Annotated in this window: 63 protein-coding genes (1 of these 63 cut by a window edge); 38 read left to right on the plus strand and 25 right to left on the minus strand. The window is 31.8% G+C overall.

What is annotated here, in order from left to right:
* A partial coding sequence (locus QZ357_RS05815) for a response regulator transcription factor (protein ID WP_290773052.1) occupies window positions 1-694 on the minus strand: 694 nt, incomplete at its 3' end.
* Between the two features lie 382 nt (window positions 695-1,076).
* Between QZ357_RS05815 and ftsE the strand changes: the two genes are divergently transcribed.
* The 4 genes from ftsE to QZ357_RS05835 all read left to right on the plus strand — a co-directional run bounded on the left by ftsE (window position 1,077) and on the right by QZ357_RS05835 (window position 5,146).
* Window positions 1,077-1,757 carry a cell division ATP-binding protein FtsE gene (gene ftsE, locus QZ357_RS05820; RefSeq protein WP_290773054.1) on the plus strand — a complete coding sequence of 227 codons (681 nt, stop codon included), beginning with the start codon at window positions 1,077-1,079 and terminating at the stop codon, window positions 1,755-1,757.
* 10 nt (window positions 1,758-1,767) lie between these two features.
* Window positions 1,768-2,655: a permease-like cell division protein FtsX gene (ftsX, locus tag QZ357_RS05825; protein ID WP_290773231.1), complete on the plus strand. Its 888-nt coding sequence runs from the start codon at window positions 1,768-1,770 to the stop codon at window positions 2,653-2,655.
* 10 nt (window positions 2,656-2,665) lie between these two features.
* On the plus strand, window positions 2,666-3,922 hold the full coding sequence (locus QZ357_RS05830) for a peptidoglycan DD-metalloendopeptidase family protein (protein ID WP_290773057.1): 1,257 nt from the start codon (window positions 2,666-2,668) through the stop codon (window positions 3,920-3,922).
* Window positions 3,923-3,997: 75 nt separating this feature from the next.
* Window positions 3,998-5,146 carry a peptidoglycan DD-metalloendopeptidase family protein gene (locus QZ357_RS05835; RefSeq protein WP_290773059.1) on the plus strand — a complete coding sequence of 383 codons (1,149 nt, stop codon included), beginning with the start codon at window positions 3,998-4,000 and terminating at the stop codon, window positions 5,144-5,146.
* A gap of 72 nt (window positions 5,147-5,218) precedes the next feature.
* Here the strand turns inward: QZ357_RS05835 and QZ357_RS05840 are convergent, their stop codons facing one another.
* From QZ357_RS05840 to QZ357_RS05850, 3 genes are all read right to left on the minus strand, one after another.
* Window positions 5,219-6,217 carry a membrane dipeptidase gene (locus QZ357_RS05840; protein ID WP_290773062.1) on the minus strand — a complete coding sequence of 333 codons (999 nt, stop codon included), beginning with the start codon at window positions 6,215-6,217 and terminating at the stop codon, window positions 5,219-5,221.
* 131 nt (window positions 6,218-6,348) lie between these two features.
* A complete protein-coding gene (gene argF / locus QZ357_RS05845; RefSeq protein WP_290773065.1) occupies window positions 6,349-7,356 on the minus strand; it encodes an ornithine carbamoyltransferase in 1,008 nt (335 codons plus the stop codon).
* Window positions 7,357-7,365: 9 nt separating this feature from the next.
* Window positions 7,366-8,583, minus strand: coding sequence for an arginine deiminase (locus QZ357_RS05850; protein ID WP_290773068.1), 1,218 nt, complete (start codon window positions 8,581-8,583; stop codon window positions 7,366-7,368).
* 129 nt (window positions 8,584-8,712) lie between these two features.
* On the opposite strand from QZ357_RS05850, the gene orr reads away from it, so the two are divergent.
* The 9 genes from orr to jag all read left to right on the plus strand — a co-directional run bounded on the left by orr (window position 8,713) and on the right by jag (window position 15,367).
* Window positions 8,713-9,774 (plus strand): ornithine racemase Orr, encoded by a 1,062-nt coding sequence (gene orr, locus QZ357_RS05855; protein WP_290773071.1) that lies wholly within the window; start codon window positions 8,713-8,715, stop codon window positions 9,772-9,774.
* A 103-nt stretch (window positions 9,775-9,877) separates the two neighbouring features.
* Window positions 9,878-11,683, plus strand: a complete 1,806-nt coding sequence (gene lepA, locus QZ357_RS05860) for a translation elongation factor 4 (RefSeq protein ID WP_290773074.1) — start codon at window positions 9,878-9,880, stop codon at window positions 11,681-11,683.
* Window positions 11,676-12,806 carry a radical SAM family heme chaperone HemW gene (gene hemW, locus QZ357_RS05865; protein ID WP_290773076.1) on the plus strand — a complete coding sequence of 377 codons (1,131 nt, stop codon included), beginning with the start codon at window positions 11,676-11,678 and terminating at the stop codon, window positions 12,804-12,806. The genes lepA and hemW overlap by 8 nt, the downstream gene beginning before the upstream one ends.
* Window positions 12,807-12,995: 189 nt before the next feature.
* Complete coding sequence (gene rpmE, locus QZ357_RS05870) at window positions 12,996-13,196, plus strand: 50S ribosomal protein L31 (protein ID WP_039945265.1); 201 nt, start codon at window positions 12,996-12,998, stop codon at window positions 13,194-13,196.
* Window positions 13,197-13,225: 29 nt separating this feature from the next.
* Window positions 13,226-13,360 (plus strand): 50S ribosomal protein L34, encoded by a 135-nt coding sequence (gene rpmH / locus QZ357_RS05875; RefSeq protein WP_138268555.1) that lies wholly within the window; start codon window positions 13,226-13,228, stop codon window positions 13,358-13,360.
* A gap of 58 nt (window positions 13,361-13,418) precedes the next feature.
* Entirely contained in the window at window positions 13,419-13,772 is a 354-nt protein-coding gene (rnpA, locus tag QZ357_RS05880) for a ribonuclease P protein component (RefSeq protein ID WP_290773083.1), read from the plus strand.
* Entirely contained in the window at window positions 13,750-13,974 is a 225-nt protein-coding gene (yidD, locus tag QZ357_RS05885; protein ID WP_366934126.1) for a membrane protein insertion efficiency factor YidD, read from the plus strand. Before rnpA ends, yidD begins: the two co-directional genes overlap by 23 nt.
* A gap of 15 nt (window positions 13,975-13,989) precedes the next feature.
* On the plus strand, window positions 13,990-14,769 hold the full coding sequence (locus QZ357_RS05890) for a YidC/Oxa1 family membrane protein insertase (RefSeq protein WP_290773089.1): 780 nt from the start codon (window positions 13,990-13,992) through the stop codon (window positions 14,767-14,769).
* Window positions 14,732-15,367 (plus strand): RNA-binding cell elongation regulator Jag/EloR, encoded by a 636-nt coding sequence (gene jag / locus QZ357_RS05895; RefSeq protein ID WP_290773092.1) that lies wholly within the window; start codon window positions 14,732-14,734, stop codon window positions 15,365-15,367. The genes QZ357_RS05890 and jag overlap by 38 nt, the downstream gene beginning before the upstream one ends.
* Before the next feature lie 107 nt (window positions 15,368-15,474).
* Here jag and rho read toward each other — a convergent pair whose 3' ends face one another.
* From rho to hslO, 7 genes are all read right to left on the minus strand, one after another.
* On the minus strand, window positions 15,475-17,046 hold the full coding sequence (gene rho, locus QZ357_RS05900; protein WP_290773095.1) for a transcription termination factor Rho: 1,572 nt from the start codon (window positions 17,044-17,046) through the stop codon (window positions 15,475-15,477).
* Window positions 17,047-17,905: 859 nt separating this feature from the next.
* Window positions 17,906-18,670: a hypothetical protein gene (locus tag QZ357_RS05905; protein WP_290773098.1), complete on the minus strand. Its 765-nt coding sequence runs from the start codon at window positions 18,668-18,670 to the stop codon at window positions 17,906-17,908.
* 37 nt (window positions 18,671-18,707) lie between these two features.
* On the minus strand, window positions 18,708-19,277 hold the full coding sequence (locus tag QZ357_RS05910) for a thymidine kinase (RefSeq protein ID WP_290773101.1): 570 nt from the start codon (window positions 19,275-19,277) through the stop codon (window positions 18,708-18,710).
* Window positions 19,278-19,281: 4 nt separating this feature from the next.
* Complete coding sequence (locus QZ357_RS05915) at window positions 19,282-20,106, minus strand: hypothetical protein (RefSeq protein ID WP_290773104.1); 825 nt, start codon at window positions 20,104-20,106, stop codon at window positions 19,282-19,284.
* Window positions 20,107-20,114: 8 nt separating this feature from the next.
* On the minus strand, window positions 20,115-20,705 hold the full coding sequence (locus QZ357_RS05920) for a hypothetical protein (protein ID WP_290773107.1): 591 nt from the start codon (window positions 20,703-20,705) through the stop codon (window positions 20,115-20,117).
* A gap of 42 nt (window positions 20,706-20,747) precedes the next feature.
* A complete protein-coding gene (locus QZ357_RS05925; protein WP_290773110.1) occupies window positions 20,748-21,575 on the minus strand; it encodes a PHP domain-containing protein in 828 nt (275 codons plus the stop codon).
* Window positions 21,568-22,452, minus strand: a complete 885-nt coding sequence (hslO, locus tag QZ357_RS05930; RefSeq protein WP_290773113.1) for an Hsp33 family molecular chaperone HslO — start codon at window positions 22,450-22,452, stop codon at window positions 21,568-21,570. The genes QZ357_RS05925 and hslO overlap by 8 nt, the downstream gene beginning before the upstream one ends.
* A 227-nt stretch (window positions 22,453-22,679) precedes the next feature.
* Here hslO and QZ357_RS05935 point away from each other — a divergent pair, with 227 nt between their 5' ends.
* Entirely contained in the window at window positions 22,680-24,011 is a 1,332-nt protein-coding gene (locus QZ357_RS05935) for a CCA tRNA nucleotidyltransferase (protein WP_290773116.1), read from the plus strand.
* A gap of 7 nt (window positions 24,012-24,018) precedes the next feature.
* On the opposite strand, the gene QZ357_RS05940 is transcribed toward QZ357_RS05935, so the two are convergent.
* On the minus strand, window positions 24,019-25,215 hold the full coding sequence (locus tag QZ357_RS05940) for an AI-2E family transporter (RefSeq protein ID WP_290773118.1): 1,197 nt from the start codon (window positions 25,213-25,215) through the stop codon (window positions 24,019-24,021).
* Between the two features lie 117 nt (window positions 25,216-25,332).
* Between QZ357_RS05940 and lspA the strand changes: the two genes are divergently transcribed.
* From lspA to QZ357_RS05965, 6 genes are all read left to right on the plus strand, one after another.
* Entirely contained in the window at window positions 25,333-25,791 is a 459-nt protein-coding gene (lspA, locus tag QZ357_RS05945) for a signal peptidase II (RefSeq protein ID WP_290773120.1), read from the plus strand.
* A gap of 158 nt (window positions 25,792-25,949) precedes the next feature.
* Window positions 25,950-27,941, plus strand: coding sequence for an excinuclease ABC subunit UvrB (uvrB, locus tag QZ357_RS05950; RefSeq protein WP_290773121.1), 1,992 nt, complete (start codon window positions 25,950-25,952; stop codon window positions 27,939-27,941).
* Window positions 27,942-28,033: 92 nt separating this feature from the next.
* Window positions 28,034-28,315 carry a sporulation protein YabP gene (gene yabP / locus QZ357_RS05955; RefSeq protein WP_290773124.1) on the plus strand — a complete coding sequence of 94 codons (282 nt, stop codon included), beginning with the start codon at window positions 28,034-28,036 and terminating at the stop codon, window positions 28,313-28,315.
* The gene (yabQ, locus tag QZ357_RS09820) at window positions 28,315-28,890 is read left to right on the plus strand and encodes a spore cortex biosynthesis protein YabQ (RefSeq protein ID WP_366934123.1); all 576 of its coding nucleotides are present in this window, start codon (window positions 28,315-28,317) and stop codon (window positions 28,888-28,890) included. Before yabP ends, yabQ begins: the two co-directional genes overlap by 1 nt.
* Window positions 28,799-29,164 carry a septum formation initiator family protein gene (locus tag QZ357_RS05960; RefSeq protein ID WP_290773126.1) on the plus strand — a complete coding sequence of 122 codons (366 nt, stop codon included), beginning with the start codon at window positions 28,799-28,801 and terminating at the stop codon, window positions 29,162-29,164. The genes yabQ and QZ357_RS05960 overlap by 92 nt, the downstream gene beginning before the upstream one ends.
* A gap of 2 nt (window positions 29,165-29,166) precedes the next feature.
* The gene (locus QZ357_RS05965; protein ID WP_290773128.1) at window positions 29,167-29,937 is read left to right on the plus strand and encodes a TatD family hydrolase; all 771 of its coding nucleotides are present in this window, start codon (window positions 29,167-29,169) and stop codon (window positions 29,935-29,937) included.
* A 23-nt stretch (window positions 29,938-29,960) separates the two neighbouring features.
* On the opposite strand, the gene QZ357_RS05970 is transcribed toward QZ357_RS05965, so the two are convergent.
* From QZ357_RS05970 to QZ357_RS05980, 3 genes are read right to left on the minus strand one after another with little or no spacing between them, the layout of a single operon-like run.
* Window positions 29,961-30,608, minus strand: coding sequence for an HAD hydrolase-like protein (locus tag QZ357_RS05970; RefSeq protein ID WP_290773130.1), 648 nt, complete (start codon window positions 30,606-30,608; stop codon window positions 29,961-29,963).
* 11 nt (window positions 30,609-30,619) lie between these two features.
* Window positions 30,620-31,267, minus strand: coding sequence for an HAD-IA family hydrolase (locus QZ357_RS05975; protein ID WP_290773132.1), 648 nt, complete (start codon window positions 31,265-31,267; stop codon window positions 30,620-30,622).
* An 11-nt stretch (window positions 31,268-31,278) separates the two neighbouring features.
* Window positions 31,279-32,496: a S41 family peptidase gene (locus QZ357_RS05980; protein WP_290773135.1), complete on the minus strand. Its 1,218-nt coding sequence runs from the start codon at window positions 32,494-32,496 to the stop codon at window positions 31,279-31,281.
* 216 nt (window positions 32,497-32,712) lie between these two features.
* Between QZ357_RS05980 and QZ357_RS05985 the strand changes: the two genes are divergently transcribed.
* Complete coding sequence (locus tag QZ357_RS05985) at window positions 32,713-33,843, plus strand: class I SAM-dependent RNA methyltransferase (RefSeq protein WP_290773138.1); 1,131 nt, start codon at window positions 32,713-32,715, stop codon at window positions 33,841-33,843.
* 12 nt (window positions 33,844-33,855) lie between these two features.
* Window positions 33,856-34,692, plus strand: a complete 837-nt coding sequence (gene prmC / locus QZ357_RS05990) for a peptide chain release factor N(5)-glutamine methyltransferase (RefSeq protein WP_290773141.1) — start codon at window positions 33,856-33,858, stop codon at window positions 34,690-34,692.
* A 163-nt stretch (window positions 34,693-34,855) separates the two neighbouring features.
* On the opposite strand, the gene QZ357_RS05995 is transcribed toward prmC, so the two are convergent.
* From QZ357_RS05995 to QZ357_RS06005, 3 genes are all read right to left on the minus strand, one after another.
* The gene (locus QZ357_RS05995; RefSeq protein WP_290773144.1) at window positions 34,856-35,023 is read right to left on the minus strand and encodes a YjzC family protein; all 168 of its coding nucleotides are present in this window, start codon (window positions 35,021-35,023) and stop codon (window positions 34,856-34,858) included.
* A 136-nt stretch (window positions 35,024-35,159) separates the two neighbouring features.
* Window positions 35,160-35,804, minus strand: a complete 645-nt coding sequence (locus QZ357_RS06000) for a formate/nitrite transporter family protein (RefSeq protein WP_290773146.1) — start codon at window positions 35,802-35,804, stop codon at window positions 35,160-35,162.
* A gap of 95 nt (window positions 35,805-35,899) precedes the next feature.
* The gene (locus QZ357_RS06005) at window positions 35,900-36,382 is read right to left on the minus strand and encodes a peptidylprolyl isomerase (RefSeq protein WP_290773149.1); all 483 of its coding nucleotides are present in this window, start codon (window positions 36,380-36,382) and stop codon (window positions 35,900-35,902) included.
* A gap of 126 nt (window positions 36,383-36,508) precedes the next feature.
* On the opposite strand from QZ357_RS06005, the gene glmU reads away from it, so the two are divergent.
* The 6 genes from glmU (at window position 36,509) to QZ357_RS06035 (ending at window position 42,995) form a co-directional block, all read left to right on the plus strand.
* Complete coding sequence (glmU, locus tag QZ357_RS06010) at window positions 36,509-37,870, plus strand: bifunctional UDP-N-acetylglucosamine diphosphorylase/glucosamine-1-phosphate N-acetyltransferase GlmU (RefSeq protein ID WP_290773152.1); 1,362 nt, start codon at window positions 36,509-36,511, stop codon at window positions 37,868-37,870.
* Between the two features lie 106 nt (window positions 37,871-37,976).
* Window positions 37,977-38,930 (plus strand): ribose-phosphate pyrophosphokinase, encoded by a 954-nt coding sequence (locus tag QZ357_RS06015; RefSeq protein ID WP_290773155.1) that lies wholly within the window; start codon window positions 37,977-37,979, stop codon window positions 38,928-38,930.
* A gap of 21 nt (window positions 38,931-38,951) precedes the next feature.
* On the plus strand, window positions 38,952-39,773 hold the full coding sequence (locus tag QZ357_RS06020; RefSeq protein ID WP_290773234.1) for a transketolase: 822 nt from the start codon (window positions 38,952-38,954) through the stop codon (window positions 39,771-39,773).
* Window positions 39,773-40,708, plus strand: coding sequence for a transketolase family protein (locus QZ357_RS06025; RefSeq protein WP_290773159.1), 936 nt, complete (start codon window positions 39,773-39,775; stop codon window positions 40,706-40,708). The genes QZ357_RS06020 and QZ357_RS06025 overlap by 1 nt, the downstream gene beginning before the upstream one ends.
* Entirely contained in the window at window positions 40,709-41,380 is a 672-nt protein-coding gene (locus tag QZ357_RS06030; protein ID WP_290773162.1) for a VTT domain-containing protein, read from the plus strand.
* Window positions 41,381-41,390: 10 nt separating this feature from the next.
* Entirely contained in the window at window positions 41,391-42,995 is a 1,605-nt protein-coding gene (locus tag QZ357_RS06035; RefSeq protein ID WP_290773165.1) for a CTP synthase, read from the plus strand.
* 63 nt (window positions 42,996-43,058) lie between these two features.
* Here the strand turns inward: QZ357_RS06035 and QZ357_RS06040 are convergent, their stop codons facing one another.
* Window positions 43,059-44,060, minus strand: coding sequence for an isocitrate/isopropylmalate family dehydrogenase (locus QZ357_RS06040; RefSeq protein ID WP_290773168.1), 1,002 nt, complete (start codon window positions 44,058-44,060; stop codon window positions 43,059-43,061).
* 249 nt (window positions 44,061-44,309) lie between these two features.
* Between QZ357_RS06040 and QZ357_RS06045 the strand changes: the two genes are divergently transcribed.
* The 5 genes from QZ357_RS06045 (at window position 44,310) to QZ357_RS06065 (ending at window position 48,441) form a co-directional block, all read left to right on the plus strand.
* Entirely contained in the window at window positions 44,310-45,110 is an 801-nt protein-coding gene (locus QZ357_RS06045; protein ID WP_290773171.1) for a Cof-type HAD-IIB family hydrolase, read from the plus strand.
* Window positions 45,111-45,157: 47 nt separating this feature from the next.
* A complete protein-coding gene (locus tag QZ357_RS06050; protein WP_290773174.1) occupies window positions 45,158-45,955 on the plus strand; it encodes a Cof-type HAD-IIB family hydrolase in 798 nt (265 codons plus the stop codon).
* Window position 45,956: 1 nt separating this feature from the next.
* Window positions 45,957-46,757, plus strand: a complete 801-nt coding sequence (locus tag QZ357_RS06055; RefSeq protein WP_290773176.1) for an HAD-IIB family hydrolase — start codon at window positions 45,957-45,959, stop codon at window positions 46,755-46,757.
* Window positions 46,754-47,557: an HAD family hydrolase gene (locus tag QZ357_RS06060; protein WP_290773179.1), complete on the plus strand. Its 804-nt coding sequence runs from the start codon at window positions 46,754-46,756 to the stop codon at window positions 47,555-47,557. Before QZ357_RS06055 ends, QZ357_RS06060 begins: the two co-directional genes overlap by 4 nt.
* A gap of 71 nt (window positions 47,558-47,628) precedes the next feature.
* Complete coding sequence (locus QZ357_RS06065; protein WP_290773182.1) at window positions 47,629-48,441, plus strand: HAD-IIB family hydrolase; 813 nt, start codon at window positions 47,629-47,631, stop codon at window positions 48,439-48,441.
* Window positions 48,442-48,572: 131 nt separating this feature from the next.
* On the opposite strand, the gene QZ357_RS06070 is transcribed toward QZ357_RS06065, so the two are convergent.
* The 3 genes from QZ357_RS06070 to QZ357_RS06080 form a co-directional block, all read right to left on the minus strand.
* Complete coding sequence (locus tag QZ357_RS06070) at window positions 48,573-49,208, minus strand: SdpI family protein (RefSeq protein ID WP_290773185.1); 636 nt, start codon at window positions 49,206-49,208, stop codon at window positions 48,573-48,575.
* Window positions 49,198-49,473, minus strand: a complete 276-nt coding sequence (locus QZ357_RS06075; RefSeq protein ID WP_290773188.1) for an autorepressor SdpR family transcription factor — start codon at window positions 49,471-49,473, stop codon at window positions 49,198-49,200. Before QZ357_RS06075 ends, QZ357_RS06070 begins: the two co-directional genes overlap by 11 nt.
* A 115-nt stretch (window positions 49,474-49,588) precedes the next feature.
* Window positions 49,589-50,209 carry a GNAT family N-acetyltransferase gene (locus QZ357_RS06080; RefSeq protein WP_290773191.1) on the minus strand — a complete coding sequence of 207 codons (621 nt, stop codon included), beginning with the start codon at window positions 50,207-50,209 and terminating at the stop codon, window positions 49,589-49,591.
* Between the two features lie 137 nt (window positions 50,210-50,346).
* Between QZ357_RS06080 and QZ357_RS06085 the strand changes: the two genes are divergently transcribed.
* Window positions 50,347-50,700 carry an Hpt domain-containing protein gene (locus tag QZ357_RS06085; RefSeq protein ID WP_290773194.1) on the plus strand — a complete coding sequence of 118 codons (354 nt, stop codon included), beginning with the start codon at window positions 50,347-50,349 and terminating at the stop codon, window positions 50,698-50,700.
* A 29-nt stretch (window positions 50,701-50,729) separates the two neighbouring features.
* Window positions 50,730-51,425, plus strand: a complete 696-nt coding sequence (locus QZ357_RS06090) for a LytTR family DNA-binding domain-containing protein (RefSeq protein WP_290773197.1) — start codon at window positions 50,730-50,732, stop codon at window positions 51,423-51,425.
* 11 nt (window positions 51,426-51,436) lie between these two features.
* On the opposite strand, the gene QZ357_RS09825 is transcribed toward QZ357_RS06090, so the two are convergent.
* On the minus strand, window positions 51,437-51,970 hold the full coding sequence (locus QZ357_RS09825; RefSeq protein ID WP_366934125.1) for a putative ABC transporter permease: 534 nt from the start codon (window positions 51,968-51,970) through the stop codon (window positions 51,437-51,439).
* Window positions 51,971-52,094: 124 nt separating this feature from the next.
* Between QZ357_RS09825 and QZ357_RS06095 the strand changes: the two genes are divergently transcribed.
* The 3 genes from QZ357_RS06095 to QZ357_RS06105 all read left to right on the plus strand — a co-directional run bounded on the left by QZ357_RS06095 (window position 52,095) and on the right by QZ357_RS06105 (window position 53,855).
* A complete protein-coding gene (locus QZ357_RS06095) occupies window positions 52,095-52,697 on the plus strand; it encodes an N-acetylmuramoyl-L-alanine amidase (protein ID WP_290773200.1) in 603 nt (200 codons plus the stop codon).
* Window positions 52,698-52,743: 46 nt separating this feature from the next.
* Window positions 52,744-53,172, plus strand: coding sequence for a hypothetical protein (locus tag QZ357_RS06100; protein WP_290773203.1), 429 nt, complete (start codon window positions 52,744-52,746; stop codon window positions 53,170-53,172).
* Window positions 53,173-53,234: 62 nt separating this feature from the next.
* Window positions 53,235-53,855 (plus strand): M23 family metallopeptidase, encoded by a 621-nt coding sequence (locus QZ357_RS06105; RefSeq protein ID WP_290773207.1) that lies wholly within the window; start codon window positions 53,235-53,237, stop codon window positions 53,853-53,855.
* 69 nt (window positions 53,856-53,924) lie between these two features.
* Here the strand turns inward: QZ357_RS06105 and QZ357_RS06110 are convergent, their stop codons facing one another.
* Complete coding sequence (locus tag QZ357_RS06110; RefSeq protein ID WP_290773210.1) at window positions 53,925-57,035, minus strand: FtsX-like permease family protein; 3,111 nt, start codon at window positions 57,033-57,035, stop codon at window positions 53,925-53,927.
* A 45-nt stretch (window positions 57,036-57,080) separates the two neighbouring features.
* Window positions 57,081-57,418: the end of an ABC transporter ATP-binding protein gene (locus QZ357_RS06115; protein ID WP_290773217.1), read on the minus strand. Its footprint extends 367 nt past the window's final position; 338 of the gene's 705 nt are visible here — the last part of the coding sequence; the start codon falls outside the window, past its right edge — the gene reads right to left on this strand; the stop codon is at window positions 57,081-57,083.

Consider the following 57,418-nt stretch of genomic DNA (forward strand, 5'->3'; position numbering starts at 1 on the left):
TTTCAATTTTGTATCCAATTCCCCACACCACCTTTAAATATTTTGGATTTTTAGGGTCGATTTCTATTTTTTCTCTTATATGTCTTACATGGACGGCTACAGTATTATCTGTCATATAAGAAAGTTCACCCCAAACCCTTTCATAAATTTCTTCCATAGAAAACACTTTATTGGGACGCCCCATTAACAGTTTAAGAATTTTAAATTCTGTTCCGGTCAGCTTTACTTCTTCTCCGTCTATAGTAACTTCGGTTGTTTCTGTATTTAAAGTCAGTCCTCCCGTCGAAAGAATATTTTCATTTTCATCTTCTTTTATATTTCCCAGTACAGTATATCTTCTTATTAAAGATTTTACTCTTGCAATCAATTCAAGAGGATTAAACGGTTTTGTTACATAGTCATCCGCACCTAAATTCAGCCCCAGTATTTTATCGGTATCTTCTGATTTTGCAGAAAGAAAAATTACCGGCACATTTTTCTCTTTTCTGATTTTTGTAATAGTAGATATACCATCAAGTTTAGGCATCATAATATCAAGAATGATTAAATGTATTTCATTTTTTTCCAAAATCTTTAATGCACTGTATCCATCATATGCTTCAAAAATGTTATAACCTTCGTTTGAAAGGTATATACCGATAGCTTTTACTATCTCTTTGTCATCATCAACAACCAATATATTATATTTGTCCATGTCTTTCTCCCTCTTTTAAGTGTTTAGAACATTATAAACCTAAGTTTTTAATAATTTTTTTGAAATTTATTAATATTTTATTAATATTAAAAATTATATCATAACGTAAGTACACGTTTATATTTTAAGTAAAAAAATGGTATGATTTTATAATCTAAAATAATTAAATTCACAGATATTTCACTTATGATTTTATTTAAGTTCATTTCGAATAAATATGTGGTAAATATTACCAGACAAAAAAACTTAAAAACCTACAAAATAATTGATAATCATACAAAGTATGCTATAATATTTTTAATAAACATCTGATGATTTATAATGATAGGAATTTTAGATGTGTATTTTTTGTATTTATCTAAATTAGAGAATAGGAGTATATATGATTACTTTAAATGATGTATCGTTAATATATGAAGGCGGAGAGAATCCTGCACTCAAAAATATAAATTTGAATATAGACAAAGGTGAGTTTATATTCGTAATCGGTAAAAGTGGTGCGGGTAAATCATCACTGATAAAATTAATTCTTAAGGAAATTGAGCCTACAGAGGGTGATATTTCCGTAGCAGGATATGATTTAAACAAATTAAAGAGTAAACAAGTACCGTTTTTAAGACGTCATGTAGGAGTTGTTTTTCAAGATTACAGACTTCTTGAAAACAGAACCGTTTATGAAAATGTTGCTTTTGCAATGGAAGTTATGCAGTATAAACAAAGCAAAATTCAAAACAGAGTTCCGAATGTGCTAAAAATGGTTGGTCTTAAAGATAAAGCCAGGAAATATCCAAATCAGCTTTCGGGTGGAGAGCAACAAAGAGTTGCCATCGCCAGAAGCATTATAAATAATCCTAAAATATTAATATGTGATGAGCCTACAGGTAACCTTGATCCTCATACGTCTGTTGGCATAATGAAACTTCTTCACGATATTAATAAAAGCGGAACGACTCTTTTAGTTGCAACTCATGACAAAACGATTGTGGATGCAATGCAAAGAAGAGTTATTGCTTTAAAAGACGGAGAAATAATCGGAGACAGAAAAGGAGGGTACAACCATTAAACCATCAACAATAAAAGTTTTTATCAGAGATTCATTTCAAAATATCAAAAGAAATTCTCTTATGAGTGTAGCATCGATTTTATCTGTTGTGGCAGCACTTATAATAATAGGGGTATTTTTGGTATTTGCGTTAAACTTAAATTTCATGACAAATGAAATAGAAAACAATCTGGAGCTTAAAGTTTATTTGAATGATGATGTTACGGACAAGCAGCGTTCTGACATAAAGTCTGCAATTCAAAGTAACAGTCTTTGTAAAAGTATTACATTTGAATCAAAAGATGATGCTCTTACAAACTTCAAACAGGATTTTGGTGAAAAATCTTATCTTTTGAATGGTTATGAAGGGAAAAATAATCCTTTGCCGGCATCTTTTATAGTAAAAGTTACGGATTCAACGAAATTGAAAAACATGTATGATTTTTCTAAAAATATTGAAGGGGTAAAAGATGTAGTTTACGGTGAGGAGGTTGTTGATAATCTCCTTAAATTTAACGATATGGCGAGTGTTGCATGTATTGTAATATTTATAGTTTTAAGTATTGTAAGTATTTTTATAATATACAATACAATAAAGCTTACCGTTTATGCCAGAAGAAACGATATTACGGTAATGAAGTATGTCGGTGCAACCGACTGGTATATTCGTTTTCCATTTTTGATAGAGGGAAGTATTTTAGGTCTTTTGGGTTCCAGTGTAGCAATACTTATAATAAGAAATATTTATTATTATGTTGTAGGCTTTATACAAGGCGGTGGAACCGGATTATCTGTGGGAAGCAGTATTGCACCTCCGGGATTTATTATGGGTGAAGTAACTTTATTGTTTATAATATACGGAATAATCATAGGTGCTGCCGGAAGTGCCTTTTCTATAAGAAAATTTTTAGATGTATAGGATAATTAGTATGAAAAAGAAATTATTATCACTGTTTTTGGTAGTGTCATTCTTGTTTTCAATAAGTATTTTTCCTTCAGGCGTGAGTGCAAAGACAACGAAACAAGAGTTAAAAGATGTAAAAAATAAAATTAATACAAAAAAAGATAATTTAAATGGGAAACAGAATACTGCTGATAATATCTCAAATGAAATAAAAAGTGTTGACGGAAAGATAGAAGAGCTTACGAATACAATAAGTTCACAGGAAAAAAAGCAAACTAAACTAACCAATGATTTGTCAAAAACAAAAAAAGAATTGAAAAAGTCAAAAGAAGATAAAATAAAGTATCAAAATTCTTTAAAGAGCCGAATGGAGACCATGTATATGTACGGTGATACAGGATATTTGGATTTGATTTTTTCATCTGAAGACTTTTCTGATTTGATTAGTAAAATTATAACAGTTCAATCTCTTGTAAGTTATGACAGAGGTATTATAGCAAACCTTCAAAAAGCGGAAAATGATATAAAAGTAAAAACGAATAAAATAGAGAGTGACAAAAAAGAGTTAGACTCTACAATTGCGTCTCTTAAAAAGAACAAAGAAGATTTAGATATTTTAAAAATAGCTAAAAATTCTCAGCTTGAAAATGTTACGGGAGATATTGATGATTTGAAAAATCAGATTGCTTCTCTTGAAGCTGAAAAAGCTGCCCTTGACAGTAAAATTGCTGCCGAGAGTGCATCTAAAGGAGAAGATTACAATAATTCCACTTCAAGTGGTTCTTCATCCGGTTCTAATGGAAGTTCCGGAGGTGGTAGTTCGTCAGGAGGTGGCGGTTCTTCCTCAGGCGGAAGTTCAAGTAGTAATACTGGAAAAGGTGTTCTCGGATGGCCTGTCCCTGGTCACTATAATATAACCAGTTACTTTGGACCAAGAGATCAACCTACAGCCGGAGCAAGTACAAATCATGGTGCAGTTGATATAGGCGTAAGTACGGGTACTGCTGTTAAAGCTCCCGCAAACGGTAAGGTTACTACTGCAGGTTGGTACGGTGGATACGGTTATGCGGTTGGAATAGACTGTGGAAATATAAACGGAGATCATATTACTGTTTTACTTGCCCATAACAGCAGAGTTACCGTGTCTGTAGGACAGAGAGTAAAAAGAGGGCAGCTTGTTGCTTATAGCGGAAGTACCGGAATTTCGACAGGTCCTCATTTACATTTTGCAGTATATAAAAACGGTCGTGCTGTTGATCCCCTTGATTACGTTAAGATATAGAATGTATAAGTAGTTTGTTCTTTAAATAAGACATAATTTTAAAATTTTAGTTAGGTATAGGAGAATAAAGAATTTATGAGAAAAAAAATTATCCCCCTGATGCTGGTTATTGCATTTTCATTTACGATATGTTTTTCTTCAAATGTTGTAAATGCCAAGTCGACAAGAGAGAAGTTGAATGATGTAGAAGATAAGCTGGACAGTAAGAGAGATAGTTTAGATTCTAAAGAAAGTACTGCTGAAGATTTATCGAATCAAATAGAAAGCTATGATACCAGAATTGAAAAGTTAGAAACCAAAATAGCTGAACAGGAAGCAAAGAAGGAAAAGGTTCAATCGTCTTTGGAAAAATCAAAAAAAGAACTCAGAAAGGCGAAAGAAAAGAGAAAAGAATATCAAGACTTATTGAAGGAAAGAATGGAAACCATGTATATGTATGGTGATACGGGTTATCTTGATCTGATTTTTTCTTCTGAAGACTTTTCTGATTTGATAAGCAAGATTTCTACCGTTAAGGAGTTGGTAAATTATGATCAAGAAATAGTATCAAAGCTTCAAAAAGTTGAAAAAGACATCCAAGTAAAAACCGATAAAATAGAAGCTGAAAAGAAAGAGCTGGAAGATATTATTTCAAAACTTAATTCAAATAAAGAAGATCTTGATACATTAAAAGTTGCAAAGAATGCACAGCTTTCGGATGTAAAAGGTGATATAAAAGATTTAAAAAGTGAAGTAAGTAAGCTTGAAGAAGAACAGGCTGAATTAAGTAATAAGCTTGCAGCACAAAGTGGTTCTTCGACTGATAAAATTTATAATACGGGAAGCGGAGCCCTTGCTTGGCCTACACCCGGTAATTATTATGTAACGAGCGAGCAAGGATACAGATACCATCCTATTTCCGGTGTTTATAAATATCATGCGGGAATGGATATTGGCTTGAGTTATGGTGATAATGTTATTGCACCGGCAAGCGGAAAGGTTACGATAGCCGGATGGTATGGCGGATACGGATACGCTGTAGGTATAGATGCCGGTCTTATAAAAGGAAAACATGTTACGATTTTACTTGGACATAATTCAAGAGTAGCGGTTTCTGTAGGACAAAGAGTAAGAAGAGGGCAGGTTGTTGCATATGGAGGAAGTACCGGATATTCAACGGGACCTCATTGTCATTTTGAAGTTCATGCCGATGGTGTAACTCAAAATCCAAGAAACTGGATGTAATAAATATAATTTTAAATAAAAAAGAGGTATATACCTCTTTTTATTTTTTATAAATGTACATATATTGATCTTTCAAAGTATATCTTTGAATAATCTTAAAGCGTTTTTATAATAAAGTTTTTCTATTTCATTTTCGCTGAATCCACTTTTTTTAAGTAAAGGTATTAAAGTTTGTATACCGGAAATATCTTTCATTTCAAGATTGCAACTTATTCCGTCAAAATCACTGCCAAAGGCTATAGCTTCACTTCCGCCTATATTCCTAATGTGAGAAATATGTTTTATTATATCATCATTTTTACTTGTGAAGTTATATATTAGGCTGTCAGCTTTTGTATAGTTTTTTTCTTTTATCAGTTGATGTATCATTTCTTCTGTTTTTTTATCCAACTTAGATAAAAATAAACTGTAAAAATTTATACCTATAATTCCACCTTTGCCGGCTATTATTTTAATCATATCATCTTTTAGGTTTCTTGAATTGGAGCATAGAGTTCTTGAGCAGGAATGTGAAGCAATGAAAGGTTCTTTTGTTATATCCGCAACATCATAAAAACCTCCGTCGTTAAGATGTGATACGTCGATTATCATTCCTATACTTTCCATATATTCAACAGCTTCTTTTCCGAATTTCTTTAGACCCAGTTTAGGATTCATAGTGTTTGGATATGCGAGTGAGTTCTCGTGATTCCATGTGATTGATCCCATTCTTATTCCACGGTTATAGTAGTATTTTATATTTTCTAAATTTTCCCTTATACTTCCCATATCTTCTGTGGAAACAAGGATATTTTGTTTGTTGTTATCTTTGATGTCTTCGTAATTTTTTATAAGGTTAAATTTGTTTTGATTATTTTCTATAATATTAAATGCAAAATCTAAAAGCTTATTGTATTCTTCCAAGTTATATCCGGTAATTTCTTTATTATCAAATAATGCAAAAACTTGTATAAAAGAATCGGCTTTTTTTAGTTTTTTTAAATCTATATGCAAATTATTTTCATCTATATCATATATTTTTTCTTCGTGCATTCTGGAAAAAGTATCGCAGTGCAAATCTATTAGTTTCATGTTTCTCTCCTTTATTATTGTATACTGTTTAATTATGATCTGTAATGCTGATAAAGTATACTAAGTAAAATATAGTAAATTAAAAGCAGTTAAAATCAAGTTTTAACTGCTTTTATATTTTACGTTTATTATTATTTATATAGCTTGTCTGAAAGTGTTGCACACATTACGGCTTTAATTGTGTGAACTCTGTTTTCCGCTTCATCAAATACTTTTGAGTATTTGCTTCTGAATACTTCGTCTGTTACTTCCATTTCTTTAAGTCCGTATTTTTCATAAACGTCTTTTCCTATTTCTGTGTTTAAATCATGGAATGATGGCAGGCAATGTAAGAATATAACATTTTCATTGTTTGTCTTTTTGATCATATCCATATTTACTTGATAATTTTTAAGAATATTTATTCTTTCTTCAAATTTATCTTCTTCTCCCATCGATACCCAAATATCCGTATATAATGCATCGCTGTCTTTTACTGCTTTATCGATATCTTCTGTTATAAGTACGGTGCTGCCGTTCGCTTTTGCAATTATTTCCATTTCTTTTACTAAGTTTTCATCCGGCCAAAGGGATTTCGGTGCCGCAGCCGCAAAGTTAATTCCAAGCTTTGCGCATCCTATAAGCAACGAATTTGATACATTGTTTCTTGCATCTCCGACATATGTTAATTTTATATCATTGTTATTTTTTTTATCTATATTTTCGTATAAAGTAAGAATATCTGCAAGTAACTGTGTTGGATGGTATAAGTCTGTAAGTCCATTCCATACCGGTACACCAGAATATTTTGCCAAGTCTTCAACGGTTTCTTGTTTGAATCCCCTGAATTCTATACCGTCAAACATTCTACCAAGAACTTTTGCTGTGTCCTCCAATGATTCTTTTTTACCCATTTGTGAATTAGTTAAAAAGGTAACATGGGCACCTTCGTCGTATGCAGCTGTTTCAAAAGCACATCTTGTTCTTGTAGATGTTTTTTCGAAAAGAAGGACTATGTTTTTACCTTTCAGTAAATTCCCTTCTTCTCCACTCTTCTTTTTTTCTTTTAATTGTTTTGCTAAGTCGAGAAGAAATTCTATTTCTTCTGTTGTATAATCTTTTAATGTTAAAAAGCTTCTTCCTTTTAGATTTATGCTCATTTGTTCCTCCTAAAAATCAATATCTTCTCTTACAAGGGGCATACTCATACATCGTGGGCCACCTCTTCCTCTTACAAGCTCGCTTCCTTCTATTGACAATACCTTTATACCGTTTCTGTCTAAAATTTCGTTTGAAATTTCATTTCTGTTATATGTTATAACAATTCCCGGAGATATTGCAAATGTATTCGTGCTGTCGTTCCATTGTTCTCTTGCCGATATTACACTGCTGCTTCCTCCGCTTTTGATTAATTTTACACTTGGAAGATTTAACGCTTTTGCAAGCGCCGTTTTTAAGTTTTCTTCTTTTTGATATTTAAGTGTTCCCTTTTCATTACTTGTTATAGTTATAACTTCAATAGAATTAAGGATATTAGGGAAAATAATAAATTTATCGTAATCAACCATTGTAAATACTGTGTCAAGATGCATAAAAGCTCTTTCATGTGGTATTTTTACCGCCAAAACTTTTTTTATTCCGCTGTTGGAATTAAGGAGGTTTTCGCTGAGTTTGTCTATTCCTTCAAGAGAAGTCCTTTCCGAAAATCCTATAAGTACGCATTCTTTGCTTAATACCAATACATCTCCGCCTTCAAGGCTCATTTTTTCTTTCTGGTTATCGAAGTATACGGGTGTTTGAGAGAATTCTGGATGATATTTATATATAAGTCTTACTATTAGGCTTTCTCTTCTTCTTATATGTGTTTTCATTCTGCTGAAAGCCACACCGTTTTTAATAACCACTCCGACGTCTCTCATGAAATATAGGTTGGGAATGGGTTTAAAATAATAAGGATATCTGTCTTGCATAAAGTCAGACAGGGTTACTCTGTTTGATTTTATTTCGCTTTCACTTAATCCTGCTATTATACATCTTATGAGTTCTTTATTGTTTAGGCTCATTAGAAACTCTCTGAGTCCGTTTATTGTTATGTTGTCATATTGTACTTCGCTTAATGCTATTTCAATAAGTTCTTTTTTGGCTTCTTCGTTATTATTGATTACTTGAAGAAGACAATCGGTAACATACAATACTTCGGTACCTGTTTCCCTCAATATATGTGCAAATCCGTCGTGTTCCTTTCTCATTCTGCTCATCCATGGGATATCATCGAACAGTACTTCCTTTAAATCATCAGGAGTTATTCTGTCAAGTTCAAAGCCCGGTCTATGAAGCAAAATCTTTTTTAGTTTTCCTATTTCACTATTAATTGATAATTTATCCATAATAACCTACTTTTTTAATTTTTTTTTGATATAATGTTAACTATATAATATATTATCATATAATAACACAGTATTAAAATAATATAAAGGAATTTAAATAAAAGTTTTTAATATATAAGGAGAGTGATTATGTATCCTAAAGTTAAAATAAACTTAATAGGCATAAGAGAAAATATGTCGAGAATTTGTGATAAGTGCAGAGGATTCGGTATAAATATAACAGCGGTAACTAAGATGTTCTTGGCAGATGAAAATATTGCGGAAGAGCTTGTAAAAGGTGGCGTTTCTGCTTTTGGAGATTCAAGAGTAGATAATCTTAAAACTTTATCTTGTTTCAATATGGAAAAATGGCTTTTAAGATTGCCTATGGAAAGTGAGATAGAAGATGTTGTAAGATACAGCGATGTATCTTTAAACAGTGAACTGAAAACCATACGACTTCTTAATAAAGAAGCTTATAAACAAAATACTGTTCATAAAATAATTATTATGATCGATCTAGGGGATTTAAGAGAAGGTTACTTCAGTACTGATGATTTGTTAAGTGATGTAGATAAAATACTTCAACTTAAAAATATAGAATTATACGGTATAGGTACTAATCTTACATGTTTCGGAGGCGTAATACCAAGACCCGAAAATCTTCAAAAACTGGTAAAAATCAAAGAGAGAATAGAAGATGATTTTGATTTGGAACTTAAAGTTATATCCGGAGGGAATTCAAGCTCCTATACTTTGATTGACAGTGGTGAGATGATAAGCGGTATTAACAATTTGAGGCTTGGAGAAGTTATTCTTTTGGGAAAAGAAACCAGCTACGGAAATCCCGTTGAAGGCCTTAATCACGATAATTTTATTCTTGAGGCACAGATTGTGGAGCTTAAGGAAAAACCTTCGGTTCCGATAGGTGAAATAGGAATGGATGCTTTCGGAAACAAACCGGAGTTTGTCAATAAAGGGACGATGAAAAGAGCCATAATTGCTGTAGGAAGGCAGGATGTTAAAACGGAAGGTATGATTCCTTTGGATGAGGATATTGATATACTGGGTGCAAGCAGTGACCATACCATATTGGATATGACAAATGCCAGTAAAAACTACAAAGTCGGAGATGTTGTAGCTTTTAAATTGGATTATGGTGCCGCATTATCGGCTATGACGAGTAAATATGTAGAAAAAGAATATATATAGATTTAAATTGTACTTTTGCATATGTATTTATAGGATTTAATACTTTTTATTATTGGAGTTTTATGATAAAATTTATTGACATTATTACATTAAAAGGTGAAAGATGAAAAGTAAACAAGAAAGAACAAGAAACTTTTGTATTATAGCACATATAGATCACGGCAAATCTACTCTTGCAGACAGATTGATCGAAAAGACCGGGTTGATATCTCAAAGAGAAATGACAAGTCAGGTACTTGATAAAATGGATTTGGAGCAGGAGAGAGGAATAACCATAAAGCTTCAGGCTGTAAGGCTTGTATATAAAGCAAAAGACGGAGAAGAATATTATTTAAACTTAATAGATACTCCGGGACATGTGGACTTTACTTATGAAGTATCCCGTTCTCTTGCGGCTTGTGAGGGGGCAATTCTTATAGTAGACGCAACTCAGGGAATACAGGCTCAAACAATGGCAAATGTTTATTTGGCGCTTGAAAATGATCTTGAAATAATTCCTGTGATAAATAAAATTGATCTTCCAAGTGCAGATGCTGAAATGGCAAAAAGAGAAATTGAAGATTATATAGGACTTCCTGCCGATGATGCTCCTTTGATTTCGGCAAAGGAAGGGCTTAATATTGATGATGTATTGGAAGCTATTGTCAATAATATTCCTGCTCCAAAGGAGCAGAACAAACGACCTTTCAGAGGGCTTATTTTTGATTCTTATTATGATCAATATAAAGGTGTTGTAATAAGCACGAGGATAGTTGACGGAGAAGTTAAAAAAGGAACAAATATTAGGTTTTATGCCACAAATAAAGTATTTGAGGTTGAAGAAGTTGGAATATTTACCAATACTCTTACTTCGACATCAAAGCTTGAAAGCGGGGATGTAGGATATATATGCGCAAGTATAAAGAACGTTGCTGATACGAGAGTCGGAGATACAGTAATGGATAATGATAATCTTGCCGATGAACCTCTTCCAGGTTATAAGAGCATTACACCGATGGTGTACTGTGGAATATATCCTGCTGACGGAAGTAAGTATGAGGATTTAAAAGAAGCTTTAGGCAAATTAAAATTAAACGATGCATCTTTGTTATATGAGCCGGAAACATCGGTGGCATTAGGCTTTGGCTTTAGATGCGGATTTTTGGGGCTTCTTCATCTCGAAGTTACTCAGCAGAGAATAGACAGAGAATACAATTTGGATATAGTAACAACAACTCCGAGTGTAATATATCATGTAACCAAGACTGACGGAACAATGTTGAAAGTTGATAACCCAACGAATCTCCCGCCTATTCCGGAGATAAATTATATGGAAGAGCCTTTTGTGGATGCAAATATAATGCTTCCGAGTGAATATGTCGGTCAGGTAATGGAAATATGTCAAAATAAAAGAGGCATATATAAAACCATGGATTATATAGAGGAAAACCGTGTAAACCTAAAATATGAAATGCCTTTAAACGAAATTATCTATGATTTTTTTGATACATTAAAATCGAGAACCAAAGGATATGCTTCTCTTGATTATGAACTTATTGATTACAGAAAGGCGGATCTTGTGAAGCTTGACATACTTTTGAACGGAGAGATCGTTGACGCGCTGTCTTTTATTGTTCATAGGGATAAGGCTCAGGCGAGAGGAAGGCAAATAGTAAAAAAATTAAAAGAAGAAATTCCAAGACAGATGTTTGAAATTCCTATACAGGCAGCCATAGGCGGAAAGATAATTGCCAGAGAAACAGTAAGAGCACTTAGAAAAGATGTTCTTGCCAAGTGTTATGGCGGAGATATTTCACGAAAGAGAAAATTGCTTGAAAAGCAGAAGGAAGGGAAAAAGAAGATGCGTCAAGTCGGAAAAGTGGAGGTTCCGCAAGATGCATTTACTGCAGTACTTAAGTTAGATGAATAACAGTTCAATATATGTACACGTACCTTTTTGTAAGCACAAATGTTACTACTGTGATTTTGCATCTTTTGCAGGAAGAGAGACTTTCATTACAGAATATTTTGATGCGCTAAAAAAAGAAATATCAATGAAAAAAGAAGAGGCTTTGGGTAGAATTATTTCTACCCTTTATTTTGGCGGAGGAACTCCCAGTTACGTAGACAGTCATTATATAGTCGAGATTTTAAAATTATTAAGGGAACATTTCGTTTTTGCAGATAATGCTGAAATAACCATAGAAGCAAATCCGGAGAGTATAACAGAAAAAAAACTTGAGGACTATAAGAATGCCGGTTTTAACAGAATAAGTTTGGGACTGCAGTCTGCCGATAATGATACATTAAAAAGAATCGGAAGAATTCATACTTACGAAAAATTTCTTTCTTCCTATAATCTATGTAAAAAGACCGGATTTGAGAATATAAACGTTGATTTGATGTTTTCGCTGCCAGATGAAACTTTAAGTGATTTTATGGATTCTCTAGAGAAAGTATTAATGCTTAATCCAACGCATATTTCCACATATTCATTGATTTTAGAAGACAATACAAAATTATATGAATATTATAGTAAAAATAGTATTGAGACGGATGATGTATTGGATAGAAAGATGTATCATTATTGTATAAATAAATTGTATGAGTACGGTTATGAACATTATGAAATATCAAATTTTGCGAAAAAAGGATATGAAAGCAAACATAATTTAAACTGTTGGGATTTTATTGATTATTTGGGGTTTGGAAGTAATGCCTCTGGGTTTACTCATAATACAAGAACTTCAAACAAAGAAAGTATATGGGACTACATAAATGATTTAAATAATGATGTCCTTCCGATAAAGTGTTCTCATGATTTAAATGAAAGTGAACTTATGGGGGATTATATTATGCTCGGTTTGAGAAAAATCAAAGGCATTGACATTGATAAGTTTAATAATAAATTTAATATTGATTTTCGAATTAAATACAAGGACGAGATAGACAAGTTTTTAAACAAAGGTCTTGTTAAAATAGAAGATAATCGTTTTTTCTTGACCTCAAAAGGTTTGGATTTTGCGAATCTTGTTATGATGGAATTTATATAATATATAATATTTGTTTTAATATATTATTGAATTTTTCGATTATATGTCTTAAGTTTATTAAATTTAAAGAAAAAATTAAAAAAACATTTGCAAAATAGACAAAAAAATAGTATACTTAATAGGCTACGAATATAGTGAAGAATATAAAATTATTTTTTATATAATAATTTGTCAAAAGGGGTGAAAGAGATGAAAGAAGGAATACATCCAAAATATGGTAAATGTAAAGTAACTTGCGCTTGTGGAAATACTTTTGAAACAGGTTCTGTAAAAGATGAAATCCGTGTAGAAATTTGTTCAAAATGTCATCCGTTTTATACTGGTAAACAAAAACTTGTAGATACAGGCGGTAGAGTTGATAGATTTAAGAAAAGATATAATATGGACTAATATAATACAGAAGGAGGCATCGTCTTATTATGAAAAGAACGTTTCAACCAAACAATCATAAAAGAAAGAAAAATCATGGTTTTAGAAGCAGAATGTCTACTCCAGGCGGAAAGAATGTAATTAGAAATAGAAGAAGAAAAGGTAGAAAACAATTATCTGCTTAGATATTAACTGCTAAGGCTACTACAAGTAGCCTTTTTTTGTATATGATAAGGATAAAGTATGCAGAGATTAAAAAAAAATATTGATTTTAAAAGAGTTTATAATAATAAAAACTCTGTTGCCAATAAGCATTTGGTGTTTTATACGTTAAAAACCGATGCCGAAAGCAGAATAGGGTTTTCGATAAGCAAAAGGGTCGGGAATGCAGCAGTAAGAAATAAAATAAAAAGGCGTCTTAGAGAAATTTCTCGATTAAATGCGTATAAAATAAAAGATGGATATGATATAATATGCATTGTCAGGGTTTTTGCCAAGGATATAGATTATGAAACATTAAACGGTTCTTTTTTGCATTTATTGAAAAAGGCCGATTTGCAATTGGGAGATGATAATAATGGCAAGGTTTATGACTAAGGTTGTAAGGTTTTATCAAAGAAACTTATCCGGACTTAAAAAACCGTGCTGTAAATATATTCCAACCTGTTCCAATTACGCTGTGGAGGCGTATGAAAAACATGGTTTTGTAAAAGGCACTATACTCAGTGTTTACAGAATTCTTAGGTGCAATCCTTTTTCAAAAGGAGGGTATGATCCGGTACCGGAGAAATTTTTATAGGAGGAAAGAAAAAATATGTCGTATTTGTATATGTTATTTGGAAAAGTATTATTATTTCTTTATAACTTTGTAGGTAACTATGGTTTAGCTATAATTTTATTTGCGGTTTTTGCAAAGTTAATATTACTTCCGATTACATACAAGCAGATTAAATCAACGCAGATTATGAGAGTAATTAATCCTGAAGTGATGAGAGTTCAGGAAAAGTACAAGAATGATAAGGCAAAACAGGGAGAAGAAATGTGGAAGATATACGAAAAGTATAACTACAACCCGATGAGCGGGTGTCTGCCTTTACTTCTTCAGTTTCCGATTATTATAGGGTTGTTCGGTGTTTTGAGGAATCCTACTTTATATGTATTTCAAGATGGAATGAATCACGTATCGATGTCTTTTTTGGGTATTGATAATATAAGCTTATCTACAATAAATATATTTAGAACAAGCGGAGCATCAACATCATTTTTTGTTTCTTTGGGAATTGTTGCCATAACAGTTGTTGCAACTTATTATCAACAAAAACAAGCCCTGGCAGCACAGGCAGACAGTAATATGGGCAGCAGTATGGCTATGATGAACAACTTTATGATTTTAATGATCGGTTACATGTCGCTTACTTTCCCGGGAGCATTATCTATTTATTGGGCTGTTACAACTCTTCTTGGGATTTTACAAACTGAATTGATGTATAAATTCAAACCGATTACGGCAGAAGCTTTACATGTAAAACCGGTTAATAATTATGCGGAGGTACCAAGTGGAAAGAAAAAGAAAAAGCGCAGTAGGAAAAGGTAAAACAGTAGAAGATGCGGTAAAAGACGCATTAAGTAAGCTCGGGGCAAAAAGCGAAGACGTAACCACAAAGGTTTTGGAAGTTCCTACTTCAGGTTTTATGGGAATAGGTGCTAAAGGTGCTAAGGTTGAAGTTACTTTGATTGATAAGTCAGATGAGATTGCAAAAGATTTTCTTAGAAATGTTTTAAGCACGATGGGAATTCATTCATTGATTTCTGTTGAATTAGATGAAGAAAACAGAAATATGTTTATAAAACTCGACATTGAAAATATAGGAGTTTTAATAGGTAAACACGGACAGACTTTGGATTCTCTTCAATATTTGACAAGTCTTGTGGTAAATAAGAATTCCGATGAATATATAAGAGTTATATTGGATATTAATAATTACAGAGAAAAGAGAAAAGTTACTCTTGAAAATTTAGCTGAACGACTTGCTGAAAAAGCTGTTCGTAAAAAGATGAATGTAGAGCTTGAGCCTATGAATCCTTATGAAAGAAGAATTATTCATGCTTATCTTCAAGGAAAAGAGGGGATAAGTACATATTCTGTGGATGAAGGTATCAACAGACATCTTATTATAGAATATAAGGGATAAAATGAAAGACTGTTTATATAAACAGTCTTTTTTTGTGTAATAAATTTAATAAAATGTTATTGCTTATCACATATATTTAATTTAAAACATAATGGATTGAATAAATATTATTTCATATTTTTTGTACAAACATTTATAAATTCTTTATTGTTTCTGGTTTTTTTCATTAAGTTTATGATTCTTTCTGAAAGTTCGAGACTATCCATTGAATTTCTTCTTAGCATATTTGCGCAGTTTAATTCTTCATCGTTTAATAAAAGATCATCTCTTCTTGCACCGGATTTTATTATATCCATTGCCGGAAATACCCTTCTTCTCGCAAGTGCTCTTTCCAGTACAAGTTCCATATTGCCTGTTCCTTTGAACTCTTCAAAAATAACATCATCCATTCTGCTGCCTGTGTCGACAAGGGCAGTTGCTAGTATTGTAAGGCTTCCGCCGTTTTCTATATTTCTTGCGGCTCCAAAGAATTTTTTTGGATAATATAAGCTTTCCGGATCAAGTCCTCCTGATAAGGTCCTGCCGGAAGAAGGTATTACGAGATTATTTGCTCTTGTAAACCTTGTGATGCTATCCATGAGTACAACAACGTCTTCATTATTTTCTACAAGTCTTTTGGCTCTGTCTAAGACCATTTCGGCGGCTTTTATATGGTTTGCAGGGTTCTGGTCAAATGTGGAATAAACTACGTCAGAATCAATGCTACGCTGTATATCCGTTACTTCTTCAGGACGTTCGTCTATCAGTAATACAATCAAATGTATACTAGGATGATTTTTTCTTATTGCTTTTGCGATTTGTTTTAAAAGTATTGTTTTACCGACTTTTGGTGCAGCAACAATAAGACCTCTTTGCCCTTTTCCTATAGGAGAGAACATGTCTATTAATCTTGTAGAAAGAATATTTTTTTCGGTTTCTAAAGTTATACGTTCATTTGGAAATATTGGAATCAGCTTTTCAAAGTCTTTTCTCGTTACTATACTTTCTGGATCTTTTCCGTTTACGCTTTCCACATATAGAAGTGCATCAAATTTTTCACCTTCCGAAGAAAGTCTTATTCTGCCTCGTACCAAGTCTCCTGCTTTTAATTTATACTTTCTTATATGTTGAGGTGCAACATATATATCATTTTCTCCTTGGAGATAGTTATTTGTTCTCAAAAATCCGTATCCGTCAGATAGAATATCTAAAATTCCTTCATGGGATTCGGAATATAATGTCATATCTTTCTCGTCGTTTTTATGAAGTTTTTGCTTTTCTTCTTTTAAAATATCGCTGGTTTTTCTTCCGTTAACCCCTTCCAAAAACAGCATTGCATAATACTTTTCACCTTCTTTTGGAGGACGTACTTTCCCCGATAAAATATCGCCGGTTTTTATTTTAAACCTTTGTACCTGACTTGCCGCCACATATACGGCATCTTCTGGTTTCTTCATGTTTTTCGGTCTTAAAAAAGCGAAGCCTTCGGGAAGAACCTGTACTTCGCCTTCCATATTAAAACTGTTTGATATGGGATCTTTCAGTTTAGAATATTTTTTTGTGCGTTCTTCTTCCTTTTGTAAAATTAAGTCAATAATTTCTTGTTTTTTAAGTCCCTTTAATTTTTCTGTAATGCCCAATTCGTCCGCTTTTTCTTTAAGTTCAGCTACCTTCAGCTTACTTAATTCTTCATTATTCATTAAATACCTCCGAAAATGAAAAGATTAAAAATAAGATTTTTTGTGAATATAATTTATAGATGAATGGATAAAATCTAGAATAAACTTATAATGAATTTTACTATAAGTGATACAATAAATCAATTATAAAGTTATTATTTTTTTCTTTATAAATATAATGTATATAGGAAGGTGTGTTATATGTGGATAGGTTTGGAAGTCGATAAAATTATATTTTATGTTATTTTTATTTATATAATTACAAAAAAGATAATTTTAAAAAGATAAAATTTAGAAATATAAAATGATAAAAAAAAGAATTTCATATCTGTAGATAATATTATAAGAGATATTAAAGGTCTAAAATAAATAATTACTTAATATTCTAATGTTTTTTTAACTTAAAAGGGTAGATTTTTTCCTTAGTTTTTCACATTTATAACAAATCATTGTCAATTAGTCGGTGTATACTTAAAAATGTAAAACAGATAATGTTTTACATTACAATTTCCCCTTTAATTTTAAAAATGTTATGATTTTCTTTTTATTAGGAAAACAATCCTTTGACAAGGAAAAGATAAATAACAATAAAAAAGGCCGTTAGGTCTTTTTTATTGTTATAATGTATTTTAAATTTGTTTTTGCAGTATAAATATTTATTTTTATGTTCTAAATAAATATTGTTTTTTGATAGAAAATGTTCTAAAAATTTTCACATAATTTACAATGGGTTTTCAATTTTTGATAGTATACTAAGACCGTAAAAGTTGAAAGACTTTTTCATAATTTCCCCTAAATGATATGTAAATAAATTTTCATATCATTCCCTCATTTTATCACTAAAAAAGACCCTTGAGGTCTTTTTTAGGTTATATATAAATTAATTGGTCTTTTTTATCATTTCTTTTCCGAATACAAAAGTCTTTATGGGTACTATAGGTTCAACGTTATCTTTGTTCAGCAAAAAAAGATTTTTACTCAGTATTGTAAAATTGGCATAGTAATTTTCTTTTATAAGTCCGATATTACAGTTAAAATTCATATATCTTTTTTGTAAATAAAGTTCTTTTTTGAATGCCATATATGAGTCCATTCCGCTTTTTATATCTTTCTTTATTTTATTTAGCGGGTAAAGTTCTTGATGTACATTGTGTATTTTATGGTTACATAAGGAATTTTTATCTTCCGGTATAAACATTATGTTTAAATGTTTTTTTATATATTCTGTAAGTTTATTGTTTATACTGTATTTTCTTTTGTCCTCTTTTATTATAACAGTACTTATTCCGTTATATATGAAATATTTTATGGCTTTTTTTATTATTTTTTCTTTTTCCTCTTTAGTTAAGATTTGATAATACTTTTCTGCCTTATGAATATCATTAAAACTTTCTGACGGATTTGATATAAATAAAATAAGAGGAAGAATATAAACCGGGTTTGAAATAAAAGATGGAATTGCAATTTGTCCGTGCAAGTCCACTATATCCTTTATGTCATTTTTTAAGTTTATATCATCCTCAATATAATTTTCTTTATATAATTTTACTATTTTGCCGTTTTTTATAAGCATACTTTTGTAGAAATCAAATGGGTTTTCAAATGTATGGAACTTTCCGTTATAAATTAGGATGTCGTAATTCATAGACTTCCTCCTCAAATATAAAAATTATTATGTAATTTTATAACTTCGGATTTCCATAACATTTTCGGCATACCGGAAGGTAATTCTGACTTCCGCCTATTTGAATTTGTTTTCCGGAATAATTCGGTTTACCGTCTATTATTCTTAAATTCATTGTAGCCTTCCTGTTGCAAAACCAACATACAGTTTTTACTTCTTCAATTTTATCAGCATATATTAAAAGATTTAAACTTCCCTCAAATAAATTATTTTGCGAATCGTTTTTTAAGCCGTATACTATAACGGGTATGTCCATATAATCAACGATTTGGGTTAAATCAAGTACGTGTTGTCCGGTAAGAAACTGCCCTTCATCTATAAGAATAGCATGAATTTCTTTTTCTTGTATTTGTACAATTTGTTTGAAGTCTGTTTTGTCATCAAAAGTCATTGCTTCTCTTTTTAATCCTATTCTTGATGCTACAAATCCTTTTCCGTATCTGTCATCAAGCTCGGATGTGAAAAGCAAAACATTTTTGCCTTGTTCTTCGTAATTATGTGCAATTTTAAGAACTTCTATTGATTTTCCCGCATTCATTGTAGAGTATCTGAAATATAGTTGTGCCATATTGTTAATTATCTCCATCAATATTTTTAAATATTTTAAATTCTTTGTAATTAAAGTTTTTTGCTTTTTGATTGATTTTTGTTGCCAGTGTATTATACTCTTTGTCTATATCTTTTTTGTTTAAAGAGTAAACGACAATGTTTTCACCTATAGATAAATCTATTATGTTTTGGATGTATTTTTGATAACTTATTTTGTTTATGTCATTGAATTGTTTTAGATAATTCTTATTTGAAGTAATCGGAATGTCATCTTTATTGTTTTTTGTAAAGGAAATATCGGATATAACTCCGTTTTTGTAACTGACTTTTAATGTTGAATTATATCCATTCTTATCGTATTTGTAATCAGATACAGTGTACTCCTCGCTTAAGTTTATATAACTTATTTTATTTTGACCTGTTTTTGCCATATTTAAACATTCTTTTAATAATATTTTATATACATTATATGTATCTTCATATTGTGATTGTGTGTTTTTTATTAAGTCTTGATTTTGCAATACTTTTGTATTCAATGAGTTTATATAAAATGTCAACTCGCTGTTGTTATCGTTTTTATCTATATATTGTTTTCCGTTTTTATATATATAATTGAAATGTATGGCGGTAATTATGTTGTTTTTAATGTTTATTTTCATATAGGGGACTTTTCCGCTATTGTCATATTTTCTGGAAAAGGTATAATATTCGCCTTGTGAATATTCGTTTTTTGACTTAAATGTTTTTATTTTCCCGTCTTCTTCATTGATATTGTTATTATTTGCACAAGCACATAATGATAATAATATGCAAGATAATATCAATATTGAAATTATTTTTTTATGCATGATTTTACCTAAAAAAAGTATATATATCTTTCTTTGCTTTCTAAAAACATTTCTTCATAAGTACCTAATATATTGCTTGAAAATAATTCGATGGCATCAATTATTTCATCATTGCTTCTAAGTATCAAAGGCGGGGTATTGGTGTATTTTTTATTTACATATATACCCGGTATGTCCATAAACCCAATACCTTCTTTGCTGTCTGGTGCGATGTTTTCCTTTGAAATATTATCCAGTTCTTTTTTTACTGTTTTTGCCAGGGTTATGGAAGCATCTTTAGGATTTAACTTCTTTAAGCTGTATCCTGACGATGTGTCCAAGAATAAGTTTTGATAAATATCTTCACATTCTTCCTGTGTAAATTTAAAAGAATTCAGCTCTTCTTCCCAAATTGTGTTTTTAATCCAAAGCCCCAAAAAAACATCCAAAGGGGTAAACATTTTTTCTTTTCTTGCTATATAAATATTTACTCCGCTTCCGTAGCCTTCATTTGATATATATGTTATCCTTTTGGTCTTCAACATTTTTGCTTTCATAAAAGACGAAATAATAATTTTTTTATTTTTTTCCGGTTCTTTTAATTCTTGTAACAGCATCATAATCTCCTTTTTTTCGTATTAATATATTATAATATATGATTTCTATGATTTTGTCATATTTTTATGAAAATCAATTATTTTATCGAGATATTTTTGCGTAAGATAAGCACTTCCGAGCTTATTTTTGCCTTTTGTTTTCAGCCCGTGGAAGTCGCTTCCTCCGCTTATTAATATCCCCCTCTTAATTGCGAGATCGTAAAAATATTGTCTTTGTTCATTTGAATGTTTTGGATAAAAAACTTCAATACCCTGTAATCCCATATCTAAGATTTCATCATAATTATCCGTCCCTTTTATCAATCCGGGATGTGCAAGAAAGCTAATTCCTCCTGCGTCTTTTATTAATTTTACTGCTTCATCAACATAAAGTTTTTCATTTTTTACAAAACATGGACAGTCATCGCCTATGTATTTTTCAAAAGCTTTGGATGTATTCGGTACATAGCCTTTATTTACGAGCTCTTTTGCTATGTGCATTCTTCCTATTGAGTTATCTGAAGATAATGTTTTTAAATTGTTAAAGTCAATTGATATATTGAAATTTTCTCTTAGTTTTTCTGCTATTGTATGAGCACGTGACTCTCTTTTTTCCCTTAGGTATTTAAGTTTTGATAATAAGTTTTTATTGTTTTCATCAATAAAATATCCTAGAATATGAACGCTTTTCCCTTTATAATCGGTTGAAAGTTCTATTCCTTTTATTATATTTATTTTGTTATTATTTTTAAAATCTTTGAAAGCCCCGACTGTATCGTGATCGGTAATTGCCAATGTATCTATGCCTCTTTTAATGCACATTGGAATTAATTCTTCAATTGTATTATTGCCGTCTGACATTATTGTATGAACATGTAAATCAGCTTTATGCATTGTAAGCCTCTCCCATTAATTTCGTAAGTTCCTTTTCGTCTAAATGATATTCTTTTCCGCAAAAATGGCATTTTAATGTTATTTCGTGGTCTTTGTTTATTATATCTTCAAGTTCTTCTCTTCCAAGTGCGATTACTACTTTTTCAATTTTTTCCTTTGAACAGTTACACTTGTATTTCACGTCTTTTTTATCACTTATTTGCAGCTCTTCATCATTGAATATTTGTCTTATTATTTTTTCCAGTGATGGTTCTTCTTTCAAGATTGATGTCATATATTTTAGTTCTTTGACTTTGTTTTCGAGATATATAATATCATCTTCGCTTGCATTTGGCATCATTTGAATAATCAATCCTCCGGCAACCATAACGTCAAAGTTTTCTTTATCCACTAAAACTCCCAAAGACACAACACTTGGAGTTTGTTCGCTCATTGCAAAATAATAGGTGTAATCCTGTGCTATTTCTCCGCTTATGATATTCGTTTCTCCTACATAAGGTTCTCTTAATCCGATATCTTTTATCACTTTTAAGCCTCCGTTTCCGACTATCCTTTTTACGTCGAGCTTACCCTCTTTGTTTAAATATATATTTGTATTGGGGTTAATAATATCGCATTTTACCTCACCTCGATTGTTTGCCGTACACGTTACTTTTTTTATTTCTCCGTCACAATTTAGTATGGTTGTTACAATATCATCATCATTTTTCATTGTATAACCTATTAGGGCTGTTGCCATAAGACTTCGTCCAGCGCATGCACATGCATTTGGGCTGGTACTATGAATTTTTTTCATTTCTTCGATTGTTTCTTTTGCAGATATTGCAAAAAATCTTATAGGTCTGTTTTTTAAGTTTCCTCTTATCATATAATCCATTATTCTCACCTCATTTTAGTTAGTATACTATTTTTGTTTGTTTTTTTCAATTTATGTTACAAACAATTAAATTCTTTTTATTTTATAGGATTAAATTATTTGAAACTATATAATATCTAGTTATTTATTGGTATTTGATTTTTAGTTATTTATAAATATTCCATATAAACAAAAAATAATAATTTGAAACTTCTAATATAAATGTTAAAATGAATTGGGAGAAAAATATGAAATTAATAATTGATAAAGTTGCAAAATTTATTATAGATGAATTACAGACAAACGGGTTTGATGCATATATAGTAGGAGGATGTGTTAGGGACTTGATAATTGGAAGAGTTCCCAAGGATTATGACATAACGACAAATGCCAAACCAAGTGAAATTATGGATGTATTTAATAGGTATAAAACCATCCTTACTGGTGTTAAGTACGGGACTGTTACAGTGGTGATTTGCAATAAGCATTTTGAAATTACTACTTACAGATCCGAAGGGGAGTATCTAAAAAACAGAAAACCCAAAGAAGTTGTTTTTTTGGATTCTATACAAGAAGATTTATCCAGAAGGGATTTTACTATAAATGCAATGGCATATAATGAAAAAGACGGTATTGTAGATTTGTTTGGGGGAGTGAATGATTTAAAAAACAAAGTTATCAGAGTGGTAGGGGATGGGAATAAGCGTTTTGAAGAAGATGCGATAAGGATACTTAGGGCATACAGGTTTGCCGGAAGGTATAATTTTAAAATAGACGAGACGACTTGTAAAGCTATTAAGAATAATGTACATCTTTTGAATAATATAGCAAAGGAAAGAATCGTAGTTGAACTTAGAGAAATATTTGAAAGCGGAATGGATATTTATGAAATGGAATTTATTCAGACACTTTTCCCGATAATAAAAGAATGCTTTGGCATTTTTCAAAATAATAAGTATCATATGACAACTGTTGGGGATCATATATATCATACTTTTAATAATATCGAAAATAAATTTCATTTGAAATTAACAATGCTTCTTCACGATATAGGAAAAGTTAAGACAAAAACAACCGATAACAGAAATATAGATCATTTTTATAACCATTCAGAAATTTCCCGGGAAATCGCCAAAAATATATTGGAAGAATTTAAATTCGACAATTGTACAAAAAATAAAGTTCTTTTGCTCATAGAAAATCATGATAAATATATTACTGACGAAAAGCGGTATGTAAAGGAAAAGTTGAACGAGCTGGGGGAAGATTTGTTCTTTGATTTAATAAAAGTCCGAATTGCTGATGACCTTGCAAAAAATCAATCCTTGGTAAAAGATAATTTAAAAGTATTTAAGGCTGCCGGTAAATGTGCTGAGGAAATAATAAAAAACAATGAGCCTTATAAAATAAGTCAGTTAAATATTAACGGAAATGATATATTGAATTTGGGATGTGAGAATAGGCAAGTCGGGAATATACTTAAATATTTACTTTCAAAAGTAATTGAAAATAAAGATTTAAATAAAAAAGAGATTCTATTGGATTTGGTAATTGAATATATAAAAAGACCTTGTTGTTAAGGTCTTTTTATTTTCCTTCAAGCAAAGGAGGTTTTTGTTCTTCTTTTCTGTCTTCCAACCATTGCCCGATTAATATTTTCATAACGGCAAATATAGGTATTCCTATTACCATACCTATAACACCAAATAAGCTTCCGCAGAATATGATGGAAACAATGACCCAAAAACCATTTAGTCCCACAACATCTCCGAGTATTTTGGGAGCTAAAACATTTTGATCGATTTGTTGTATAAGAATAATTATAAGTACCATAATTATTCCTTGGATAGGTCCTCCTGAAATCATTGCAAATATTGAGCAAGGAATTACACTGAATATAGGGCCGAACAGAGGAATCATATTTGTGACTGTTATAATAAATGCTATCAATGATGCATATTTGATGTTAAAGATATATGCCAAAGCCATTCCCATTGTTCCTACAATAAGAGAACAAATGGCTTTCCCAGATAAAAATTTAAAGAACATATAATTCATAAGTCCTAAAATATAAGATATTCTTCCGTAAATTCTTTCTGTCAGAGTAGCCTGTGCAATTCTTGATACTTGTCTTAATAAAGTATCTTTATCTATAAGCATATACAAAGCGAGAAAAATTGCTATGAAAACATTGTATATTGTTTTTCCGAGGCTCATTGTTGCATTTACTAAATTAGAACCTATGCCTTCCACCCAGGTTTTTGCAATGCTAAGCATATTTGCAATTGTACTGTTTAATCCGCTGGATGTGGTGATATCCATATTGAAAAAGTTGAGAGTATTGATAACAAAAGGATGTTGTGTCATTTTTGAAATAAACCTTTCAATGGATGCCATGTTATCTTGTATGGATGTAATTAAAGAGCTTATGCTTGTTATGGTGCTAGGTAATACTATATACACCATTAACGTTATTATAAGCAAAGCTATAAGTATTACCGTTATTGATGATACTACCCTTATTGTACCGTCTTTTAATTTTGTTTTTTGACGCAATTTATTATTGAGTTTATCTACTGGTTGGTATAAGAAAAAAGCAATTACAAATCCTATTATAACTGGTTTTAAAGGAATATAAAATATATTCCATATTTCTAAAATTTTTCCTGAAAAAGTTGATAAATTTTGAATACCAAAGTAAAAAGCTATTATAAAACATGCTGCGAAAGTGATAAGAAGCGTGTATTCAATATGTTTCTTATTGATATTTTTGAATTTTTTCATAATCCCTCTCTTTTTTTTGTTTATTTTTACATTATATCATACTAATAATATAAAATACTATATAGAAAAAATTTTTGTGTTATAATTAATAAAATTTTAAATTTAAAGAGGATTAGTATGATTTATGTTTTAATTGTTTTGTTGAGTGTGGTTTTGGATCAGATAAGTAAAGCAGTTGTTATAAATAATTTAAAACCGATAGGTAGCATTCCTTTAATTGAAAATGTTTTTCATTTTACTTATTGTGAAAATACCGGAGCTGCTTTTAGCATTTTTTCAAAGAATACCGTTATGCTTACGGTCGTAAGCTTTTTGTTTATAGTATTGGTTGCTTATTTTCTGTTTAAAAACATAAAAAGAAAAGACAGAAAAGTTTTTCTTTTGGGACTTTCGTTTGTCTTAGGTGGAGCAATCGGAAATTTTATAGATAGGGTGCTACATGGATTTGTTACTGATTTTTTTGATTTTAGGCTTATAAACTTTGCTATATTTAACGTTGCTGATGTATTTATAACCATAGGCGGTATATTGTTTTGCATGCATATTATTTTCACGAAAGATGAAAATATATTTTGACAATATGTTTTATTAATGTTGGAAAATATAAAATAGAGGCTTTTGTTTTTTTACTTAAATAAGGTTATAAAACAATAAATCCTTATTTTATATTTATTTGACTAAATTAAGGTTGAAATTTTTTTATGTAAACAGATAATCGATAAAGGAGGCGGCATATGCCTAAATTTAAAGTACATTCACCTTTTAAACCTTCCGGAGGACAGCCGGAAGTAATAGATAAATTATCAAAAAGTATATTAAACAATGAAAGAGATCAAACTTTACTTGGTGTTACAGGTTGTGGTAAAACATATATTATGGCAAAAATCATCGAGCAAGTTCAAAGACCTGCGTTGATAATGGCTCATAATAAAACTCTTGCAGCACAGCTTGCGAATGAATTCAGGAGTTTTTTTCCTGATAATGCCGTGGAATATTTTGTCTCCTATTATGATTATTATCAGCCGGAAGCATATGTTCCCGGGAGAGATTTGTATATTGCGAAAGATTCAAGCATAAATGACGATATAGATAAGCTCCGTCATTCTGCAACATCTGCACTTTTTGAAAGAGAAGATGTTATAATTATCGCTTCGGTAAGTTGTATTTACGGGCTTGGAAGTCCTATTGATTATAAAGAAATGGTTTTATCTCTTCGTCCTGGGATGATAAAGGAAAGGGATGACGTTATACGAAAGCTTGTGGATATACAATATACAAGAAATGATATAGATTTCCACAGAGGAACTTTCAGAGTTAGGGGAGACAGCCTTGAAATTTTCCCGGCAAACAGCAGTGAAGAGGCAATAAGGGTTGAGTTTTTTGATGATGAAATAGACAGGATAGTGGAGATAAATTCTTTAACTGGAGAAATCATAAGAAGCGTAAAACATGCATTTATTTATCCTGCCAGTCATTATGTTACAAATGAAGAGAATATAAATAGAGCCATAAAATCCATAAGCGATGAGCTTAAAATCACTGCGGAAAACTTTGAAAAAAACGGGAAGTTGTTGGAGGCTCAAAGGATAAGGGAAAGAACCAATTATGATATTGAAATGCTTAGGGAAATAGGCTCTTGTAAAGGTATTGAAAATTACTCAAGGCATATAAATAATCTACCTGCAGGTGCGGCGCCTTATACTCTTTTGGATTATTTCCCTAAAAATTTTGTAACGTTTATAGATGAATCTCATGTAAGTGTTCCTCAGATAAGGGGAATGTATGCAGGCGACAGAGCTAGAAAAATGAATTTGGTTGATTATGGTTTCAGGCTTCCTTCGGCACTGGATAACAGACCTCTTAATTTTGACGAATTTGAGGAAAGGATGAATCAGCTTGTTTATGTTTCGGCAACTCCGAATGATTATGAAAAGAATTTGTCCACAACGATAGCAGAATGTATAGTAAGACCTACCGGTTTGATAGATCCCAAGATAACGGTAAAAGAGACCAAAGGGCAAATAGAAGATTTAATAGGTAGAATAAAAGAGAGAACCGATAAACAGGAGAAAGTTTTGGTAACCACTCTTACTAAAAGAATGGCAGAAGATTTGACCACATATTTGAGTGAGGTTGGGATAAAAGTTGAATATCTTCATTCCGATGTAGATACAATAGAACGTATGAAGCTCATTAAAGATTTAAGAGAAGGCGTATTTGACGTATTGGTTGGGATAAACCTTTTAAGAGAAGGGCTTGATATCCCTGAAGTATCTTTAGTTGCGATATTGGATGCGGACAAAGAAGGGTTCTTGAGAAGTGAAACATCGTTGATTCAGACAATCGGAAGGGCAGCAAGACATTTGAACGGTGAAGTTGTTATGTATGCAGATTCGATAACTCCTTCAATGGACAGAGCGATAAAGGAAACAGAGAGGAGACGAAGTATTCAAACTAAATATAACAATGAGCATAATATTATTCCAAAAGGCATAGTAAAATCTACTCAAAATGCGATGTCTGCACTTTCTCTTGAGGACGGCAATGCCGAAAAAGTACTAAGTAAGGTAACATCAAAGAACAAAGATGACTTTAATAAAGATATTGATAAAGAGATTGACCTTTTAACATCTCAAATGAAACTTTACGCAAAGAATTTGGAATTTGAATTTGCGGCGCAGTTAAGAGACGAAATAGAAAAGTTAAAGAAAATGAAAAATAAATAAGACCTTCCCTTTGGGGAGGTTTTTTTATTTTAGGTTATATTTTTAATAAATACATAATATATATTATTAAATTTAATATTAGGAGAACAATTATGGACAATAAAAATATTAGTGATCAAAGGCTTGAACTTTATAACAGGGGTAACTTAAAAATTAACGACTGCATTGATGTGCATAACTTTAATGATGAAACCGTCGTTCTTGAAACCAGTTTGGGTGTTCTTACTATAAGCGGAGAGGAATTAAAAATTGAAAAACTTAATTTGGAAGACGGAGAAATTGCATTAAACGGAAATATATATGCTCTTAACTATGATGACGATATTAATTTTATGGAGAAATCTTCGGGATTATTTTCCAAGATATTTAAATAATGAACAGTACCTTATATTCTCAGTATCTAATATTGCTTGAGACTTTTTATGGGGGATGTATACTGGGAATACTGTATCATACAATAACAATAACTGTTTATGCGATTACAAAAAAAGTCACTCTGTCAGATTTATGCTTTTGTTTGGTTGCCGGTGTGTTTACCGTAAATTTATTTTTTAAGACTACATATTTTGATTTGAGATATTACAGTGTATTAAGTTTTGTTTTGGGTTTTGTCGCTTATTATTTTTTCATTTCTTCTTTTTATAAAAAAATATTATTTTTTATTGTTGGAAGTATAAGAAATTTTTGTAATAAAATAAAAAAGAGCATGCGTCGAAAAAGAAATAAATGGTCATCAAAATATAATAAACCTATAGGTAAAATTAAAACTTTATTAAATAATATTTTGTCTATTCCATTAAAAATAAAAATGAGTTATAATACATTTAAAATATACCATGCAAAAGGAATGGATAATAATGCGAAAAGAAGAGTATCCTTTGCTGAATACAAGAGACAGTATCGAAGCAAAAAAGAGAAAAGTAAGAAGGCGAAGAAAAAAGGCAGGTAGGAAAAAAAGAGTTGTTCTTTTAATTGTTACTGTTGCCTTTGTTTTATTTGCCGGAAGAATGTTAACACTTGAGTATAAATATTATTCTTTAAATAAAACAAAAAACGAACTTACTGAACAAATTGCAAATGAACAATTGAAGTCAAAAGAATTGAAAGAAGAAATAAATAATTCGGACAGTAAATCTTATATAGAATATTTGGCTAAAAAGTATTTGGGACTTATTTATCCCGATGAAAAAGTATACGTTACAAATGAAAAGGATAATAAATAGATATGTTATTTGATACACATGCACATTTAAATGACGAAGCTTTTAACGACGATTTGGAAGAAATAGTAAAAGAATTAAAAAATGAAAATTTTGACGGGGTGGTAAATATAGGATACGACTTGGAATCTTCCTTAAAGGCCGTTGATTTAAGTAAAAATACAGACTTTTTTTATGTTGCTGTCGGGCTGCATCCACATGACAGCAAAGACTATAATCAGATTCTTGAAAATGAATTTATAAAACTTGTGAGAGATAATGATAAAGTTGTTGCGTATGGTGAGATAGGACTTGATTATTATTATGATAACTCTCCGAGAGAAATTCAAAAAGAGGTATTTAAAAGGCAGATTAAAGTTGCGAATATGCTTAATAAACCTATCATAGTACATTCCAGAGATGCTATAAAAGATACTTACGATATATTAAATGAAAACTTAAATGGTAATACAGGAATTATACATTCCTGTTCTGCTTCTGCCGAAATGGTCAAGGAGTTTGTTAAGTTAGGGCTTTTTATTTCTTTTTCCGGAAGTGTGACTTTTAAAAATGCGGATAATGTAAGAAATGCTGCAAAAGCAGTTCCTTTGGACAGGATTCTTATAGAAACAGACTGTCCTTATCTGACTCCTGTACCCTACAGAGGTAAAAGAAATACACCTGCATATGTAAAGTTTACGGCTGAGAAACTAGCCGAGATACACGGTTTGAGTTATGAAGAAATAGTTAGCATAACAAGTGAAAATGCAAAGAGAATATTTAATATAAACAATTAAAAAGACCGAACTTATTCGGTCTTTTATTTCAGTACTATTTTAGTTATATCCATAGGGCTGTTTGCAATATATGTCGGTTTGCAATCTTCTATTTCTTCTTTTGAACCGTACCCGTATGTTACCCCTATAGTGTCAAGTCCGTTTTCAACACCTCCTTCGAGGTCGTTGTATCTGTCTCCTACCATACAAACTTTGCTTTTATCTTCTACTTTCATGTGTTCCATGGACATTCTTATAAAGTCCCCTTTTGTGCCTCTTGTTTGAGTCCAGTTGTTACCTACTATTATTTCAAAATATTTAGCCAATTTAAAGTGTTTTAATTGAAGAACAGATGCTTCTTCTGGTTTGTTTGTGGCTATAGCCATTTTTACTCCTTGCTCATGAAGAGTTTTTAAAAGTAGAGGTATTTCATCATAAATTTTACATTCGTAAATACCCTTTTCTTTTAATCTTTTCATATGTATCTTCATTGCTGCAGCACCGTCTTCTTTGCTGAACCCGTATTTTGTGATGATTGTTTTAGACAAAGGAGGACCTAAAAGTTTTCTTATGTTTTCAACACTTTCATCTACACCGTATGCTTTAAGTGCTTTTTGGAAGCATCTGCAAATACCTTCGTGAGAATCAAGAATAGTTCCGTCCAAGTCAAATATTACATAATTGTATTTCATGATAAAACTCCTTAATTTAAAACTATATCTGCAATTTCAAGTGGTGTTTTTGCAATATATGTCGGTTTGCAGTTTTCTATTTCTTCTTCTGAACCGTATCCGTATGTTACCCCTATGGTATCAAGTCCGTTTTCAACACCGCCTTCGAGGTCGTTATATCTGTCTCCTACCATAACGGCTTCATCCTTATTCTTAACACCTATTGCATCCATTGCCATTTTTATAAATTCGGTTTTTGTTCCTCTTGTTTGTTCTTCGTTGTTTCCTACGATGAAATCAAAATAATCTTTTAGTTTCAAATGTTCAAGTTGTTTGATTGAAATCTCTTCCGGTTTATTTGTTGCTATTGCAATTTTTATTCCGTTTTCTTTTAGTTTATCCAGCATTTCAAACATTCCTTCATAATATTCTGCATCGTATATTCCCTTTGTTTTAAGATAATTCATATGAAGTTTCATAGCCGCTTTGCCGTCTTCTTCGCTGAACCCGTATTTTGTGATGATTGTTTTAGACAAAGGAGGACCTAAGAGTTTTTTGATGTTTTCAAGGCTTTCATCCACACCGTATGCTTTTAATGCTCCTTGAAATCCCTTACAGCTTCCAAGCTGAGAATCCACAATTGTTCCGTCAAGATCGAATATTACATATTTGTATCTCATTTTTTTCTCCTTTATTTTATATTTTGTTTTAAATATGATATCGCTTTTTGTAATTGATTATCTTGATTTAATGTTAAATCTTTAATATCTTTTTTACTGTTTAATTTCACTTCTATATCCGGAGCTATACCTTTTCCATGAATCTTACTTCCTTTTGGACTTACGTATTCCTGGGTTGTTATGGTCATTCCCGAACCGTCATTTAGAGATTTGACGTCTTGTATTATTCCTTTTCCGTATGATTTTTCGCCTATGATTGTTGCTACGTTGTTGTCTTTTAATGCACATGCGAGTATTTCCGATGCGGAAGCCGAACCTCCGTTAAGAAGAACGACAATGGGAATATCTGCATGTTTTTTTGTGGTGTCTTTTTCCGTTTGTGTTTCTCCTGATTTATTTGTTACCGATATGATTTTCATATCTTTTTTTAGCAGATTGTTTGCAATATTTATCGATTCTATTACAAGTCCGCCTGGATTATCTCTCATATCGATAATAAGACCTTTCATGCCTTGTTTGTTGAAACTGTCATAATAATTTTCAAAATCTTTGCTTACATCCGAAGTAAATTCACTGATACTTATATATCCGATGTTATCAATCATTTTTCCAGATACTTTTTTATTGTGAATTTCATCTCTGGTTATTGTAAGGTTTATTTTTTCTTCTTTTCTGAGTACCGTTACATTTACTTCGGTTCCTTTTTTGCCCCTTAGTCTTTTTGATACTTCATTTACGTTTGATTTTGTTGAGTCAAAATCATCAACTTTAATTATGATATCTCCCTCTTTCATTCCCGCTTTGGATGCCGGCGAATTTTCAAAAACATCATTTACTTTAACCGAGCCGTTTGTTGAACCTTGGATTTCCACCCCTATTCCGACAAAATCGCTTTGCATATCCTGCATATAAGAATTAAATTCTTCTTGTGTGTAGTAGTTTGTGTATTTGTCTCCGGTTCCGATAAAGAGACCTTTAAAAGCATAGTTCCACAAGTCTTGTTCATTTATCTGTTTATAATAATTTTCGTTTATTATTTTTTCTAGTTCAATCATCTTATTTATGTTTTTTGCTGACTCCACACTTGGTGTGTTTATCAGAAGTTTATTCCCGATTACCATATTTGCGGAAGAAGTAAACATAAATGTTAGTAGATTTGTGATAATTATGATTACTGCCACTATGGCAATGATTTTTATTTTGGGCTTGTTGATTTTATTGTTCTGCATGTAAAATTTTCCTCTGATTTTCTAACTAAACTATTTATATTATATGTCATTGACTTTTTAATATCAATGAATAAAGGTATATATTTTAGCAAAATAAATAATATTAGTATATTTTTATTCACTTATTTATATTAAGCTATATCTTTATACTTTAAAAAATGTTGTTTTTTTGATACACTAAAAATCAGAATTATAATTGAGAAAAGAGAAGATTTCATGAATGAATTAATGATAGTGGCGACCTGTACTTTCGGGCTTGAAAAAGTATTAAAAAGAGAAGTGACGGATTTGGGGTATAAAATAGAAAAAGTAGAAGACGGTAAGATTTATTTTAAAGGAAGTATTAGAGATATAATGAATGCAAATCTTCATTTAAGATGTGCCGGAAGGGTTTTGTTATATATTACAAGTTTTTTTGCTAACTCTTTTGATGAGTTGTTTGATAATGTCAACAGTTATCCTTGGGAGAATATTTTTGATAAAAATGCAGGTTTCAATCCTACAAGAATAAGCAGTATAAAATCTAAGTTATTTTCAAAGAGAGATATTCAGAAGATAGTAAAGAAAGCAATTGTGGAAAGAATGAAAAGCAAATATAAGTTAAGAAGTTTGAGTGAAAGCGGCTCTTATTATGAAATATTTGTAAATATTAAAAACGATAAAGTGAGTTTGTTTTTTAATACATCGGGGGCGGGTTTACATAAACGAGGTTATAGGGAAAATGCTTTGAAAGCGCCTTTAAAAGAAACTCTTGCCAGCGGGATTATCGAATTGTCGGGATATAGGGGAGACAGACCTTTCAGCGATGTTATGTGCGGAAGCGGAACTATAGTAATCGAGGCTGCAATGAAGGCAAAAAATATTGCACCGGGGCTAAAAAGAAATTTTGCTTTTGAGAAGTGGCAGTTATTCGATAAAGAAACATTTGAATTACTTAAAGAAGAGGCGAGAAGCAATATAAGACCTGCCGAAATAAGATTATTGGGTAGCGATTTGGATTACAAAGCTATAAAGCTTGCAAATGAAAATGCCAGGAAAGCGGGCGTTGAAGACTGTGTTGCTTTTCAAAAACTGGATATGCGTGATTTCAGATCAAAAAAGAAGAGAGGGACGATGATTGTAAATCCGCCTTATGCAGAAAGGATAGGGCAGGAGAAGGAAGTCATTCAGCTTTATAAAGATTTTTTTAAGGTTTATGAAAACCTTGATGAATGGAAACTTTTTGTTCTTTGTGCTCACCCGATGTTTCAGAAATATTTTGGCATAAAAGCAGATAAAAACAGAAAGCTATTTAACGGTAATATGCTTTGTTACTTATATCAATATTATCCTAGTAAAATAATTTAAAGAGGTAGAGGTATGCTTGTTAAAGAAGCGCTTGAATGTGCACGTGATAAATTAAAAAATAATAATATAAAAAATCCTTTGAGCGAAGCAAAATATATTATGAAATATGTTTTGAATGCCGATGATACCTTTTTTATATTGCATTTAAATGATGAACTTTGTGATAAAGATATAAAATTGTATGAAGATTGTGTAACGAAAAGATGTGCAAATATGCCTTTAAGTTATATAACAGGAGAAAAGGAATTTATGGGTCTTCCTTTTTATGTTGATAAAGAAACTCTTATTCCAAGACCGGAAACGGAAATAATAACGGAATATATAATAAACAATTTTGGAAATCGCAAATTAGATATATTGGAGATTGGTGTTGGGAGCGGATGTATAAGTCTGTCAATTGCATATTATCTTGAAAATGCAAGGATTATGGGAGTTGATATAAATAAAAAAGCGTTGGTTACCGCAAATAAAAATATAAGAAGATATGGTTTAGAAGATAGGGTAAGGTTTGTTTTCAGCGATTTGTACGATAATGTAAAAGATAAGTATGATATTATAATTTCAAATCCTCCGTATATAAAGAGTGATGTTATCGAAACTCTTGAAGATGACGTAAAAAATTATGAACCTGTTTTGGCCTTGGACGGCGGTGCGGATGGACTTTATTTTTACAGAAAAATAATAAATCATGCCGATGAGTATTTGAATGAAGAGGGTTATATAGTTCTTGAGATAGGATATGATCAGGCTCATGAGGTTAAAAATTTGCTTGAAAAGAATAATTTTAAAAATATAAATATCATAAAAGATTTGGCCGGGTTTGACAGAACAATAACGGCACAAAAATAAAAGGCAGTGTAAAACTGCCTTTTTTAATAATTAAAACTTAAAATATCATTAACATTTTTAATATAACACTTATAGCTTTAAAATAATTTTTTAGATTTTGTTAATGATATTTTTTAATTTTAATATTAATGAATAATAAAGATAGTAAAACAGACACATCCTATCAGTCTTCTTTTATCCATCTTCTGCCTTTTTTGCCTGTGGGTGGAAGACGGTCACCGCTATTTATGTTGACTATTCTGCCGTTTTCTATATAAGAGCCGTCTTTTTCCACTTCTCTGTATTCTCCGGCAGGTAGATTGTCCGTACCCGGTTTATATAAGTCACTCATACGTTAAATTCCTTTCAAAATTAATTTTTCGAATATATTTTTTGTAAACGGAATGGTTTTATTCATAATTTGGGTTGTTAAAATTTTCCGTTGGATTTTGAAAGACAAAATAAAAAAGGTCAGTATTCTGACCTTTTTATTCATATTTATTTTTTATAATTTTACATATCGGGAAGATAAGTCCTCCCACCGCATTGCCCGCTGTGATTACAATCAGATATACAATTGTATGCAGACTCCATGCATTTCCTGCTGTGAAATAAAACATATCTGCAATACAATGTTCAAAGCCAGATAAAACGAATATCATTACTCCGAATATTATTCCCATATATTTCCCGATTTCATGAGGATTTTTGTTATAACTTTCAACTGCAATGAAAATCATTATGTTGCAAAATACTGCGAGTATAAATATACTCAGCAGATTGTCAGAAAGCTTTATGCTACATAGATTTGCTGCTTTTTCTGCAAAAGTAACGTTTCCTATTGTCATTTTTGCGATTCTTGTGAATTTTGTAAGTAGCCCTATAGATACCGCTCCGATTAGATTCCCAACCCAAATAATAATCAAGTTAAGGGCATACTGTTTGTCATTTTCAAATATGTATAAGATTTTTCCTGTAAATAAATTAAGTTCTAAAGTGCAAATGCTGAATAGTCCGACGGAAAACAAAAAGGCTCCTACAATCGGATTTTGGGCGGATAAATATGCGATTCCTCCAAGTCCTATGCAAATTCCCGCAAGTACAGCATATAAAAGAGTAACTAATTTTTTCATACAAACCTCATTATAACTGCAAAATTGATTGTATATTTCTGATAAAAATTAATATAAATAACAAAGGTTCGTTACATACCGAACCTTTGCTCAAATTAATCTTCAATAATTTCTATTTTTTTGATTTTTCTTTCATCAAGGGGTTTATCCATATAGTCCGTTGGTGTTTTCGCTATATCGTCAAGAACATCAAATCCGTCTGTAAGCTTTCCGAATGCCGCATATTCACCGTCTAAGTGAGGAGCGTTTTGGTGCATGATAAAAAATTGACTTCCGGCAGAGTTTTTATCCATACTTCTTGCCATAGATAAAACACCTCTTTCGTGTTTTAGATTGTTTTCAACTCCGTTTGATGCGAATTCTCCTTTTATTGTATGTCCCGGACCACCCATGCCGTTTCCGTTTGGGCATCCGCCTTGAATCATAAATCCTTCTATGACTCTGTGGAAAATGAGCCCGTTGTAAAATCCTGATTTTACTAGATTGATGAAATTTTCACATGTTATTGGTGCTATATCTTCATAAAGTTCTGCGGTCATTATTCCGCCGTTTTCCATTGTAATTTTAATTTTTGTCATTATTTAAAACATCCTTTCGCTTTTTTTAATGAGTATTTTAACATAATAAATAAATAAAAGAAATAAATTTGAAATTTTTGTGTACTTTTTATAACATCTTTATTATAATGTTAGTCGGGTGATTATATGAAAAATAAGAATGAATACGTATCATCCTTAATCCTTGCGGGAGGATTGGGGACGAGAATGAAATCCGACAAGCCAAAAATTCTCCATGAAATTTGCGGAGAAAGTCTGCTTAAGCACGTTATATTAAACGTTGAAGAATCAGGCATAGAAGATATTGGGGTAGTTGTTGGGTATAAAGCCGATACAGTAAAAGAAATGACAGGGGATAAGTACAGCTATTATCTTCAAGAAGAACAGCTGGGAACAGGACATGCCGTAATGATGGCAAGAAAATTTTTAGAAGGTAAAACAGGAAAAGTCGTTGTTCTTTGCGGAGATGCTCCTCTTATAAATAAAGATATCATAAATGATTTTATAGATTATTCAAATGATAACAATTTGGATTTATGCGTTCTTACGGCGTTGCTTGATGATGCAAAGAGTTATGGAAGAATAGTAAGGAAATCGGGAAGGCTCGAGAGAATAGTAGAGTTGAAGGATGCAAATAAGGAAGAGGCTGAGATAAAAGAAGTAAACTCGGGAAGTTATATATTTGATATACAAAAGCTTCTTAAGCATCTTGACGATCTTTCTACCGACAATGCTCAAAAAGAATATTATATTACGGATATGATAGAGATATTCAAAAATAACGGATATAACGTCGATGCGTATGCAACAAAGGACGGAAGTATCGTTGAGGCTGCAAACAATCGATATGAGCTTTCAAGATGTGAAGAATTATTCAGAGAAAAAATAAACAAAGAGCTTATGTTGGAAGGGGTAAGTATAATAGACCCAAAATCCACATACATAGACAGAGATGTAAAAATAGGTATTGATACTGTTATTTATCCGAACACCATAATAAAAAAGGGAAGTATAATCGGTAAAGGAAATGTTATATATTCTTCAAGGATTGAAAACAGTACTATCGGAGATAACAATAAGATTGACAATTGTGTTATAGTTGATGCAAAAGTAAGTAATGAAAATCAGATAGGTCCTTATGTTCACTTAAGACCTAATGCTAATATAAAGAACAATACTAGACTCGGGAATTTTGTGGAAGTTAAAAATTCATCTATAGGAAACGGTACTAAAGTAAGTCATCTTACTTATGTGGGAGACGGTGACATTGGTGAAAATACCAACGTGGGTTGCGGTGTTGTATTTGTTAATTATGACGGCAAAAACAAGTATAGAACAAAAGTTGGGAATAATTGTTTTGTCGGTTGTAATGTAAACTTGGTTGCACCGATTAATATTGAAGATAACGTATACATTGCGGCAGGCTCAACATTGACAGAGGATGTTGAGAAAGACGCGCTTGCTATAGCAAGAAGCAGGCAAACGGTAAAAAAAGGATATAAAAAATAATAAAAAGTTATATTATGCAATTTAAAAATATATAAAATTTTGATATAATAAGTTTATAAATAGTTTAATACTATTTTAAATAAAAATTTAATATGGGGAGTAGATCATGATAGAATCTTTTTCAGACATTTGTTTACTTGCAGGTAATTCAAATAAGGCGTTAGCACAAGAGATAGCAGACAATTTAGCATTACCTCTATGTTCGGCAAAAATAGGTAAATTCTCTGACGGTGAGATTAATGTAACCATTAATGAACCGGTAAGAGGAAAGGATATTTTTGTAATTCAATCCGTATGTGCACCTGTTAATGACAACTTAATGGAGTTATTGATAATAATAGATGCACTTAAGAGAGCTTCGGCGGGAAGGATTAATGTTGTTATGCCGTATTACGGTTATGCAAGACAAGATAGAAAGGAAAAGGGAAGAGTTCCGATTACTGCCAGATTGGTTGCGGATATGCTTACCACTGCGGGAGCGGACAGAGTTATTTCTATAGACCTACATGCAGACCAAATTCAAGGCTTCTTTAATATTCCTTTTGACAGACTTATAGGAAGTCCTATTATTGCGGATTACATTATTGCTCAGAATGAATCAATGGAAAATATTGTTGTTGTTTCACCTGATGCGGGAAGTGTAAAGCGTTCGAGAAAATTGGCAGAATATTTAAATGTGCCTTTGGCCATTATAGATAAGAGAAGACCTAAAGATAACGTTGCGGAAGTTATGAACGTTATCGGAGAAGTAAAAGGCAAAAAAATCATTATGATAGATGATATGATTGATACAGGCGGCACTATAGTAGGTGCGGCAAATGCTTTGGAACAACTTGGCGCAAGTAAAATTATTTGTGCATGTACACACCCTGTATTATCGGGACCTGCGGTAGAAAGAATTCAAAATTCCGCTATTGATAAATTAATAGCGACAAATACCATCCCATTAACAGCTGATAAGAAAATTGACAAGATTACCGTGTTGTCAGTAGCTCCTTTACTTGCTAAAGCAGTTAAGATGATACATAACGGAAAATCTATAAGTTCAATTTTTTCATAAAAATTTAAATATTGAAAGGAAATTAAAATTATGGATTTAAAACAAATCGCTAATAATGTCAGAGTTGGCATTATTACAGAAGTAGCCGCTGCACAAAGTGGACATCCAGGCGGATCTTTATCGAGTGCGGACATCGTTACATATCTTTATTTTGAAGCAATGAATATAAATAAGGATAATCTTGACGATCCAAACAGAGATAAATTTATTTTGAGTAAAGGACATGCATCACCTGTTTTATATGCTGCCCTTGCTGAAAAAGGAATCATTGAAAGAGAAGAACTTAAAACTTTCAGAAAAATCAACACAAGACTTCAAGGACATCCAGCTATTAACAAGTGTCCTGGCGTTGACATGACAGCAGGTTCTTTGGGACTTGGTTTCCCTGTTGCTGTTGGTCTTGCTCTTGGAAACAAACTTGACGGAAAAGATTCTACAGTTTACTGCTTATGCGGTGACGGAGAAATCCAAGAAGGTTCAATTTGGGAAGCTGCTATGGCTGCAAGCCACTACAAATTGGATAACTTAATTTTATATGTAGATAACAACAATCTACAAATTGACGGACCTATAACAGAAGTTATGTCTCCATATCCAATCGACGAAAAATTCGCTGCATTTGGATTTAACGTAATAAACGTAGAAGACGGACATGACTTTGAACAACTTAGAGAGGCAAACGAAAAAGCTAAAGCTTGTAAGGGTAAACCTAGCGTTATTGTTTGTAAAACAGTAAAAGGAAAAGGTGTTTCGTTCATGGAAAACCAAGTTGGTTGGCATGGAAAAGCTCCTAGTGAAGAACAAGCTAAAGAAGCTATTGAAGAATTAGGAGGTTGGAAATAATGAGTAAAATTGCTACAAGAGAATCTTACGGAAACGCTGTAACAGAACTTGGTAAAGATAATCCTAATATTGTTGTACTTGATGCCGATTTGGCAGGTGCTACAAAATCAGGCGTATTTAAAAAAGCTTTCCCTGAAAGACATTTTAATGCAGGTATCGCTGAAACAGATATGGTTTGTTTAGCTGCAGGTTTATCACTAGCAGGAAAAATCCCATTCGTTTCTACATTCGCTGTATTCGGTACAGGTAGAGCATATGATGCTGTGAGAAATGCAGTATGTTATCCAAAATTAAATGTTAAACTTGCTTTAACTCATGCCGGTTTAACAGTAGGTGAAGACGGTGCAACTCACCAAATGTTAGAAGATATCGCTTTAATGAACGCTCTTCCAAACATGACTGTTATTGTTCCTGCTGATGATACAGAAGCAAAACAAGTTGTTAAAGCTGCTGTTGATATCGATGGTCCTGTATTCATGAGATTTGCAAGAGCTGCTACACCTGTAGTATTTGGCGATGACTATAAATTTGAAATCGGTAAAGCGGCTACAATTAAAGAAGGTCGTGATGTTACATTAATCGCTTGCGGTATCATGGTTCAAAAAGCATTGGAAGCTGCTGATGAACTTGCTAAAGAAGGAATTAATGCAAAAGTAATCAACATGTCAACAATCAAACCTCTTGATAAAGAGGCTGTAATCAAAGCTGCTAAAGAAACAGGTGCTATCGTAACATGTGAAGAACACTCTATCTACGGTGGTCTTGGAAGCGTTGTTTCACAAGCATTAAGCAGTGAATGTCCTGTTCCTATGGAATATGTTGCAGTAAAAGATACATTCGGTGAAAGTGGTACACCTGATGCTTTACTTGCAAAATATCACATCGATACTCCTGATATAATCGAAGCTGCAAAAAAAGCTGTTGGGAGAAAATAGATGAATAAAAAACGAATTGCTAAAGCAACTATAATAACGACTGTTATAGTTTTGGCACTGGCATTCGTTATAGAAAAAGTAGGGTTCGGTTTTTTTACCGACCCTACCAAATTAAAGGCGTTCATTTTAAGTTTTGGCGCATGGGCACCTTTTGTTTTTTTTAGTTTGCAATTTTTACAGGTTATTATGGCCTTTATTCCGGGTAATGTACTCGGAGTTGTGGGTGGAGGATTATTTGGTCATTTAAACAGTTTCTTGCTTAATTCAAGCGCTATATATTTGGGAAGTATAGTTATGTTTATGCTTGGTAAACATTTTAGCGAAAGAGTAGCGCTTAAGTTTGTAAAAAAAGAAACTTATGATCATTATTTGGATATAGTGTCCGGTAAAAAAGGTAAACTGACTTTATTTATTGCATTTTTATTACCATTTTTCCCTGATGATGCTCTGTGTTTAATTGCGGGAAGCAGTAATTTGACATATAAAGAATTTCTTCTTTTTTTATTTCTCGGAAGAACTCCCGGTATTGTTTATCCTTCTTTTTTGGGAGCGGGAATAATAGGCCGGGATTATAAATTGTTATTTGCAATAAGTTTGGTTTATGGTATTATATTATTTGTGATATATCTATTTAGAAATAAAATTATAAAAGATGATGCAAAAGATGAGTAAGGAGTTAAATATGCAACCATATTATATTTTCGTAACAGGTGGAGTGGTTTCATCACTTGGCAAAGGAATAACCGCAGCGAGTTTGGGTAGATTATTAAAGGCAAGAGGGGTCAATGTATTTATTCAGAAATTGGATCCTTATTTGAATTTTGACCCAGGCACAATGTCACCATTCCAACACGGTGAAGTTTTTGTGACCGAGGACGGTGCGGAAACAGACCTTGACCTTGGACATTATGAAAGATTTATAGATATTAATTGTTCAAACAAGAGTAATATTACCACGGGTAAGATATATTGGTCTATTATTTCAAAAGAAAGAAAGGGAGATTTCCTTGGCGGAACAGTTCAGGTAATCCCTCATATTACGAATGAAATAAAAGACTTTATAAAAGCCGCAGGCGAAGAATCTGGTGCAGATGTTGTTATAAGTGAAATCGGCGGTACGGTAGGGGATATCGAAAGTCAGCCTTTCCTTGAAGCTATAAGACAGATGAAAAGCGATTGCCCGGGTAGGGTTTTATACATACATGTAACACTTCTTCCTTATCTTGGAAAAGCAATGGAGCTTAAAACAAAACCGACTCAGCATTCGGTTAAGGAACTTAGAAGTATAGGTATTCAACCGAACATCATAGTACCAAGAAGTGAGCTCCCTGTAAGCGACTCTATAAAAGAAAAAATAGCTTTGTTCTGCGATGTTCCTAAAGAAGCTGTAATTCCTAATTATGATGCTGAAACTTTATATGAAGTGCCTATGTCTCTTGAAGACGAAGGGCTTGCGGACTATGTTATCAAATGCTTGAATTTACCTGCAAAAGAACTCGATTTAACAGAATGGGAAGAAGTTGTGGGAAAAGTAAAAGCAATGAACAAGAAAGTTAAAATTGCCCTTGTCGGTAAATATGTAAGCTTGAGAGATGCATATCTTTCTGTTGCGGAAGCTTTGTATCACGGTGGAATAGAAAACGGAACAGAAGTAGAAATAGATTGGATAGATTCGGAAGAAATCAACGAATCAAATGTAAACAATATCCTTGGTGATGCAAATGGCATTATTGTTCCGGGAGGATTCGGAACAAGAGGCGTAAAAGGTAAGATGCTTGCTTGTAAATATGCAAGAGAAAATAAAGTTCCTTTCCTTGGACTTTGTCTTGGAATGCAGGTAGCCGTTATTGAATTTGCAAGAAACGTTCTTGGAATAGCAGATGCTACAAGTTCAGAATTTGACGAGAACACAAAAAATCCTGTGATAGACTTGATGCCGGAACAAAAAGATGTTGATAAAAAAGGCGGAACTATGAGACTTGGATCTTATCCTTGTGATTTAAAGGAAGGTACAAAAGCTTACGAAGCATATAAAGAAAAACATATATCTGAAAGACATCGTCACAGATATGAAGTAAACAATGATTATAAAGACAGACTGGAAGAAGCGGGAATGATAATATCGGGAGAATCTCCAAGTAGACTTCTTGTTGAAATGGTAGAAATAAAAGATCATCCTTGGTATGTTGCGACGCAGGCTCATCCGGAATTTAAAAGTAGACCTAACAGACCTCATCCTTTATTTAGAGAATTCGTTAAACATGCACTTGAAAATAGTGAACAATAATAAAAAAGACTGTTTATTGTATATAGACAGTCTTTTTCTTTTAAAATTAAATGTTAAATTTTATTAATATTCCTTTATCTTTTCTATTACTTTTTGTGTAAATTCTTTTGTTCCCATATTTCCGCCCAAATCTTTTGTTAAGAATTTACCTTCTCTTATTATATCTTCAATGGCTTTTTCTATTTTTTTTGCTTCATCGTCATAGCCTATGTACTTAAGCATTTTTGCTCCCGCAAGAATACATGCGGTAGGATTTGCGATATTTTTGCCTGCTATGTCAGGGGCAGAGCCGTGAACTGCTTCAAAAATTGCTCCTTCTTCACCTATGTTTGAACCTGTTGTAAGTCCGAGTCCTCCTATTAATCCCGCACATAAATCGCTTACTATATCGCCGAATAAATTTGTCGATAACAATATATCGTATTTTTCAGGATACATAACCAGATTCATGCAAGCCGCGTCTATTATCAGATCCTCAAGCTCTATTTCAGGGTAGTTTTTATGTACTTCCTTAACAGCGTCTAAAAATACTCTGTCTGTCAATTTGCAGATGTTTGCTTTATGAAGAGCTGTGACTTTTTTTCTCCCTTCTCTTCTTGCAAGTTCAAATGCGTATTTTGCTATTCTTTCGCTTGCTTTTTTTGTTATGAGTCTTGTTGTTTCTGCTCCGCCTTCAATTTCCTTTTCTATTCCGGCGTAAAGACCTTCTGTATTTTCTCTTATTATTACAAGATCGATGTTTTCGTATTTGTTTTTAATTCCTTCAAAAGAGTTTACCGGTCTTACATTTGCATAAAGGTTCAGTTCTTTTCTTAAAGTTACATTTACGCTTCGAAATCCCTTTCCGACCGGAGTGGTAACAGGGCCTTTTAATGCAACTTTATTCTTTTTGATACTGTCTATTACCCTCTTTGGTAAAGGCTCTGAAAATTGTTCGACTGCCTCGAGTCCTGCAATTTCTTCTTCAAAGTTTATTTCTGCTCCAGTTGCTTTTATTACTTCAACGGCACTCGTCATTACTTCTTTTCCTATGCCGTCACCATATATCAATGTTACGTTTTTCATTTGCTACTCCTTTTTATAAGACTGTATTTAATTATACTTTACTTTAAGAAATTTAACAATACCATGATTTCTAAATTTTCGAAATATTGGGTAAACTTTTGTTTATTAAAATGTTATATAATTGACTTTAGTAATGTTTGTATAGTAAAATGATAAAAGGTGATTAAGTTTTATATTATATTTATGCTAAAGATAATATATAAAATTTAAAGATAGTTTGTTTTATAAAAATTTTCAGAGGAGAGATTTATGGATTACAAGTTGCTTATTACAGATTTGGACGGAACGATGCTTAACAGTAACAGTGAGATAAGTAAAAAAAATTTGGATGCCGTGCACGAGCTTCAAAGAAGAGGTAAATTTATCAGTGTCGGAAGCGGAAGACTCTATGTGGATGCAATAAAATATGCAAGACAGCTTGGATGTCAGAATAACTACAATATCGCAAACGGAGGACTTACCATATTCAGAGAGGGTGAAGAAGAGTATGTTGCGCACTTTGAAGAAGGCTACTATAAGCGTATAGTCGATATATTGAGATATAATAATATTCCTTTTGTTGTCATGACCAGTGATTATGAAGGTTCTTTTTTTGATAAATCCAGTGAGGAGTTTGTACGAAGATGTCGTGAAATCAATCAAGGAACTTTGATTGATTTTATTGAAACTGATGTGCGAGAATTAAAAAATGTTTATAAAGTAAGCTCTTCTTACAGGAATGTTGACGATATATTCTTGCACAGAGAACTTGAACGCCTTCACAAGGAAATAAGAGCTGATATTGCGGGAGAATACTTTATCGATTTATCCCCGAGAGGTATTTCAAAATGGACGGGTGCAATAAGGCTTGCGGAAGAGATGGGTATTTCCACCAAGGAGATTATTGCGGTTGGGGATCAGGAAAATGATATGCAGATTGTGGCAAATGTAGGGCTTGGTATAGCAATGAAAAATGCGGTAGACAGGCTTAAGAATGTTGCCGATGTTGTTCTTCCTTTCACTAATGATGAAAACGGGGTTGCGTATTTGATAGAAAAATATATGCTTTGACAGTAAATATTTGTGATATAAAAAAATAATGTTTAAGGAGTTGTGACATGAAGTATAAGCTTTTGGTTATGGATGTTGACAATACTCTTTTACGTACGGATAAGAGCGTGTCTGAAAAAAATATAGAAGCCATAAAAAAATGCAGAGATAAGGGTGTTATGGTTTCTCTTGCAAGCGGAAGACCTGCGCTGGATGTACTTCATTATGCCGAAATGATAGGAATAGGAGACAACTATCATGTGTCGGATAATGGGGCAGGTATTTTTAAAGGCAGAAAGAGAAAGATTATAAAAAAATTCAATGAAAATTTTTATTTGGATTTGGTAGATAAATTAAGGTCACATAATATTGAATGCGGTGTTTTTTCCGGGGATGATTCGGACTTTGTGTATGAACAGGGAAGTGAGACGATAGCGAAGGGCATTGATATTTATTTTCCGGTTACAAAATCAAGAGTTGGTGATATAAAACAAATAAAGAACGTATATAAAATAAGCAGTTATTTTAAAAACGATGAAGAGTTTGCTTTTGTAAAAAGCTTGGAAAAAGAAAATGAAATGAGCGGCGTTATTCCGGATCCGAATTTCTTCGATATGATGCCTTATAATGTCACTAAAATTGTCGGTACGGAAGAAATCGCAAAAGAACTGGGCATAAGTATGGATGAGGTTATTGTAATGGGAGATCAAGATAACGATTTTACCAATATTAAAGGTGCCGGACTTGGGATTGCTGTTGCCAATGCAACGGATGAAATAAAGGATATAGCGGATGTTGTATTGGAACAAAGCTGTGATGATGATTCTGTTATGTACGTAATAAATAAATATATATTGGGTGAATAAATTGAAATATGAACTATTGATAACTGATTTGGATGATACATTATTGAAAGATGACGGAAGCATATCGGATAAAAATAGACTTGCACTCCGTAAACTCATTGAAAGAGGCGGAAAGGTTGCTCTTGCCAGTGGTAGGGCAGAGCCTACAATGGAAGAGGTCATTAAGATGGTGGGGCTTATGGATCAAAAACATCTCGCCCACAACGGACTTAGCGTCTTTAATCTTGACGGATACAGAAAAGTGTATAACTTTATACCAAAAGACGAAGTAAAAAGACTTCTTGATTTGCTTAAACAGAATAATATAGAATCAAATGTTCTGAGTCTTTCCGGTATATACCATAATCACAGTTATAGGCTTGTGGATGTTATGGATAAATACGAGCATGGTTATCCTGTGATTGATACTGACTATACTCCTTATGATATAAAAGATATTTTTTTAATGTACGGACTTATAAACAATGAAGAACAAAGGAAGCTGATGCGTTCTTGGGGTAATGATATTATCGAAACAGGAGAGGGCAACGGATTTGTTATATTTTTTGTAAGAGGAGAGGGGAAATTCCAAGGAGCTAAAAGGTTGGCAGCAGAATTGGGAATTGATGAGAAGAAGATAGTGTGCGTCGGAGACGGAGGAAACGATCTGCAGATGCTTCGGGATGCACCGCTGGGGATTGCGGTAAAGAATGCGGTCGAAGAAGCTAAAGAAGCCGCAAAGATTGTTATAGACAAAACCAATGAAGAAGATGCAATCAGTTATGTTATCGATAAATATTTTTTTGGAGATGAAAGATTATGATAAAGTTATTTGCTGTGGATTTGGATCATACTTTACTCAGAGACGGTAATATTATTTCTGAAGAAGATAAAAAAGCTATAAAAGATTTGGAATCAACGGGAGTTAAGATTGTTTTGGACTCCGGGCGAAGCGAACCTACAATGAAAGATATGATATATGAATTGGGGCTTGAAAAATATAAACATGTGGGGGTTAACGGTGCTCTTATCATGGATTATACCGGTAAAAACAAGTTTGTAAAAGCAATCGACAGAGATATCTATGTTGATTTGATAGAAAGGTTAAGAAGAGAAAACAGAGAGTTCTTTTGTTATTGTGACGGAGGACTTATGTATGAACACGTTGATAAGTTAAGACCACAGGTAGAATATTTTCACTCTAGCAAGGCTTTGATTAAAGGTAATGTAATGACAATACCTGAATGTCCGAGAGTTAACACTTATTACGGTGATGAAGAGGAACTTAAATATGTAAGAAGTATTTGTCCTGACGGTTTATATTCTACTGCAAACAGCGGTATACTGGATTATATGCCTTTGGGGCTCAATAAATTTTCAGGACTTGAACCTATACTGGAGGATTACGGTATATCGAAGGATGAAGTTGCTTGTATAGGAGATCAGGAAAGCGATATTGAGATGTTTAAAAATTGCGGTATGTCTTTTGCCGTAAGTAATTGTGATGATTTTGCAAGGGAAGCTTGTGATATAGTTCTTCCAAGAAGTCACAATGAAAACGGGGTTGCTTATGCAATATACAAGTATATATTAAAAGACGAAAAAAAATTATCGCAAATATAGTGATAAATTATATTAAATCAGTTATAATAGCCATAGCTTAAATTGCTGTGGCTATTATTATGGAGGAAACAATGATAAAACTATTCGCGGTAGATATGGATGATACGTTTTTGGATAAAAACGATCATATGTCAAAAGAAAATGTGCAGGCTGTAAGAGATCTTGTGGATGCAGGTATAAAAGTGGTTATTAATTCGGGAAGAACTGAAGTTTTAATGAGAGAACATATTCATGATTTAGGACTTGAAGACGTAAAACATGTAGCTGTTAACGGTGCGTTAATTTTGGATGTAAAAGGTAAAAATGAACTTATTTCTTATTTTGACAAGAATACATATGATGATTTTATAAAAATTTTAAGAAATGAAAACAGAGGATTCTTTTGTTTTCATGAAAACGGAATAATGTATGAGAATGCTGACGAGAAGCTGATTAATCATATAAAAAGATTTCATACTTTGAAAATGGCTAGCGAAGGAGATACTCTTACTCTTGACAGATGCTGTAGGGTTGCTGTTGTGAGAAATAATGAAGAGGATGTTCCTTATCTTAGATCTCTTGCTTCAGAAGGTGTTTATACCACTGCAAGACCTTTTGGCTCTTGTGTGAGTTATATGCCGGATGGACTTAACAAAGCAAACGGACTTAAGGTTATTATGGACGAATATGGGATAAAAGAAGATGAAGTCGCAAGTATAGGAGATCAGGAAGTGGATACTTATATGTTTGACATTTCGAAGTATGGATTTGCCGTAAAGAACAGTGATGACGAAACAAAGAAAAGAGCAAATATAATTTTGCCGAGAACAAATAATGAAAATGCTTTTGCTTATGCGGTGTATAAGTATATACTTAAAGATGATGAAAAACTAAACAGAGTTTAATATAAATCGGTTTAGTCTTTTCGAATATTTAAAGTTTTGCATTTCCTATTGATTGTAAATTAACCATTATAATACAAATTAAGAAAAACTATCCGATTAGGATAGTTTTTTATTTATATGAATTTATAATATTATATACCTTGTTTGTATAAAATAAATGAATACACCGTTGGTATAAGAACCATAAGTATTATTGATGAAGTAAGTACAAAAGAATTTAATTTAAAAAATGTAAATACAATTTGCATTATACCGCATAACATAAATACATATCCCGCCAGTCTGTGGGTTTTATTCCAATTTTCTTCGCTGTTTAAGGTCCATGGAAGTTTTATACCGACTGTATAGTTCTGTTTGCATTTGGGGAGGTAGTTTCCTATTATGATAAATACAAGTCCCACAAGGGAAAGAACATATAATCCCGTATCTACTTGTTTATAGAGTGAGGATAATATAGATATAAAGCTAAACAATACGGTAAGTATAGGCACTAGCCATTTGCTTATGGTAAATATGACTTTGGAAGAATTTTTTCTTTTTGGGTCGTTGTTCAAAAATACATTTAAAAATATATTCAAAAGCGCATATGCAAAAGGCATTACATAAACAAATATTTGTTTTGATACAAATCCGTCGGCACTCCCGTTGGCACCGAAATGCACGGGCAATTCATTTGGTAATTTATCGTATATGAATAAACATAATATTGTGGGTATAAAACAACATAGTGTTGAAATTATAATTTCTTTGTTTATTTTATTTTTCATTTTCTTCTCCTTTAAATTGTGATAACCAAAGCATTAGTTCTTCAAATATTGAAGTGTTTATATCATAATATATATAGTTTTTATACTTTGTTTCAAAAATCAAATCCGCTTTTTTTAACTTTGACAGATGATAAGACACCGTTGCCGTCGTCATATCGAATCTGCTTGCTATATCTCCCGCAGACATTCTTCCGCTTTTCAGCATAAGTAAAATGTCTCTTCTTACCGGATCGGACAGTGCTTTTAGAGTGTTTCCGAAGCTCATTTTTTTCTCCTTTATCTATTTAGAAATATTTCTAAATAGATAATATATCTTCTTATTATAAAAGTCAAGAACTATTTAGAATATTTTCTAAATAGTTCTTTTGTATCTGTTTTTATTACTCAGTTGATTTTTTTTCGTTATTATTTATTTTAAGAGTGTATTTTTTTAGTATTTTTTCAACGTTTTTCATGTTCAACTGATTAACTGTTTTGATTGCTTTGGGCGGAATTGAAAAATCGCCTATTTCCAGACAATACCATGCGGTGTCGTACCAATGGTTATCTTTGAATCCGCTTTTTTTGAAATATCCTATTTCTTCAAATCCTAGTTTTTTATGAAAAACGTTGCTGTAAAGTGTTTTATGTATTGTTATGCATGCGTATAATATTTGAAAGTTTTGCATTTTTAATATATCGATTAATGCAAGATAAAGATTTCTTCCTATATGTGCATTTTTGAATTCTTTTTTTATGTATATAGAAAGTTCAGCCGTATAAGCATAGGCTTCTCTGCCTTTGTATTCGCTTGCGTATGCATATCCTATTATTTCATTGTTATATTCACATACCAAATAAGGATATTTTTTTTGTATGTTTGTTATTCTTTTTTCAAATTCACTTATGCTTGGGGCAGTATATTCGAAAGTAATAGGTGTATTTAATATATATGGAGTATATATATTTAAAATACTTGGGACATCATTCTTATTTGCAAATCTAATGTTTATTTTGTTCATTATAATTTTACCTCTGTTAAATATGTTTATATACTTTATAATAAAAATGTGTTATTATATGTAATGATTATTTTATGTTACTAATTGATTTTAGTCAATATAAGAACAGTTTCTGATTTTATTTTTGGAGAGATTGCATGATAGAAGGTTTTGATAGTGAGCAGGCAATGAGTTTTTTTGACAATAACAAAGACTTTTATAATGAGCTTCTCGTTCTTTATTATAATGATATATTAAAGAGAAAAAAAGAATTAAATAAAAGTATGGTGACAAAAGATGTTAAGTCTTTTGTTTTGCATATACATTCAATAAAAAGCTCATCGGAAACTGTTGGAATGAATTATTTATATAAAAAGTCAAAAAAACTTGAGATGCTTGTGCAAAGTGAAAATTTTGAAAGTATCGCCAAAGACTTTGATTTATTTATGTTGTATATTGATAAAATGCTTAATAACCTAAAGATATATTTGATGAATTATGATTTGATTTAATATTGCAATTGTAAGGAGGGGAATATATCATGGATATTATAATCTGTGATGATAGTGAAATTTCTATTAAAAAATATACGTTTTTAATTGAAAAAATAATAAAGAAACATGATTTAGATTTTAATTTAAAATCATTTAATAGCGGAAATGATTTATTGATGTATATTGAGGATGATAATTGTATCGATATATTACTGCTTGATATAGTTATGCCCGAAATGAATGGATTGGAAATTGCAAGAAAAATAAGAAATAAGAATGAAGATGTTAAAATAATATTTTTGACTGCTCTTGAAGATAAAATGATAGATGCTTTTGATGTTAATGCATATCATTATATAATCAAGGATAGTATGCAGCCTGAAAAATTTGAAGATATAATTCTAAATGCTGTGAAAAAAGTACATAGAGAAAATTTTGAAAAGATTACTTTTTCATTTAGAAATAAAAAGCATGTTGTTGCCTTGGAAGATATCATTTATTTTGAAGTGTATAATCATAATATTTCTATATTTTGCAGAAATGATAAATTCGAAATATACGATACGCTTGAAAATATTGAAAATAAATTTAAAGATAAAGGTTTTGTCAGAATTCACAAGTCTTATGTAGTTTCAAAGCGTTACATAGAAAAAATATCTTCTGTTTCCGTAAAGCTTTCTACCGGAGATACTCTGCCTGTGGGCAGAACGTATTACCGGAAATTTAAAGAAAGCGGATACTGAAAATAAAAAGATTACAATTTATGTAATCTTTTTTTATTTTGGTGATATAGGTTGTATAGACTGATTATCAGGTCTGTTATAAATACTATACCAAGTATAAACACTGTATATACTATCGAACGGTCTGTCATGTTTTTATAAACTATATCAAGTAGAATGGGATGAAATATATTTATAAGAAAGACGCTGCATATACCAAAGACCGTGAAGCCGAGTAAGCATACCCTTCCGTTTAAATTAAACAAGTTATTTGAATAGTCCCAATATTTTTTATTAAATAATTTTTCAAGTATAACTGAAGATAGGTATTCCAGAGAGCATGCAAATAGTCCGGAGAGAAAAAATAAAGGCAGAGTATCGAGATGCAGGTTATAAAATATCAGTATAATAGTAATTGATCCCAAGCTGTAAATGGGTCTTATTGGACCATATAAAAACCCTCTGCTTTTTATGGGTACTTTATTTATCAGATTTATAGTAGATTCGTATATATATCCGATAAAACCATAAATAAACATAAATAATATCAAAAGATAAAAGTTCATAGATTTCCTTTTTATTTTTATTTTTTGTGGTTTATAAGAATTTAATACATTAAAAGTTAAACAAAATAATATTTTTTCTCATATTATAATGATGAAAGATTTTTAATATAATAGGAGGGAAAGTATGGTTGATGTTTATATATCGCCTTCCGTTCAGCATTTTAATTTGGGTGTAAACGGATATGGGAGTGAAGAAGAAAGAATGAATGAGATTGCCGACATAGTTGAATATGAATTAAACAGGCATGGGTTGGTTACTGATAGGAATTCTCCGAATATGACTTTGGCTCAAGTTGTGGAAGATTCAAACAGTGTTAATCCTAGAGTTCATGTTGCTATTCATTCAAATGCTGCCAACGGTGAGGCAAGAGGGGCCGAGATTTATACTCATAGGTTTGGTGGAGAAGGCGAAAAATTGGCAAGGGATATTTATCCTTATCTTGAAGCGTTAACTTCAACCGATGACCTTGGAGTAAAAGAGGGGAGACTTTCTTTTGGAGGAAAGGGAATGTACGAACTTCGAAAAACAGTAGCGCCTGCGGTTTTAATGGAAGTAGGATTTCACGATAATCCCGAAGACAGTGATTTTATAATAAATAATATTTATGAATACGGAAGAGACATTTCCAAAGGTATTCTTGACTATTTCGGTATACCCTACAATGAAGACAGTGGAGAGAATATAGAATATTTAAAGAATAAATATAATGGCAAATATTATGAATAAAAAACGATCATTCTTTTTATACTAAAATAAAAAAGGATTGATGTATATGGATAATAGTATAAGATTATTGGAGTTTATTTTTAAAAATGCCAAAATGGGCTCAACTACGATTGAAGATTTGATTGATATTAATGAGGATCTTAAGTTTAGAGAAGAGCTGATTCATGAAAAAGAAACATACGATGATTTTATAAAAAAAGCAAATAAACTGATGAAGAAAATGGGTAAAGAGGTTAAAGACTTATCTTATTTTAATGAACTTCAAAGTTATATTATGATAAAAATGGAAACATTAAAAGATAAGTCTTGCGAACATATTGCAGGAATGCTTATGCAGGGAAGTACAATGGGAATTGTACAAATAACAAAAAAGCTAAGAGAGTATAAAGACAGTGACAGAGAAGTTGTAAAATTGGCAAAAAGACTTCTTGAAATAGAAGAAGAGAATTTTTTTGAGTTAAAAAAATATCTCTAATTTTTTAAAGCACCGAATTTTCGGTGCTTTTTCATATTTAGTTGTTTGTTGCATATATTAAAATGATGAGAGGAAAAAGAAATTTTAAAAGAAAAAGAAAATTAAATATAAATTTGTTTTGGGTCATTTTAAATATAGTTTTTTTATTTATAGTTATAGGAGAATACGGGTTTGACATTAAAAATATTTTTTATCTTTTTAACAGTAAATTTATTGTTTCGGAAAACAACTCACAGTTAACAAAATATAAGGGTGACAAGTCCGGCTTTATAAAACCCGTAGAAGGAACAATAACAAGTGAATACTCTTACAGAATACATCCTATAACAGGGAAAAAAACAAAGCATAACGGGCTTGATATAGGTGCGAAATGGCATGATAAAATAAAAGCCACGTCTGACGGGGTTGTGGTTGAAACAGGTACTGATAAGGGCGGGTATGGCAATTACATAAAAATCAAACACAAATATGATATATATTCTTTTTATGCTCATTTATCAAAGGTAAAAGTGAGAAAAGGACAAAAGGTAAAGCAAGGAGAATGGATAGGAAATGAAGGAGGAGATCCTATCAGAGATAAAAATCCGGGCTCGTCAACGGGGCATCACCTTCATTTTGAAATAAGGACTTCTTCGGATGTAGCGGACTGTGTTAATCCTTTAATCTTTGTCGATTACGAATGATTGTATAAGTATTTTTTGTTTTGTTATAAAAATTAAAAACATAAAAAAGAAGCTTTTTAAGCTTCTTTTTTATTCAACACTTTTTAAAGATTCTACCATATTGATTTTTTTAAGTGTTTTTTTCAGGAAGATATTTACAATAAATGCAAATATGATGGTAAATATAATCCCATATATATAACTGGATAATTCTATCCCTCCGTAGAATTGTACAAAATCAACCGATACAGTATCTATTAGGTATTTATGGAAATATTTTCCTATTACACATCCTAGGATTATTCCGAGTATATTTAAAATGATATTTTCTCTTACTATATAGAAGTTTACTTCGTTATTATAAAATCCCAATACTTTTATGGTTGCAATTTCTCTTGTTCTCTCGCTTACGTTTATATTGTCCAGATTAAACATTACAACAAAAGCGAGCATTCCCGCAGCGATTATAATTACTACTATTACAAAATCCATACTGTCAAGTTGGTTCGCAAAGTTATCGGCGATTCTCTGGTTGAAATTAATACTGTTAATGTTATCGTTTTTCAATAGTTTTTCGCTTATATTGTTATAAGTTTTTTCGTTATTATGATTTAATCTTGATAATATTAAATTTGGTTTTAAATCTTCTCCCGTTATGCTTTCATAATAATCTTCACTTAGGAATATATAATGGTAAACGTAATTGTTGACAATTGCCGTTACAGGAACAGAGTACTCTTTATCGTTCATGTCTTTGATTTTTATGATATCCCCTTTTTTTATTCCTGCAATTTCGCTTAGTCTGCTTGTTATCAGTACACCGTTTTTAGGAAGTGACAACTTGTCTTCGTTATTATAATCGCTAAAGTGTATGTAGTTATTAACTGCTGATTTATCTATCGGTACCATTAGGGATAAAGAATAATCTTTCTTTTTTGTAACCAGATTATAATTATCACTGAAAAATAATTTGCTTTCTTTGACTTCCGGATCAGCATTTATTTCTTTTTTGATGCTTTTTATTTTACTTTCTGATAAATCACTTTTCAGCGATGTTTCCATATTGTAGTTCCATATATTGTTGTATTGTAAATTTACTATACTGGAAATTGAATATCTTATGCCGAAAGCAGCAATTAAAAGTCCGCAGCAGGCACCTATGCCAACTACACTCATAATCAATCTCTTTTTGTATCTAATTAGATTTCTTATTGTGATTTTCCATTTAAAACTTATTTTATTCCAAATAGTAGGTACTTTTTCAAGAAAAGTTTTTTTCCCGCTTTTCATTACCTTAGGTCGGAGTAAATTTGCCGTTACTTCCCTTAGGTCTGTATTACATGCAAAATATGCACTCAGTACGGTACAAAGGACTCCTATAAATAACGAAAGAAGTATATAGCTCGGATATATAACATTTATTAAATCTGGCGTTTTGTATAGTATTCTGTAAGCTTCGTATATAATTGTAGGCACAAAGGTAAATCCTATGATTAAACCTATGATGCTGCCGATAAAACTTGCAAGAAAAGCATATAATATAAATTTGATGCTTATCTGCCACTTATTGAAACCCAAAGCTTTAAGTATACCAAGTTCCGTTCTTTTTTCTTCCACCATTCTCGTCATGGTCGTCAAGCATACCAATGCGGCAACCAAAAAGAATATAAGAGGGAAGACTTTTGCCAAGGACGTTATTTTTTTTGAATTTTGAGCATAACTGAAATAACTTTCGTTTGATGTTCTGTCAAGGGTATACCATTTTACTTTTTCTAAATCTGCTACTTCCTGCTTGGCTTTTTTTATTTCCTTTTGTGCTTTTTCAAATTCTGTGTCGGCTTTATTTTTATTTTTGTTGTAAGAATTATAGCCCTCGTCTATCTCTGTTTCAGCCGAGTGTATCTTTTCTTCTGCGTTTTTAAACTCTTGTTTTGCTTTTTTTCTTGAAAGATTTAATTCTTTATCTGCTTCTTTTATTTGTGATATATAATATTGTAATTCGTTTTCTGAGTTTTTTAATGTGTTTTCGCTTATCTTAATTTTTTTGCCTGCTTCATCCAGTTCTTTTTGTTTGTTTTCTATTACGTCTTTTAGCTGTAATTTTTCTTCTTCACTCAAACTGTTTAGAAAATTGTTAAAGTCTTTTTTGCCCTTGTCAAGTTCTTGTTTTGCTTTGTTTAGTTCTGCTTTTGATTTTTCTAGTTTTTCATTGTTTTTTTTGATTTCGTTTTTTGCGTTATCTAAATTTATTTGTGCTTTATTAAACTCTTCTTTGGCGGTTTGTTTTTTATTATTGAGAGTCAGTTTATTGTTTTTGAGTTCTTCTTTTCCGTTGTTAAGAGCTGTTTTTGCTTTGTTTAACTTTTGATATGTATCTTTTTTGTTTTTTTCTAATTTATTTTCTGCTTTTTTTATTTTTTTGTTTGCTTTATTTTTTTCTTCTTTAAGTCTTTCTTCTGCTCTTTTGTTCGTTGTGGTTTTAATATGTTCTTTATAATCGTTTATGGTATCTTCATATTTTTCGTCGAAACAATTTAAATTAGCGGTGTTGTTTAGAGTGATATATAAATTGGTATATACATCACTGTCAAAGGCATCTTCTTTAAGAATGATAAACGTATCGATTTTTCCGCTGCCTAAAGTAGAAGTACCGTAATCGTCATCGGTTATATAATTTGCCCAATTTGCACTTCCTACGATTTTTAATTTTTTTGATTTTATTTTTATACTGTCGTAGCCTTCAACCGTGAATGTATCTCCGATTTTATATTTATTAAATTTAAGATAATTTTCCGATACTATGCATTCATCATTCTTTTTTGGTTCTCTGCCTTGGATGAGTTCATATTGCATTATATTTTGATCTTTTTTTTCTGGCATTCCGTAAGCTTTTGCAACTGTTTGTTTTTCATTTAAGTCAAGTAGCAAGTCGGTCGTGTATGCCGGAAATATATCTTTTGTGAATTTATCGGACTTTATGGCTTCGATGTCTTTGTTGTTAAATCCGTATGTGGATACAAAATTTATATCATATAGATTTGTGTCTTCAAAATATTTATTTGCAGTATATTCCATTTGAGGACCTATTACTCTAAGCCCGACAAAAAAACACACTCCGAGTAGAGTAATAAGCAAAATTGATATGAATCTGTTTTTTGTAAGTTTGATTTCTCTGAATAAATCTTTTATTAATGTCTTCATATATAACCTCATTTAGACGTATTGATGTGCTAGAAGATAATTGCGCTACCATTCTATTTCGCTCACGTCTTTTACATTGTCGTTAATAATTATATCTTCTATTTCTCCGTTTTTTACTTTTATAATTTTGTCAGCCATATCCATTAATGCCAGATTATGAGTTACGACAACAACGGGTATATTGTTTTTAAAGCAGATATCCTGAAGTAATTTTAATATTGCTTTTCCTGTTTTGTAATCAAGAGCTCCGGTAGGTTCGTCGCATAAGAGAAGTTTTGGATTTTTTGCAAGTGCTCTTGCAATGGAAACTCTTTGTTGTTCTCCTCCTGAAAGTTGAGAGGGAAAATTATCTTTTCTGTGATAAAGCCCAACATCTTTAAGTG

It is taken from the genome of Anaerofustis sp. (assembly GCF_019420015.1).
GTDB lineage: Bacteria > Bacillota > Clostridia > Eubacteriales > Anaerofustaceae > Anaerofustis.

What these genes read in the sequence shown, in the direction of transcription:
- rpmE (WP_039945265.1), top strand. Translation starts at nt 12,996, where the DNA reads ATGAAAGAAGGAATACATCCAAAATATGGTAAATGTAAAGTAACTTGC.
- QZ357_RS05915 (WP_290773104.1), bottom strand. Translation starts at nt 20,106, where the DNA reads ATGCATAAAAAAATAATTTCAATATTGATATTATCTTGCATATTATTA.
- QZ357_RS06110 (WP_290773210.1), bottom strand. Translation starts at nt 57,035, where the DNA reads ATGAAGACATTAATAAAAGATTTATTCAGAGAAATCAAACTTACAAAA.
- QZ357_RS06040 (WP_290773168.1), bottom strand. Translation starts at nt 44,060, where the DNA reads ATGAAAAACGTAACATTGATATATGGTGACGGCATAGGAAAAGAAGTA.
- QZ357_RS09825 (WP_366934125.1), bottom strand. Translation starts at nt 51,970, where the DNA reads ATGAACTTTTATCTTTTGATATTATTTATGTTTATTTATGGTTTTATC.
- QZ357_RS05975 (WP_290773132.1), bottom strand. Translation starts at nt 31,267, where the DNA reads ATGAGATACAAATATGTAATATTCGATCTTGACGGAACAATTGTGGAT.
- QZ357_RS06095 (WP_290773200.1), top strand. Translation starts at nt 52,095, where the DNA reads ATGGTTGATGTTTATATATCGCCTTCCGTTCAGCATTTTAATTTGGGT.
- QZ357_RS06080 (WP_290773191.1), bottom strand. Translation starts at nt 50,209, where the DNA reads ATGAACAAAATAAACATTAGATTTGCAAATAAGAATGATGTCCCAAGT.
- QZ357_RS05960 (WP_290773126.1), top strand. Translation starts at nt 28,799, where the DNA reads ATGCGAAAAGAAGAGTATCCTTTGCTGAATACAAGAGACAGTATCGAA.
- QZ357_RS06035 (WP_290773165.1), top strand. Translation starts at nt 41,391, where the DNA reads ATGCAACCATATTATATTTTCGTAACAGGTGGAGTGGTTTCATCACTT.
- QZ357_RS06075 (WP_290773188.1), bottom strand. Translation starts at nt 49,473, where the DNA reads ATGAGCTTCGGAAACACTCTAAAAGCACTGTCCGATCCGGTAAGAAGA.
- QZ357_RS06030 (WP_290773162.1), top strand. Translation starts at nt 40,709, where the DNA reads ATGAATAAAAAACGAATTGCTAAAGCAACTATAATAACGACTGTTATA.
- QZ357_RS05850 (WP_290773068.1), bottom strand. Translation starts at nt 8,583, where the DNA reads ATGGATAAATTATCAATTAATAGTGAAATAGGAAAACTAAAAAAGATT.
- QZ357_RS06100 (WP_290773203.1), top strand. Translation starts at nt 52,744, where the DNA reads ATGGATAATAGTATAAGATTATTGGAGTTTATTTTTAAAAATGCCAAA.
- ftsE (WP_290773054.1), top strand. Translation starts at nt 1,077, where the DNA reads ATGATTACTTTAAATGATGTATCGTTAATATATGAAGGCGGAGAGAAT.
- QZ357_RS05890 (WP_290773089.1), top strand. Translation starts at nt 13,990, where the DNA reads ATGTCGTATTTGTATATGTTATTTGGAAAAGTATTATTATTTCTTTAT.
- orr (WP_290773071.1), top strand. Translation starts at nt 8,713, where the DNA reads ATGTATCCTAAAGTTAAAATAAACTTAATAGGCATAAGAGAAAATATG.
- QZ357_RS06005 (WP_290773149.1), bottom strand. Translation starts at nt 36,382, where the DNA reads ATGACAAAAATTAAAATTACAATGGAAAACGGCGGAATAATGACCGCA.
- QZ357_RS06105 (WP_290773207.1), top strand. Translation starts at nt 53,235, where the DNA reads ATGATGAGAGGAAAAAGAAATTTTAAAAGAAAAAGAAAATTAAATATA.
- QZ357_RS05985 (WP_290773138.1), top strand. Translation starts at nt 32,713, where the DNA reads ATGAATGAATTAATGATAGTGGCGACCTGTACTTTCGGGCTTGAAAAA.
- QZ357_RS06060 (WP_290773179.1), top strand. Translation starts at nt 46,754, where the DNA reads ATGATAAAGTTATTTGCTGTGGATTTGGATCATACTTTACTCAGAGAC.
- QZ357_RS06000 (WP_290773146.1), bottom strand. Translation starts at nt 35,804, where the DNA reads ATGAAAAAATTAGTTACTCTTTTATATGCTGTACTTGCGGGAATTTGC.
- QZ357_RS05935 (WP_290773116.1), top strand. Translation starts at nt 22,680, where the DNA reads ATGAAATTAATAATTGATAAAGTTGCAAAATTTATTATAGATGAATTA.
- QZ357_RS05830 (WP_290773057.1), top strand. Translation starts at nt 2,666, where the DNA reads ATGAAAAAGAAATTATTATCACTGTTTTTGGTAGTGTCATTCTTGTTT.
- QZ357_RS05940 (WP_290773118.1), bottom strand. Translation starts at nt 25,215, where the DNA reads ATGAAAAAATTCAAAAATATCAATAAGAAACATATTGAATACACGCTT.
- yabP (WP_290773124.1), top strand. Translation starts at nt 28,034, where the DNA reads ATGGACAATAAAAATATTAGTGATCAAAGGCTTGAACTTTATAACAGG.
- hslO (WP_290773113.1), bottom strand. Translation starts at nt 22,452, where the DNA reads ATGGATTATATGATAAGAGGAAACTTAAAAAACAGACCTATAAGATTT.
- QZ357_RS05840 (WP_290773062.1), bottom strand. Translation starts at nt 6,217, where the DNA reads ATGAAACTAATAGATTTGCACTGCGATACTTTTTCCAGAATGCACGAA.
- uvrB (WP_290773121.1), top strand. Translation starts at nt 25,950, where the DNA reads ATGCCTAAATTTAAAGTACATTCACCTTTTAAACCTTCCGGAGGACAG.
- prmC (WP_290773141.1), top strand. Translation starts at nt 33,856, where the DNA reads ATGCTTGTTAAAGAAGCGCTTGAATGTGCACGTGATAAATTAAAAAAT.
- hemW (WP_290773076.1), top strand. Translation starts at nt 11,676, where the DNA reads ATGAATAACAGTTCAATATATGTACACGTACCTTTTTGTAAGCACAAA.
- QZ357_RS06015 (WP_290773155.1), top strand. Translation starts at nt 37,977, where the DNA reads ATGATAGAATCTTTTTCAGACATTTGTTTACTTGCAGGTAATTCAAAT.
- QZ357_RS06065 (WP_290773182.1), top strand. Translation starts at nt 47,629, where the DNA reads ATGATAAAACTATTCGCGGTAGATATGGATGATACGTTTTTGGATAAA.
- yabQ (WP_366934123.1), top strand. Translation starts at nt 28,315, where the DNA reads ATGAACAGTACCTTATATTCTCAGTATCTAATATTGCTTGAGACTTTT.
- QZ357_RS05925 (WP_290773110.1), bottom strand. Translation starts at nt 21,575, where the DNA reads ATGCATAAAGCTGATTTACATGTTCATACAATAATGTCAGACGGCAAT.
- lepA (WP_290773074.1), top strand. Translation starts at nt 9,878, where the DNA reads ATGAAAAGTAAACAAGAAAGAACAAGAAACTTTTGTATTATAGCACAT.
- QZ357_RS05905 (WP_290773098.1), bottom strand. Translation starts at nt 18,670, where the DNA reads ATGAATTACGACATCCTAATTTATAACGGAAAGTTCCATACATTTGAA.
- QZ357_RS05835 (WP_290773059.1), top strand. Translation starts at nt 3,998, where the DNA reads ATGAGAAAAAAAATTATCCCCCTGATGCTGGTTATTGCATTTTCATTT.
- QZ357_RS06085 (WP_290773194.1), top strand. Translation starts at nt 50,347, where the DNA reads ATGATAGAAGGTTTTGATAGTGAGCAGGCAATGAGTTTTTTTGACAAT.
- QZ357_RS06090 (WP_290773197.1), top strand. Translation starts at nt 50,730, where the DNA reads ATGGATATTATAATCTGTGATGATAGTGAAATTTCTATTAAAAAATAT.
- QZ357_RS06045 (WP_290773171.1), top strand. Translation starts at nt 44,310, where the DNA reads ATGGATTACAAGTTGCTTATTACAGATTTGGACGGAACGATGCTTAAC.
- QZ357_RS06070 (WP_290773185.1), bottom strand. Translation starts at nt 49,208, where the DNA reads ATGAAAAATAAAATAAACAAAGAAATTATAATTTCAACACTATGTTGT.
- glmU (WP_290773152.1), top strand. Translation starts at nt 36,509, where the DNA reads ATGAAAAATAAGAATGAATACGTATCATCCTTAATCCTTGCGGGAGGA.
- argF (WP_290773065.1), bottom strand. Translation starts at nt 7,356, where the DNA reads ATGAGCATAAATCTAAAAGGAAGAAGCTTTTTAACATTAAAAGATTAT.
- lspA (WP_290773120.1), top strand. Translation starts at nt 25,333, where the DNA reads ATGATTTATGTTTTAATTGTTTTGTTGAGTGTGGTTTTGGATCAGATA.
- QZ357_RS06050 (WP_290773174.1), top strand. Translation starts at nt 45,158, where the DNA reads ATGAAGTATAAGCTTTTGGTTATGGATGTTGACAATACTCTTTTACGT.
- rnpA (WP_290773083.1), top strand. Translation starts at nt 13,419, where the DNA reads ATGCAGAGATTAAAAAAAAATATTGATTTTAAAAGAGTTTATAATAAT.
- QZ357_RS05980 (WP_290773135.1), bottom strand. Translation starts at nt 32,496, where the DNA reads ATGCAGAACAATAAAATCAACAAGCCCAAAATAAAAATCATTGCCATA.
- QZ357_RS05970 (WP_290773130.1), bottom strand. Translation starts at nt 30,608, where the DNA reads ATGAAATACAATTATGTAATATTTGACTTGGACGGAACTATTCTTGAT.
- QZ357_RS05995 (WP_290773144.1), bottom strand. Translation starts at nt 35,023, where the DNA reads ATGAGTGACTTATATAAACCGGGTACGGACAATCTACCTGCCGGAGAA.
- QZ357_RS05965 (WP_290773128.1), top strand. Translation starts at nt 29,167, where the DNA reads ATGTTATTTGATACACATGCACATTTAAATGACGAAGCTTTTAACGAC.
- QZ357_RS05910 (WP_290773101.1), bottom strand. Translation starts at nt 19,277, where the DNA reads ATGGCACAACTATATTTCAGATACTCTACAATGAATGCGGGAAAATCA.
- rho (WP_290773095.1), bottom strand. Translation starts at nt 17,046, where the DNA reads ATGAATAATGAAGAATTAAGTAAGCTGAAGGTAGCTGAACTTAAAGAA.
- QZ357_RS06025 (WP_290773159.1), top strand. Translation starts at nt 39,773, where the DNA reads ATGAGTAAAATTGCTACAAGAGAATCTTACGGAAACGCTGTAACAGAA.
- QZ357_RS05920 (WP_290773107.1), bottom strand. Translation starts at nt 20,705, where the DNA reads ATGATGCTGTTACAAGAATTAAAAGAACCGGAAAAAAATAAAAAAATT.
- rpmH (WP_138268555.1), top strand. Translation starts at nt 13,226, where the DNA reads ATGAAAAGAACGTTTCAACCAAACAATCATAAAAGAAAGAAAAATCAT.